This window comes from Peribacillus faecalis (genome assembly GCF_014712675.1).
Lineage (GTDB): Bacteria > Bacillota > Bacilli > Bacillales > DSM-1321 > Bacillus_AD > Bacillus_AD faecalis.
The window spans coordinates 1-57,671 of sequence record NZ_JACXSI010000003.1; the positions used below are offsets into that span (position 1 = coordinate 1).

53 protein-coding genes (1 of these 53 running past the window's edge) are annotated in these 57,671 nt (G+C 38.9%); 17 read left to right on the top strand and 36 right to left on the bottom strand.

The features are described from left to right. Positions 1-202 precede the first annotated feature (202 nt). Complete coding sequence (locus IEO70_RS01810; protein ID WP_190996653.1) at positions 203-1,210, top strand: IS1595 family transposase; 1,008 nt, start codon at positions 203-205, stop codon at positions 1,208-1,210. 50 nt (positions 1,211-1,260) lie between these two features. Here IEO70_RS01810 and IEO70_RS01815 read toward each other — a convergent pair whose 3' ends face one another. Next, entirely contained in the window at positions 1,261-1,512 is a 252-nt protein-coding gene (locus IEO70_RS01815) for a hypothetical protein (protein WP_190996654.1), read from the bottom strand. 269 nt (positions 1,513-1,781) lie between these two features. Continuing rightward, positions 1,782-1,982: a cold-shock protein gene (locus IEO70_RS01820; protein WP_049671990.1), complete on the bottom strand. Its 201-nt coding sequence runs from the start codon at positions 1,980-1,982 to the stop codon at positions 1,782-1,784. A 320-nt stretch (positions 1,983-2,302) separates the two neighbouring features. Between IEO70_RS01820 and IEO70_RS01825 the strand changes: the two genes are divergently transcribed. Then, complete coding sequence (locus IEO70_RS01825; RefSeq protein WP_190996655.1) at positions 2,303-3,139, top strand: protein-glutamine gamma-glutamyltransferase; 837 nt, start codon at positions 2,303-2,305, stop codon at positions 3,137-3,139. Between the two features lie 733 nt (positions 3,140-3,872). Here IEO70_RS01825 and IEO70_RS01830 read toward each other — a convergent pair. Continuing rightward, positions 3,873-4,073, bottom strand: coding sequence for a cold-shock protein (locus IEO70_RS01830; RefSeq protein ID WP_190996656.1), 201 nt, complete (start codon positions 4,071-4,073; stop codon positions 3,873-3,875). Positions 4,074-4,323: 250 nt separating this feature from the next. Next, positions 4,324-5,733, bottom strand: a complete 1,410-nt coding sequence (locus tag IEO70_RS01835) for a SpoVR family protein (RefSeq protein WP_190996657.1) — start codon at positions 5,731-5,733, stop codon at positions 4,324-4,326. 199 nt (positions 5,734-5,932) lie between these two features. Here IEO70_RS01835 and IEO70_RS01840 point away from each other — a divergent pair, with 199 nt between their 5' ends. The 3 genes from IEO70_RS01840 (at position 5,933) to rsgA (ending at position 7,973) form a co-directional block, all read left to right on the top strand. Then, positions 5,933-6,544, top strand: coding sequence for an ArsR/SmtB family transcription factor (locus IEO70_RS01840; RefSeq protein WP_190996658.1), 612 nt, complete (start codon positions 5,933-5,935; stop codon positions 6,542-6,544). Beyond that, complete coding sequence (locus tag IEO70_RS01845) at positions 6,534-6,680, top strand: YrzI family small protein (protein WP_190996659.1); 147 nt, start codon at positions 6,534-6,536, stop codon at positions 6,678-6,680. Before IEO70_RS01840 ends, IEO70_RS01845 begins: the two co-directional genes overlap by 11 nt. Positions 6,681-6,899: 219 nt before the next feature. Then, complete coding sequence (gene rsgA / locus IEO70_RS01850; RefSeq protein WP_190996660.1) at positions 6,900-7,973, top strand: ribosome small subunit-dependent GTPase A; 1,074 nt, start codon at positions 6,900-6,902, stop codon at positions 7,971-7,973. Between the two features lie 432 nt (positions 7,974-8,405). On the opposite strand, the gene IEO70_RS01855 is transcribed toward rsgA, so the two are convergent. Further along, positions 8,406-9,269 (bottom strand): NAD-dependent epimerase/dehydratase family protein, encoded by an 864-nt coding sequence (locus tag IEO70_RS01855; RefSeq protein ID WP_190996661.1) that lies wholly within the window; start codon positions 9,267-9,269, stop codon positions 8,406-8,408. A gap of 123 nt (positions 9,270-9,392) precedes the next feature. On the opposite strand from IEO70_RS01855, the gene IEO70_RS01860 reads away from it, so the two are divergent. Further along, a complete protein-coding gene (locus IEO70_RS01860; RefSeq protein WP_190996662.1) occupies positions 9,393-10,676 on the top strand; it encodes a glycoside hydrolase family 18 protein in 1,284 nt (427 codons plus the stop codon). Here IEO70_RS01860 and IEO70_RS01865 read toward each other — a convergent pair. After that, positions 10,657-11,637: a M14 family zinc carboxypeptidase gene (locus tag IEO70_RS01865; protein WP_190996663.1), complete on the bottom strand. Its 981-nt coding sequence runs from the start codon at positions 11,635-11,637 to the stop codon at positions 10,657-10,659. The genes IEO70_RS01860 and IEO70_RS01865 overlap by 20 nt on opposite strands. A 125-nt stretch (positions 11,638-11,762) precedes the next feature. On the opposite strand from IEO70_RS01865, the gene IEO70_RS01870 reads away from it, so the two are divergent. The 3 genes from IEO70_RS01870 to IEO70_RS01880 all read left to right on the top strand — a co-directional run bounded on the left by IEO70_RS01870 (position 11,763) and on the right by IEO70_RS01880 (position 13,126). Then, the gene (locus IEO70_RS01870; RefSeq protein ID WP_190996664.1) at positions 11,763-12,011 is read left to right on the top strand and encodes a YhdB family protein; all 249 of its coding nucleotides are present in this window, start codon (positions 11,763-11,765) and stop codon (positions 12,009-12,011) included. A 216-nt stretch (positions 12,012-12,227) separates the two neighbouring features. Beyond that, positions 12,228-12,653 (top strand): disulfide oxidoreductase, encoded by a 426-nt coding sequence (locus IEO70_RS01875; RefSeq protein WP_190996665.1) that lies wholly within the window; start codon positions 12,228-12,230, stop codon positions 12,651-12,653. A 2-nt stretch (positions 12,654-12,655) separates the two neighbouring features. Then, the gene (locus tag IEO70_RS01880) at positions 12,656-13,126 is read left to right on the top strand and encodes a thioredoxin family protein (protein WP_190996666.1); all 471 of its coding nucleotides are present in this window, start codon (positions 12,656-12,658) and stop codon (positions 13,124-13,126) included. A 1,205-nt stretch (positions 13,127-14,331) separates the two neighbouring features. Here the strand turns inward: IEO70_RS01880 and IEO70_RS01885 are convergent. Then, a complete protein-coding gene (locus IEO70_RS01885) occupies positions 14,332-14,742 on the bottom strand; it encodes a DUF5365 family protein (protein WP_190996667.1) in 411 nt (136 codons plus the stop codon). Between the two features lie 161 nt (positions 14,743-14,903). Between IEO70_RS01885 and IEO70_RS01890 the strand changes: the two genes are divergently transcribed. The 6 genes from IEO70_RS01890 (at position 14,904) to IEO70_RS01915 (ending at position 23,285) form a co-directional block, all read left to right on the top strand. Further along, entirely contained in the window at positions 14,904-15,803 is a 900-nt protein-coding gene (locus IEO70_RS01890) for an RluA family pseudouridine synthase (RefSeq protein ID WP_190996741.1), read from the top strand. A 777-nt stretch (positions 15,804-16,580) separates the two neighbouring features. After that, entirely contained in the window at positions 16,581-17,204 is a 624-nt protein-coding gene (locus tag IEO70_RS01895) for a DUF47 domain-containing protein (RefSeq protein ID WP_190996668.1), read from the top strand. Between the two features lie 13 nt (positions 17,205-17,217). Further along, positions 17,218-18,222: an inorganic phosphate transporter gene (locus IEO70_RS01900; RefSeq protein WP_190996669.1), complete on the top strand. Its 1,005-nt coding sequence runs from the start codon at positions 17,218-17,220 to the stop codon at positions 18,220-18,222. A 68-nt stretch (positions 18,223-18,290) separates the two neighbouring features. Further along, positions 18,291-19,526 carry a PucR family transcriptional regulator gene (locus IEO70_RS01905; RefSeq protein ID WP_190996670.1) on the top strand — a complete coding sequence of 412 codons (1,236 nt, stop codon included), beginning with the start codon at positions 18,291-18,293 and terminating at the stop codon, positions 19,524-19,526. Between the two features lie 136 nt (positions 19,527-19,662). After that, complete coding sequence (ald, locus tag IEO70_RS01910; RefSeq protein WP_190996671.1) at positions 19,663-20,808, top strand: alanine dehydrogenase; 1,146 nt, start codon at positions 19,663-19,665, stop codon at positions 20,806-20,808. Between the two features lie 1,109 nt (positions 20,809-21,917). After that, complete coding sequence (locus IEO70_RS01915; RefSeq protein WP_190996672.1) at positions 21,918-23,285, top strand: peptide MFS transporter; 1,368 nt, start codon at positions 21,918-21,920, stop codon at positions 23,283-23,285. A 187-nt stretch (positions 23,286-23,472) separates the two neighbouring features. Here IEO70_RS01915 and IEO70_RS01920 read toward each other — a convergent pair whose 3' ends face one another. Next, positions 23,473-23,769 (bottom strand): hypothetical protein, encoded by a 297-nt coding sequence (locus tag IEO70_RS01920; RefSeq protein ID WP_190996673.1) that lies wholly within the window; start codon positions 23,767-23,769, stop codon positions 23,473-23,475. Positions 23,770-24,090: 321 nt separating this feature from the next. Here IEO70_RS01920 and IEO70_RS01925 point away from each other — a divergent pair, with 321 nt between their 5' ends. Further along, positions 24,091-24,675, top strand: a complete 585-nt coding sequence (locus IEO70_RS01925) for a DNA-3-methyladenine glycosylase (protein WP_190996674.1) — start codon at positions 24,091-24,093, stop codon at positions 24,673-24,675. Positions 24,676-24,744: 69 nt separating this feature from the next. On the opposite strand, the gene IEO70_RS01930 is transcribed toward IEO70_RS01925, so the two are convergent. The 25 genes from IEO70_RS01930 to IEO70_RS02050 all read right to left on the bottom strand — a co-directional run bounded on the left by IEO70_RS01930 (position 24,745) and on the right by IEO70_RS02050 (position 51,915). Continuing rightward, complete coding sequence (locus tag IEO70_RS01930; protein WP_190996675.1) at positions 24,745-26,220, bottom strand: aldehyde dehydrogenase; 1,476 nt, start codon at positions 26,218-26,220, stop codon at positions 24,745-24,747. A gap of 13 nt (positions 26,221-26,233) precedes the next feature. Further along, a complete protein-coding gene (locus tag IEO70_RS01935; RefSeq protein WP_190996676.1) occupies positions 26,234-26,428 on the bottom strand; it encodes a 2-hydroxymuconate tautomerase family protein in 195 nt (64 codons plus the stop codon). A 26-nt stretch (positions 26,429-26,454) separates the two neighbouring features. Next, the gene (locus tag IEO70_RS01940) at positions 26,455-27,246 is read right to left on the bottom strand and encodes a 2-keto-4-pentenoate hydratase (protein ID WP_190996677.1); all 792 of its coding nucleotides are present in this window, start codon (positions 27,244-27,246) and stop codon (positions 26,455-26,457) included. 14 nt (positions 27,247-27,260) lie between these two features. Then, complete coding sequence (gene dmpG / locus IEO70_RS01945) at positions 27,261-28,277, bottom strand: 4-hydroxy-2-oxovalerate aldolase (RefSeq protein ID WP_190996678.1); 1,017 nt, start codon at positions 28,275-28,277, stop codon at positions 27,261-27,263. Then, on the bottom strand, positions 28,278-29,162 hold the full coding sequence (locus IEO70_RS01950; RefSeq protein WP_190996679.1) for an acetaldehyde dehydrogenase (acetylating): 885 nt from the start codon (positions 29,160-29,162) through the stop codon (positions 28,278-28,280). Next, positions 29,162-29,950 carry a 2-keto-4-pentenoate hydratase gene (locus tag IEO70_RS01955; protein ID WP_190996680.1) on the bottom strand — a complete coding sequence of 263 codons (789 nt, stop codon included), beginning with the start codon at positions 29,948-29,950 and terminating at the stop codon, positions 29,162-29,164. The genes IEO70_RS01950 and IEO70_RS01955 overlap by 1 nt, the downstream gene beginning before the upstream one ends. Before the next feature lie 26 nt (positions 29,951-29,976). Next, positions 29,977-30,468, bottom strand: a complete 492-nt coding sequence (locus IEO70_RS01960; protein WP_235973455.1) for an FAD synthetase family protein — start codon at positions 30,466-30,468, stop codon at positions 29,977-29,979. A 42-nt stretch (positions 30,469-30,510) separates the two neighbouring features. Then, positions 30,511-31,473, bottom strand: coding sequence for a catechol 2,3-dioxygenase (locus IEO70_RS01965; RefSeq protein WP_190996682.1), 963 nt, complete (start codon positions 31,471-31,473; stop codon positions 30,511-30,513). A 15-nt stretch (positions 31,474-31,488) separates the two neighbouring features. After that, complete coding sequence (locus tag IEO70_RS01970) at positions 31,489-33,027, bottom strand: 4-hydroxyphenylacetate 3-hydroxylase N-terminal domain-containing protein (protein ID WP_190996683.1); 1,539 nt, start codon at positions 33,025-33,027, stop codon at positions 31,489-31,491. Positions 33,028-33,184: 157 nt separating this feature from the next. Next, the gene (locus IEO70_RS01975) at positions 33,185-34,978 is read right to left on the bottom strand and encodes a XylR N-terminal domain-containing protein (RefSeq protein ID WP_328820848.1); all 1,794 of its coding nucleotides are present in this window, start codon (positions 34,976-34,978) and stop codon (positions 33,185-33,187) included. 164 nt (positions 34,979-35,142) lie between these two features. After that, positions 35,143-36,165 (bottom strand): PTS transporter subunit IIC, encoded by a 1,023-nt coding sequence (locus IEO70_RS01980; protein ID WP_190996685.1) that lies wholly within the window; start codon positions 36,163-36,165, stop codon positions 35,143-35,145. 344 nt (positions 36,166-36,509) lie between these two features. Continuing rightward, entirely contained in the window at positions 36,510-36,659 is a 150-nt protein-coding gene (locus tag IEO70_RS01985) for a hypothetical protein (RefSeq protein WP_190996686.1), read from the bottom strand. Positions 36,660-36,836: 177 nt separating this feature from the next. Then, positions 36,837-37,880, bottom strand: a complete 1,044-nt coding sequence (gene galE / locus IEO70_RS01990; protein WP_190996687.1) for a UDP-glucose 4-epimerase GalE — start codon at positions 37,878-37,880, stop codon at positions 36,837-36,839. A 100-nt stretch (positions 37,881-37,980) separates the two neighbouring features. Then, positions 37,981-38,379, bottom strand: a complete 399-nt coding sequence (gene tagD / locus IEO70_RS01995) for a glycerol-3-phosphate cytidylyltransferase (protein ID WP_190996688.1) — start codon at positions 38,377-38,379, stop codon at positions 37,981-37,983. Between the two features lie 93 nt (positions 38,380-38,472). Beyond that, a complete protein-coding gene (locus IEO70_RS02000; RefSeq protein ID WP_190996689.1) occupies positions 38,473-39,660 on the bottom strand; it encodes a CDP-glycerol glycerophosphotransferase family protein in 1,188 nt (395 codons plus the stop codon). Between the two features lie 53 nt (positions 39,661-39,713). Continuing rightward, entirely contained in the window at positions 39,714-40,955 is a 1,242-nt protein-coding gene (locus tag IEO70_RS02005) for an oligosaccharide flippase family protein (protein ID WP_190996690.1), read from the bottom strand. 112 nt (positions 40,956-41,067) lie between these two features. Next, positions 41,068-42,135 carry a glycosyltransferase family 2 protein gene (locus IEO70_RS02010; protein WP_190996691.1) on the bottom strand — a complete coding sequence of 356 codons (1,068 nt, stop codon included), beginning with the start codon at positions 42,133-42,135 and terminating at the stop codon, positions 41,068-41,070. Beyond that, complete coding sequence (locus IEO70_RS02015) at positions 42,101-43,462, bottom strand: hypothetical protein (protein WP_190996692.1); 1,362 nt, start codon at positions 43,460-43,462, stop codon at positions 42,101-42,103. Before IEO70_RS02015 ends, IEO70_RS02010 begins: the two co-directional genes overlap by 35 nt. Before the next feature lie 40 nt (positions 43,463-43,502). After that, a complete protein-coding gene (locus IEO70_RS02020) occupies positions 43,503-44,627 on the bottom strand; it encodes a glycosyltransferase family 4 protein (protein WP_190996693.1) in 1,125 nt (374 codons plus the stop codon). An 18-nt stretch (positions 44,628-44,645) separates the two neighbouring features. Beyond that, on the bottom strand, positions 44,646-45,764 hold the full coding sequence (locus IEO70_RS02025; RefSeq protein WP_190996694.1) for a glycosyltransferase family 4 protein: 1,119 nt from the start codon (positions 45,762-45,764) through the stop codon (positions 44,646-44,648). Positions 45,765-45,927: 163 nt separating this feature from the next. After that, positions 45,928-46,581 carry a sugar transferase gene (locus tag IEO70_RS02030; RefSeq protein WP_190996695.1) on the bottom strand — a complete coding sequence of 218 codons (654 nt, stop codon included), beginning with the start codon at positions 46,579-46,581 and terminating at the stop codon, positions 45,928-45,930. 60 nt (positions 46,582-46,641) lie between these two features. Then, positions 46,642-47,526: a UTP--glucose-1-phosphate uridylyltransferase GalU gene (galU, locus tag IEO70_RS02035; protein ID WP_190996696.1), complete on the bottom strand. Its 885-nt coding sequence runs from the start codon at positions 47,524-47,526 to the stop codon at positions 46,642-46,644. 621 nt (positions 47,527-48,147) lie between these two features. Next, positions 48,148-48,846, bottom strand: a complete 699-nt coding sequence (locus tag IEO70_RS02040; RefSeq protein ID WP_190996697.1) for a CpsD/CapB family tyrosine-protein kinase — start codon at positions 48,844-48,846, stop codon at positions 48,148-48,150. Next, entirely contained in the window at positions 48,839-49,579 is a 741-nt protein-coding gene (locus IEO70_RS02045) for a YveK family protein (protein WP_190996698.1), read from the bottom strand. Before IEO70_RS02045 ends, IEO70_RS02040 begins: the two co-directional genes overlap by 8 nt. 281 nt (positions 49,580-49,860) lie before the next feature. Further along, a complete protein-coding gene (locus tag IEO70_RS02050) occupies positions 49,861-51,915 on the bottom strand; it encodes a beta-propeller domain-containing protein (RefSeq protein ID WP_190996699.1) in 2,055 nt (684 codons plus the stop codon). A gap of 125 nt (positions 51,916-52,040) precedes the next feature. Here IEO70_RS02050 and IEO70_RS02055 point away from each other — a divergent pair, with 125 nt between their 5' ends. Beyond that, positions 52,041-52,658: an NAD(P)-dependent oxidoreductase gene (locus tag IEO70_RS02055; RefSeq protein ID WP_190996700.1), complete on the top strand. Its 618-nt coding sequence runs from the start codon at positions 52,041-52,043 to the stop codon at positions 52,656-52,658. A 353-nt stretch (positions 52,659-53,011) separates the two neighbouring features. On the opposite strand, the gene IEO70_RS02060 is transcribed toward IEO70_RS02055, so the two are convergent. The 3 genes from IEO70_RS02060 to IEO70_RS02070 form a co-directional block, all read right to left on the bottom strand. Continuing rightward, entirely contained in the window at positions 53,012-54,358 is a 1,347-nt protein-coding gene (locus tag IEO70_RS02060; RefSeq protein WP_190996701.1) for a TrkH family potassium uptake protein, read from the bottom strand. Positions 54,359-54,659: 301 nt separating this feature from the next. Beyond that, the gene (locus tag IEO70_RS02065; protein WP_190996702.1) at positions 54,660-55,226 is read right to left on the bottom strand and encodes a class D sortase; all 567 of its coding nucleotides are present in this window, start codon (positions 55,224-55,226) and stop codon (positions 54,660-54,662) included. Between the two features lie 10 nt (positions 55,227-55,236). Further along, on the bottom strand, positions 55,237-57,671 hold the 3' portion of the coding sequence (locus IEO70_RS02070) for a SpaA isopeptide-forming pilin-related protein (RefSeq protein ID WP_190996703.1). It continues 568 nt past the right edge of the window; the window shows 2,435 of its 3,003 coding nt (coding positions 569-3,003); its start codon lies beyond the right edge, outside the window; its stop codon occupies positions 55,237-55,239.

Sequence of the window (57,671 nt, forward strand, 5' to 3'; positions counted from 1 at the left end):
AGTCCTCCTTTGGTTATTTAAGGGTCCCGTGCACTGGACACCTCGTATCATACCAAGGAGGCTTTTTTTGTTCAAACTTCATTTTGCTTCAATACAGGAATGCTTTCTTATCTTTTCAGAAGGCTGTTTTCGTATTAATTGTGGCTTTCTTGACCAGACTATAAAAAGGTTGATATAATGCGGTTCAAGGAGGCGAACAAACGTGTGGGAAGATGTGTATGAAGGGTTCAGCGAATTAACCAAATCGGAGCAAATGGTATTATTTAATGCGATTAAACAAGATTTATTTCCAGAAGAACCAGATAAAATAACAGCGTTACTCAAAAGAATTCGTGAATCTCGATTCGCCTCTGGTTTGGGTTGTGTTCATTGTGGAAGTATGTCTATTAAACGTAATGGTAAGTACCGTTCAAGACAACGTTATTTATGCAAGGATTGTGGTAAGTCGTTCAACGATATGACTAATACACCATTCTCAGGCTCTCGCTATCCTGAAAAGTGGTTAAAATACATTGAATTAATGGTCGAGGGTTACACCTTACCAAAAATAGCTAAACGTCTTAATATTCATATCTCTACTGCTTTTTACTGGCGACATAAGATTTTATATGCATTAGGTAGTCTGGGTTTTAATCAATTACAAGGAATTGTGGAATCAGATGAAACTTTCTTTCGTGAATCACTTAAAGGACGTAAATTCACTCACCGAAAAGCAAAAAAACGAGGAGAAAAAGATAAAAAGCGAGGTATTTCAAATCTTAAAATTGCGGTGGTATTTGCTCAGGACCGTAACGGAAATTTGATTGCTCGTAAAGCAGGAACGGGACGGGTAAAAGCGGAGGAAATTGATGCTGTGATAGGGGAATATATCAATCTTTCAGCTTTATTGTGTACTGATACTGCTACCAATTACAAAAAGTTTGCTAAAAATAAGGGATTACAACACGAGACCATTAACGAGCGACAAAAGGAACGTGTAAAAAAGGGAATATTCCACATACAACACGTCAATAACGCCCACAACCGTTTTAAAAAGTGGTTAAGTCGTTTTCAAGGTGTTGCGACTCATTATTTTGATAATTACCTCTACTGGTTTCGATGGTTGGATTTAAGCAAAAATGTAGCATTTGAAAAACGTGTTGAGCAAATGCTTATTTCGGCTTGCCAAAAATCCAATCCTATGACGGTAGATGGGTTAAGAAGTGGATAAAAAACACCTCAAACGTAACTTTGAGATGTTTAAGTCCTTTAATGGAATACTTATTTGTCACTACTTCTTATTGGAGAATCGCCCTTTTCCCAAGTTGTAGGTCCTTCATCACTTGGTATGAATTTAGTCCAATATTCGCCTGATTGCTTGTCAAAAATAATGATATTATTTTCATTAGCAGGAACCAAGTCATACCTGTATTCACTGCTAACACCCACTTTATCTGTTACTTCTCTGGATATGACCATTAGAAAAAGACCTAAAATAGTGAAACCTATAATAATACCTAAACTATTTTTCATTTTAAACCTCCCATTTTCGGAATATATAATCATTATATAGTGTTTCTTCCAAATTAATCAAATTCATTCAAAAACAACAAAGTTTACGAAAACAGCCTTTCAGAAAAACCGTCACCGGTCCTTTTTCATTTTTGTTTTGCTAGCCGGCTCGTATAAAAAGGAGCATCAGCTAAAGGCGCCACGTCCGTATGTCTTCGCCGATGGACCTACATCCTGTAGGCAAAAAAAAATAGACCCTGCATAAGCAGGATCTATTTCATAGCTTCAAATTAAGCTTTTTGAACGTTAGTAGCTTGAGGACCGCGTTGTCCTTGTTCTACGTCAAAAGTTACACTTTGACCTTCGTCTAAAGATTTGAAACCTTCGCCTTGGATTGCTGAGAAATGTACGAATACGTCTTCTCCGCCTTCGCGCTCGATGAATCCAAAACCTTTTTCTGCGTTAAACCATTTTACTTTACCTTGTTCCATAATTGTTGCCTCCTAGTGCTATGCACATGTGTTACTATCCTTGCTCAAATACCTTAGACGAAAATCAAAATCGTTTCTGAAACCGAACAAAAATAATTCCTCTTAAGAGTAACAGAAAAATGAACAGATAGCAAATAATACGCAAGTCCGAATAATGATGTTTTTTAACCATCTCGTCATTAAAACTATCCTTTTCTAGGTATAAGTAAAAAAAGCGATTCCAACAGCTTTGGATTCCGCTCTTTTTTATCTTACATATACTTTTACTTTAAACTACATATACATCCATTAAGATACTAAAATAAGAGATGGGGAGTTATATGATTCAAATATCAAGTATGCCTTTCCAACAAAAAGACCCGGGATTTGCAGGAAGTATCGAAAACAGCATCATAAAAAGTATGCAAGCTTCTCCTTATTTGTATTTATACGAAACCGCTAATGAACTTCAATTTGAAATCGATTTACGAAAAAATATTATCAAGAGCGGACACGCAATGATCCAAAGCGAGGCTACCTTCGAAGAGTTTAAATACTCGACAGCTAACCCTCAATATTGGTATGTGACTAAACAAGGAGGATTTCAATTAAAGCCGACCGTTCAGCCAGCTGAAGCAATACGAGATATTTTTAAGAACAGTTATTTGTATGCGTTTGAATGTGCAACAGCCATCATTATCATTTATTATGACGCTGTTCTGAATTTGATTGGTGAGAGTTTGTTTAATCAATTTTTTCAAAACCTCTATTTATACAGTTGGCATGCCGATCCCGACCTCGGCATTCAAACCATTAAAACTGACTATTTTTTACCTGGCGATGTCGTCTATTTTAATAATCCGGACTTTGACCGCAAGTTACCTTGGTGGCGCGGTGAAAATGCGATTCTTTTAGAAAATGGTTCATTTTTAGGTCATGGAACCGGAATCAACACTGCTGAGCAAATGATTCAATTTCTTAATGAAGTGAGGAAACCGAATAGCAATCAATCCGCTTATTTAATGGGTATTGCCGTTAGACCTTCTTTTCAATATTTATCGCAATTGTCTATGCTACAACGCACCTATACATCATCTAAAATCCCATATGTTGTCATCCATCATAACAGAACCTCTATCTCCTACATGCATTATTTATCTTATTATTTTTCTATCTAAAGCTATTGGCAGTCTTTTGTTATTTATGATCACCTGCCGTTCAAGTATTTATTTAATCACAGTTTAATTAAAATAAAATAAACAAAAAGGAGGTTGTCCATTGAGCAATCTCCTTTTTTAATAACAGTACATGAGTTCATCAACAGTTATAGGCCATTTCAAATCTTTCTCCATTAGTCATATATGTACCTCCACCCTATTTAGAATATATGTTGCATTCTTACTCTATTGTAGAAAATTGCGCATATTCAGGCTATACCCTTAGATAAATCCATTTATGCGTTCTCTATTATATAAAGGCTCTGTTAAACGATATTGTTGATTTCCGCTGCGGTCGGACATTTTCCGCGGGGCATAGCGCCAAGCCTCCTCATCGCTTTGCTCTTGCGGTTTCTCGGCCTGCCTGCTTCATCCCGCAGGAGTCGCCGCCCTCCGCTCCAATCAACGTAATCTGTCAAAGTCAACATTGAACAATAACAGAGCCTATATAAAAAAAGAGATGAATATTGAGCAGTTCATCTCCTTTTTATTGATAATATTATGGCAAGTGTTTAATATTAGGGATTATACAAGCACTGTGCTATACTGAGTCTACCATTTGCATTACTTGTTTCTGATACGATTTGTTGCACAAGCCCTATTCATTTATTGAATAGGGCTTTTTGGATCGACTGATTAATTAAAAGAACATAAAAATAGCCCCTACAAATGTAGGGGCCATCATTAGCTTTTATTAAGCTTTGCGAACATTTGTAGCTTGTGGGCCACGTTGTCCTTGTTCTACGTCAAAAGTTACACTTTGACCTTCGTCTAAAGATTTGAAGCCTTCGCTTTGGATTGCTGAGAAATGTACGAATACGTCTTCTCCAGCTTCACGCTCGATGAATCCAAAACCTTTGTCTGCATTAAACCATTTCACTTTACCTTGTTCCATAATTGTTGCCTCCTAGTGTGGATTTCCACACAATGTGTTACTATCCTTGCTCAAATACCTTAGACGAAAATCAAAATCGCTTCTCAATCTGAAAACGAACAAAAATAATTCTTCTTAAGAATAACAGATAAATTTAAAAATAGCAAATAATACAACTATACTCCTAATGATAGGATGTAAGTCCATGTACATATAATGCTCCAAATTGTTCTAAAACATTGAAGTCAGTGGTCTCCCACTGACTCCATCCTCACAAATACTTCTTATAAATCCCCTTACTATCATACGTATACAAAATCGGCTTCTCCTCAATCTTCGTCTCCAAGTGAACACCTCTGCCCCAGAGCTGATAAATGTACGGCAGCACCTTCTCCAAATACTTCACATCAAGCTCGATTCCCTCGTACCAATGCTTCAAATACAGCTCACCGTTGCGCATATAATCACCTTCATTGACAGTGATATACGGGAATCCACCGTTGACGCGCATGCTGACAAGCTGATCGCGCACATGCTCCCAGTCTTTATCGATGATTTTATAATCCTTGCCCTGCTTTTGGAATAAATACATATCCTCACGCATGACGAGGTCCTTCGTCAAATAGTTGCGTAAGAAAGAGATATCCGATTCGATTTCACGTACTTCAAACATTTGCTGGCGGCCCGAACCAGGCTCGACACCGCGGTGCTTCATCTCTTCTGTCGGATTGTTAAAGCGTTCTTCAATATCCTCGAAAATTTTCAAACCTAAGTAATACGGATTGATGCTTGTGCGAGAAGGCTGCACGACACCAGCATTCAGTTTCGCAAATTCAATAGACTCGCCAGGCGTTAAATCCATTTCGCGCAAGATTCGTTGATGCCAGTAGGATGCCCAGCCTTCGTTCATGATTTTCGTCTCGAGCTGCGGCCAGAAATAAAGCATTTCCTCGCGCATCATCGTCAAAATATCGCGCTGCCAATCCTCTAGTTCCCGGCTATATTGCTCAATGAACAGCAACAGGTCCTTTTGAGGCTTTGCAGGAAATTTTTTATGCTTTTTAGCTCTCGTTTCCGATTTTTTTTCCTTCTTTTCCAAGTTCCATAAGTCATCATATGGAGAGGGAGCCGGTTTCACAATCTCTACTTCTTCCTCCTCCAAATCTAATGTTGAAATCGGACGATGAAGTGCAGGATCGATATGCTCTTCAATTGCCAGCACCGCATCCAAAAATTCCTCCACCTCTTTTTTTCCATGTTCAATTTCATATTGGCGAATGCGGTCGGCCGTTGCTGCCATACTTTCTACCATATCCCGCTTCGTATTTTGGAAACGAATATTATTTTTGAAAAAGTCGCAATGCGCCAAAACGTGCGCCACAATCAGTTTGTTTTGAATTAATGAATTAGAATCCAACAGAAATGCATAGCAAGGATTGGAGTTAATCACAAGCTCATAAATTTTGCTCAATCCGAAGTCGTAATGAAGCTTCATCTTATGAAATTGCTTCCCAAAGCTCCAGTGTGAAAACCGTGTCGGCATACCATATGCGCCGAATGTATAAATGATTTCGCTCGGGCAAATTTCATACCTCATCGGATAAAAGTCCAGCCCAAATCCTTTCGCAATCTCAGTAATCTCATCAATCGCCTTTTCCAGTTGCTGTTCTTCCAGCCTCATAATAACCCTCCCTTATTACACTCCTTAACTCATAGTATGAAAAGGACGCCAGAAAATGACGTATTTGCCGAGGACAAAATATATGCTTTTAAAACTAATAAAAAAATAATACGATAACCCATTTACAATTTTTGGTAATTGTTTTATTATCAGGTTAGTTAAAAAAATCACTCGTTTCAAAAAAGGAGCTCGTGTGAAAATGTTCGAACAAAAGAATATAAAAATCATTACTAACCACAATCAACTGAAAGTACTCGGCGATCCTTTTAAAAATCAAGTTTTGACTCTGTTATTAGAGCAAGCATACACAGGTCAACAGCTTGCCAAGATGCTGGAAGTTGCCCGCTCCAAAGTACATTATGCACTGACAGAATTGGAGAACAATGGATTAATTCATGTTGTGCAGAAGGAAGAGAAAAACGGGATTGTCCAAAAGTTTTACAGAGCCGTTGCCAGAAGCTTCATTCCCGATGAGCAGTTGCTTCCGCAAGCAAATGATTTCGAAGAATTTTATCGTAGTTTCTATTTGAATATATGGTCTCGTGCCAAAGTTCGAGCACTGACAGCGCCAGATGAAGCTTTTCAAAAAAATAAAGCGAAAATTGCCATGCAGTTCGAGGTTAAGATGGAAGAAGAAAAATTTAAAGCGTGGCTAGACAAATATAAAACACTGGTAAACGAACTATTCGAATCGGAGGAAGAAGATGAGGACGGCAATTACTATTACCTCTCCACAATTGGCTTTCAAATTGATGATCCGCTATTTGAAGATGACAAAACATTTAAAGGTTGTGAACAAAATGACAATTAATTTATTATTTTTTATCGTATCGATTAAAAAAATACCGAAAACGAAAGAAGCTGCTATTAATGAAGAACAGAACAGAAAGTTGTATGAAGCATATAAAGCGAAAGCATGTGAATATCGCAACCATCACCTTCTGTAATGCCTCTTTCCTATTACTTCGTTCAAATCCCGCAGCTTTCATGCCAAATTATCCCTAAAATAATGTATACTATACTTGTGCTACTGCAAAGAAACTTGAAAGGAGATGATGCATTATGATTTATACACTAATTAAAAGCAGAAGAATCGAATCTTTCGAGGAGGTATTTGCAGACTAATAGCCTCTGCCACTCCTCCTCATACTTAATTAGGAGGAAACATGAATAACTTAGAGAAAATCGGTTTTACAGAATCATTAAAACAAGAGGCTCTTCAATATGAGCATTTATTCGCCGCGAGAATTTCTTCGCAGCATAAAGATTTATATAAAGTGATAAGTGAACATGGGGAATTGCAGGCAAAGGTATCCGGTAAAATGAGCTTCCATACTCTTGATACTGCAGATTATCCGGCTGTCGGCGATTGGGTCATGATTGACCGCAACTCGGGTGAACATGGTACAGCCATCATTCATCATCTGCTGACACGCAAAAGCAAGTTCGAACGAAAAGCGGCCGGAACTGCAAACAACCGACAAATTGTCGCTGCTAATATAGATACCGTCTTTATATGCATGGCGTTGAATAACGATTTTAATTTGCGCCGTTTGGAGCGCTATCTTGCAATTGCTTGGGATAGTTCAGCAATACCTGTCGTTGTCCTGACTAAAGCTGATTTATGTGAAGATCTTGAAAGACGGCTAGCTGAGGTCTCGGCAGTTGCCTTCGGGGTCGATGTCATTCCTGTGTCTCTGCTCACCGATGAAGGTATAACGGAGATTAAATCCCTGATTGGAGAAGGAAAAACAGCGGCTTGCATCGGTTCATCCGGTGTAGGTAAATCCACACTCATCAACCGAATCATCAGTCAGGAGTTATTGCAAACAAGCGGCATTCGCTCGGATGGCAAAGGTCGGCACACTACTACTCATAGACAGTTGCTTGAAATACCTGAGGGCGGCGTCATAATCGACACTCCGGGCATGCGCGAGCTGCAAATCGAGAGTGCTGACTTATCGAGTTCTTTTACCGACATTGAAGAATACGCCGAGAACTGCCGCTTTAGCGACTGTAAACATGAAAGCGAACCCCGCTGTGCAGTAAAAGAAGCGATCGCCAATGGGCAACTGGCACCGGAACGACTGCAAAGCTACCGAAAATTGCAACGAGAACTAGCTTACCAGGATCTGAAAGCAGAGCAGCGCGAAAAAGAAAAAATCAATAATATGTTCGGAAGCATGAGTGCTTTGAAGCAAATCTCCAGAGAGAACAAGCGGAAGAACGTAAGGAGATAAATAATGAAGCTGTCGGCCAACCGGTTGACAGCTTTATTTTTTTAAACTGGCATTTCGTTCACCATAAGATACAAACATTGAAGAGAAACCAATAAATTTTACAAAAAGCCAGCCAATTTGAGAGATTAAGCAAAGAAGCAGCTCCATTATAGGCAATTCTAAGAAGTTTTATTAAAAAAATAGCTCCCTCGCAAGAAGAATAGCGCGCTGGGTCTAAGGATTGCGGCGTCACTAAGTAAGATCGCGCGGTGAGAGAATTTATTGCGTCGTCACGAGCAAAGATCGCGCGGTGAGAGAATTTATTGCGTCATCGCGAGCAAAGATCGCGCGGTGAGAAAATTATAGCGCCTTCGCGGCGGACATAGGGTGCTCGACCCTTGAATAGCGCGCTGGCAGAAAAAAGCTGCCGGCCAGAAAGCCGACAGCTCCCCGCTATTTCAATTCTTCAACATACCCATCCAGCAATTCATAAATATAGTCCTTTAAATTCTCAAACGTAAAGCCAAGCTCTGTCGCCTTATGATTGGATACAATATAATCTACAATCCAATTGTAAGGCGCTGCCTCCCCTAATTCACTCTCCATTACCTTTTTGCCGCTAATTTCTTCTATATAATGTATAATCTCGACCATTGAGATTGTACCATTGCTGCACGCATTAATTGGTCCGCTATATTCATTAAAGGAGCACCATTCCAAAAACCTCGCTGCTTCTAGATCCAAAACGAAGCAAAGCTCTCCATAAACCAAGTTGACCGGGTGCTGATTAACAATTCGCTCGCAATAAAAATGCAGGCGCTTCGTGTAATCATCTTTTCCGAGAACTACTGGGAAGCGAACAGCCACTACCGGAAAATCTGCCTTTTGAAAAAATACAGCCTCCGCCAATCGCTTTCCTTCTCCATAGGAAAAATCGTGGCGACTTCCTTCTCTCAGCGGATACTCATAAGGATTAAAGCCCGTTTCTTCCAGCTTTTCTGCCTGGTCATAAACAGCCATCGTCGACGTAAACACGTATTTTCCTACCTTGCCTGACAATACCTCAATTGCAATTTTGGCATCATCCGGACTGTAGCAAATATTATCAATAACAACATCAAATTCTTGGTCGCCAATCGCTTGTTGTAAACTCGCTTTATTTTCACGATCTACAATTATTCTTTTTACAGACGTACCATAATCATCTTTAGTTTGCCCACGTGTCGCAATCGTCACTTCATGTTCATTTTCCAACAAACGATGCACCAATGCTTTCCCGAAAAAACGTGTCCCGCCGAAAACTAAAATTTTCATCATTATTCTCCCCTTGAAAGAACTAAATATTCAATTAATTATACTCGTAAAAATGATTAGTACAACTCAAACTTTATGTACATGAAACATACAATAGGGAAGAAAATCAGCAATGGAGGAAAACAAATGCAAATTCATGTAGTAACACCGGGACAAAGTGTTTATGGCATTGCCCAAGCATACAATACATCGCCTGACCAAATTATATCCGCCAATGAATTAAGAGCACCAAATCAGCTAGTTGTAGGTCAGGCACTTGTTATCCCGATAACCGGAAGCTATTATTTTGTTCAACCCGGCGATACTTTAACAACAATAAGCCAAAAAGTCGGTATACCTGTCAGTGAGCTAGCGGGTATCAATAAAATCTCTGTTGATGCTCCGCTGAACGTCGGAACAAGATTGTACATTCCGCCTAGAACTAACACGGATGCAACATTTGTCGGTTATATAGTACCCAGAGGCAGCACTGTATCAACCTCTCTAGAAAACAGTGCCAGGCAGGCCGTTCCCTACTTATCTTATTTGGCTCCTTTCAGCTTTGAAATTCAACGGGACGGGGCACTAAAGGAACCACCGCTAGGGAATCTCCCGACAATTGGTTCACAGCAAAGTACCACTCCGATGATGGTCATAACCAATTTAGAAAACGATGCTTTCAGCACAGAACTCGCACAAATTGTACTCAATGATATGGGCGTTCAATCCACTTTGATTGATAACATTGTCGTCCTCGCCAGAAAGTATGGATTCACTAATGTTCATTTCGACATGGAGCGTTTGCGGCCTGAGGATAGTAATGCGTTTGTTAATTTCTTAAGTAGAGTGCATGATACGCTTGCGGGACAAGGAATTTCAACCTCTGTAGCATTGGCTCCAAAGACGAGCGAGCAACAAGTAACACCTTGGACTGCCGGGCATAACTATGAGGCGGTTGGAGCTGTTGTTGATTTTGTTGTCATTATGACGTATGAATGGGGCTACAGTGGCGGGCCAGCCCAAGCGGTATCGCCAATCGGACCTGTTCGCGACGTGCTGACTTATGCCACAAGTGTTATTCCGCCAAATAAAGTTATCATGGGTCAAAATTTATACGGCTACGATTGGACGCTGCCATTCCGTCCGGGTTCAATAGCTCGTGCCATCAGCCCTCAGCAAGCAATTGACATCGCGAGAGAAAATAATGCGGTCATTCAATATGATACAAGAGCTCAAGCACCGTTCTTCCGATATAGAGATGCTTCCGGTCGAGCTCATGAAGTTTGGTTCGAAGATGCCCGTTCCATTCAGGCGAAGTTCAATTTGTTAAAAGAACTGAACTTGCGGGGAATGGCTTTTTGGAAGCTCGGCATGTCTTTCCCGCAAGTTTGGCAGCTTATTCAGGAAAACTTTAATGTAAATAAGGTTTAGTTCGCACGAGTTGTTTAATCAACATGAGCGGAACTACTTTATTTCCATCCCAATCAGATTGCAGACATGACAGGGGCGGATTGGTTTCTTCGACGCTTTCGCACATTTCGATCGTAAATCCTGGTTTGTGATATGTCGAAATAAACCAGTCCGTGTATCCCCCGCCTACCGCTTCTTTTTCCGGAAAAGAGAGTGCATAGCCCGTTTTTTTGGCAATTTTGGCTGCAAGATCAAAATCTCTTTCCACTGTCTCTCGGCTGTTTTTATAATACCAATACACTTCTTGTCCTGATGTATGGTAGGCAATGGCTATTTCCGGTTTGATTTTCTCAGTAAATTCAATAAGCTGGCGCACTTCAATAGCTTCCGCCGGTTTTTGACCGCGGTATTGCTTAAAGGATGGCCAAGCCGGAATCTTCTTTAATTCTTCCCAGCCGACCGGATATTGACGGTTCAAATCAACTCCTAATCCATTTGCCTTCCATCGGCTGAAATCGCTGCGAAAACGGTTCATGCCCAACAGCTTCAATTTCTCATTGAGGTTATGTGCGGCTTGCAACCCATATTGCTGAATGACGACACCATCCGGATTCAGCATCGGAATGACGACAATCGATACTTCGTCAAGAAGGGAGGAAGGATAACGGCCAATCTGTATTTCTGATTCATATGCTTGTATATATTCATGAACAAGACGCATAAGGAATTGACTCGTGATCCATTCTCTTGCATGGTGAGTTCCGACAAGAAGCATCTGTTGTTTGCCTGTTCCAATTTGAATATACGGAATCGTTCTCCCTTGCTCACTCTTTCCAATTGAACCGACTTTCAAATGCACGTTTTCTTCAATTTCATTTACCTCTTTGAGCATCTGTTCATATGTATACGGTTTTTCTTTTATTATTTCCAGTTCAGCGCCCGTCATGAGCTGAAGCAGCAAAAAAGGTATAAGCATCTTCATAACAACACTCCAAACGCAGTGGTAATATATACTCGCCTAAAATCAAGCTTGTCCAAGTTTTGCAAGGTAAATGAATCAGCAAACCTGCACAAAATACAAGTAACTCCTAATCAAGGAGGCAAGAGATGAACAAAAATGATTATGATCGAGCGCTTTATTACTCGCATCGATCCGAGTGGGATAATTTATTGATTCTGATGGTGCGGACTGAAGATCAATTTTTATCCAAGAAAATAGAACATTTTTTACATGCTTATCACTTTGAACACGATTACACTGTCATCCAGCGCAATCTCTACACATTGCTTCGCTACATCGAGCATGCAACATCCATGATGGTTGAGCAAGACGTAGCTTGCGGAGTATACCATTAGTTTCACGTACCTTTTTAAAAATATACTTACTTTCTTTGGTGTCGTTCAAATTGTTGTCACTTTTGTTAAAAACTTGAAACAAGACGAATTTAACAGCAAACAGAGCTAAAATGGCTAGCTCTGTTTGCTGTTTACTTTTTAATGAAAAGTTTTTGCAATAGACAGTCTTTGTTTTCCTATACTATAATTTGGTTAGTATGAAAGCGGGGATTCATTATGAGAGAAAAAACAAAAGAAAACATCTTGTTTATCGCCTGGGCGACTTCAATTATCGCAACATTCGGAAGTTTGTACTTTTCAGAAATAAGGGAACTAATACCTTGTACCCTCTGCTGGTATCAACGTATCGTCATGTATCCTTTCACAATCATCTTAGGCATTGCCGTCGTGAAAAAAGACTTTCAAATCAGCTTATACTCAATGATTCTATCCGGCATCGGCATCTTGATTTCTGCTTATCATTACAGCCTACAAAAATTAACATTCCTGCAGGATTCAGCTCCAAGCTGCGGATCAGTCCCTTGCACCGGTGAATACATCAACTGGCTCGGCTTCATCACGATACCATTCCTGGCGCTTACTGCGTTTATCATCATTTTCATTTGCAGCTTAATCATATGGAAGAACACAAAGGGGAATTAATTATGAAAAAAATCGTGATATTTTTAGTCATAATTGCGGTACTTTTCGTTGGTATCGCGTATATGACAAGCATTCAAAACACAGAAAAAGCAGAGGATAATCCGTTCGGCAAAGATCGATTGCACGCAGAAACAATCGCGCAGCTCGATGATGAGAATTATCAAAACATCATTTTACCTAAGGAACTTGAAGAAACACTGGACAACGAAGAAGATGCAATTGTGTATTTTTACAGTCCGCTCTGCTCATACTGTAAGCAAGCGACACCACACTTAATGGAAGCATCAAAAAACTTGGACCTTTACGTCGGTCAATATAATTTGATTGAGTTTCCAGAAGGAACAAAAGAATTCGAAATTGAAAGCACACCTACTTTAATCGTCTTTGAAAACGGAAAAGAAAAAGAACGCTTAGTTGGTGCTGCCGATACAGCAACATACGAGAAGTTTTTTGAGACTACTGTAACTGAATAAACAAAAGCGCAGGGCGCCCTCTAAAAAGCACTGTATGAACTGAGGCTCTCAGGATGAGAGTCACAAAGACGAAGACATGCGGACGTGGCGGTTTTAGTCTTTGTTTCACCCTCCCGAAGTTAAAGGAAACACGAAGAACGACAGTGATTCGATGTTCCACATTTCAGCGTTGACTTAACGAAGGGAGGTTTCCAAAGGGCAATAGATGCTGGGCTCTGAAGCTGGACATCGATAAACTAATTTTAACTTATACACAATGTGAAACTTTATAATTTCATAAAGCATAATAGAGACAAGCGGTGTGGCGATGATTCGTGCACCGCTTTTGTTTTGCTAAGATAGCGGCACTATGCCCTATTTGCAGTCCTGCCCCGATAATGTCACTCTCTAATCGCGGTGCTGCCGCTCTATCAATAGCTCAGGAGCTCTATCATAACTAGCCCGCGCTCTATAATTTCGTTTCCCGCTCTATCTTTGCCGGCTCGCGCTCTATAATTTCATTTCGCGCTCTGTCTTCGCCATCTCGCGCTCTATAATTTCATTTCACGCTCTATCTTCGCCATCTCGCGCTCTATTCTGGCTTTAGACTCGCTGAAATTGAGAAAATCATATTGAATATGGATTAGCTCCCCTGCTTATGCCCTCAAATCGGCTGGCTTTTCGTTAAATTACTTTGCTCTTCTTCCAGATTTTCTTTCTTTTTGTTGAACAAAAGGCCACTTTTATACTCGCTAGCTATGGCAGGAAGTACTGATTTCCTCCAAAGAACAGCACACCTGCCGGCGACAGCGCTATTGTCCGGTCGACAGCGCTATTCCATGCTCGAAAGCCCTATCCCTCGTTGCGAAGACGCTATAATTTCTTTCACCGCGCTATCTTCCTCCACGACGACGCTATCCTTAGATTCAGGGCGCTATCCCCTCTGCGATGGCGCTATTTCTTCTTGAAGATGGCTTTTATCTCGTAGGATTAAGGCCACTTTCCTGAAAAAATCCCTCAAATCGGCTGGCTTTTCATTAAATTGCTTTGCTCTTCTTCCTGATTTGCTTACTTTTTGTTAACAAAAGGCCACCTTTGCTTGCTAGTCATGGCAAGAAGTACTATTTCCCGCCACAGAACAATACCCTGCCTGCGACAGCACTATCCTTCATTCCCTACCGAGCACACTTCAAAAAGAAAAACGCCGAAAAATCGGCGTTTTATTTTTACATATAGTATTGTGCGGATAGTTGAGTTTTGTCGTTATTTCGTTGTGGCTGTGATCCTGTATTTTTAAAATACTGAAAGTTAAATGGGAAAAACAAGCCAAAATAATTTAAAAGGTCGACATTAAAGTTGAATTTATCAATGTATTTTAAGTACTCTTCAGCATCAAATTTATCTTCATTCTCAATAATTAAAGTCACTGTTTGTAAAGCTGACATTACCTGAAATGCTTCTTTCAGCGTTCCATTGTACAGCTTTCTAGCACTGTCAAATTGCAGCAGCCCCATGCCGTCATACATCGCTAGCTCTTCTTCTGCTGCATATAGCGGCAGTATTGAATTTCGCAAATAGGATAGCAGTTGCTCAATTGTCTCATCTTGCTCTTTCGTAGAGCCATATACGATTTTCAATAATCCCCCCACCTTAACCGTCTTAATAAAAAATCTCCCTTACCCCACAATATCATAACACATTATTCGCACAATTCGATAAACAATCTTCTGTTACTTTCTCCCTTAATGAAAATATGGTACATTTAGCAATTAGATGGATATGCAGAGGAATGATAATGATGATAAAAACAAATCGAAAAGGCTCCTATCTGGAAATCGTTATTCCGGAAAAATGGGCAGGCCTTACAATAGAAGAGATACTGAAAAACATTTACAAAGCCCCGAAAAAACTTGTGCACGAGTGGCGTATGTCCAAGGACGTCTTATTGAACGGTACAGCAGCAAAATGGACAGAACCGCTTAAAAAAGGCTTCCAGCTTTATCTGCCTGTTTACAAGCATGAAGTACAATTGACGGAAGCAGCTTTCATTGAAATTGACGTTTTATATGAAGACGACGACTTGCTCGTTGTCAATAAACCTGCTGGGCTCGAGACACACCCTTCAGAGCCGGGACAAACACAATCCTTGCTAAATGCTGTCGCCTATCATTTACTGACAGAAGGTGAGAACTGCGAGCTTCGCCATATTCACCGTCTGGATCAAGACACGACCGGTGCAATTGTTTTTTCAAAAAATGCATTTACAGGTGCGATATTACAGCGCATGCTTGATGAGCGTCGCATTAAGCGCACCTACAAAGCGCTCGTTCACGGAAAACTTTCACAAAGAAAAGGAACGATTTCCGCAAATATCGGACGTGACCGCCACCATGCAACGAGACGACGCGTTTCGCCGACCGGTCAAAAAGCTATTACCCATTATGAAACATTGCACTATGATCGCAAGAACGATCTAACGCTTGTTCAATGCACACTGGACACGGGCCGCACGCATCAAATTCGCGTCCATTTAAGCCACATCGGTCACCCGCTAGCCGGCGATACACTTTATGGCGGCAAACCGATTTTCCCGCGCCAAGCGTTGCATGCCTATAAAATTCAATTTAAGCATCCTATAACAGAAGAAAACATAGAAATTGAAGCGCCATTTATCGACAATCCACCAATATTCCAATAGAAAAACTGTCAACAGTTCTGTTGGTAGAGCACATGCTCAAGAATTCGGAGCCAGCTACAGTAGGTTAGATTAGCTATCCCATTTCAAAAAATAAGAAATAACAAAGGACCTAATCCAAAAGATTGGGTCCTTTTTTGTCGTTTTGTAAGATAAGTATATATTTTCACACTTAGATGAATGTCTATCCTTATACCTGCCATGCTCGGAGGCCTACAGGATGTAGGTCCATCGGTGAAGACATGCGGACGTGGTGCTTTTAGCCGATGTTCCTTCTTAAACTTTGTCTAGCTGCAGCGACCAGCCAGTTTTCATCTTGGAGAATCTTCCTAGAGTATCTTGTCAACTTCATGACTGATAAGTGATGAAGTTGACAGCTCTATGGTCTAAGCCAAATCCCTCCAAAATTTTACATTTCCCTACGTGATTCGTCTTATGCAGGTCGGAGGCTCTCAGGACGAGAGTCACAGCGACGAAGATATGCGGACGTAGCGTCCTTAGTCGCTGTTCCTTACTTGCCGGCCGCTTCCACTTTTCGGTTCCCGCATATCTCCTTTTTCATTGAAGTGAACCTAAGTGGCATATTCATATGAAAAAGGACCGGTAACGGTTTTTCTTGTAAATTTTGTATTACAGAGTTAATTTCGCAAACCTCGAAATATTAAGTTTTTGTAAATTTAGATTGTTTTGCTTTATCTAACAGTAATTTAACAGTAAAATGATGAAGGTTGGTTTCAAAAATCGACAAAATTTTAGTTCTTGGGACATGGGGGAAAAATAATGGTTTTCAACGCAAAAAAGAAGGATAAGTTTTTTGTCCTTTTAAGTGACATCTCAATTAACCTTAAAGAGGGCGCTGATTATTTTGCAAACAGTAAAATAAACAATATTAGCGACCTTAAAGTCTATACAGAAAAAATGAAAGATTACGAACATAAAGCAGATTCATATGTTCACGAAGTAATTAAAGAACTAAACAAAGTTTTCATCACACCGATTGAGCGTGAAGATATTCTCCTGCTTGCTATGACAATGGATGACGTAATGGATGGCCTTGAGCATTGCGCTGCCCTTTTCGAAATGTATTCCATCGTTGAAACAGATGAGTATATCACGAAATTCGTAGAAAACATCCGTAACAGCACATATGAAATCGGCAAAGCAATAGAATTGCTTTCTAATAAGAAGTTATTGGAAATTCGACAACATGCTATTAAAATAAAAGATTATGAATCAATTTGTGACGGCATTCAGCGTCAAAGCATCAAAAACTTATTTGCGGTCGAAAAAGATCCGATCCGCATTATTCAATATAAAGAAATCTATGAGTCTCTTGAAGATGTGGCGGACAACTGCCAAACAGTTGCCAATACACTTGAAACAATCATTATGAAGAACGCTTAAGGAGACTGACTGAATGGATTCTTTATTACTCATTACCATATTGATTGTTGTAATGGCTTTAGCTTTTGACTTCATTAACGGCTTTCATGATACAGCCAACTCAATTGCTACATCTGTTTCAACAAAGGCTTTAAAACCTAGACATGCAATCATTTTGGCAGCAACCATGAACTTCGTTGGAGCCATGGCTTTCACAGGAGTTGCCAAAACGATTACAAAAGATATTGTCGATCCATTTACATTAGCGGACGGCAAAGGCTCGCTCGTTATTTTATCGGCATTGATTGCCGGTATTGCTTGGAACTTAATTACATGGTACTACGGTATTCCGAGTTCTTCATCGCATGCAATCATCGGAAGCATCGCCGGCGCGGCAATGGCAGCAGCTGGTTTTGCAGCTTTAAATGCAAGCGGTTTTGTAAAAATCATACAAGCATTAATCCTATCTCCAATTCTTGCATTTGGAGCAGGATTTCTTATATACAGCATTTTTAAAGTGGTCTTTAAAAATAACAACTTGCCAAAAACAAATAAACGTTTCCGTTACTTCCAAGTTGCGACTGCAGCACTACAATCATTTACACACGGAACTAACGATGCCCAAAAAGCGATGGGGATCATTACAATGGCGTTAATCGCCAACGGATTCCAAGAAACAACTGACATCGCCTTCTGGGTACAATTCTGTTGTGCTCTTGCTATGGGTCTTGGTACGTCTGTCGGAGGCTGGAAAATTATCAAAACGGTCGGAGGCAAAATCATGAAAATCCGTCCTGTAAACGGTGTAGCAGCTGACTTGACTGGCGCGAGCGTTATTTTCGGTGCGACTGCAATTGGTCTTCCGGTTAGTACAACACACGTGATATCATCTTCTATCCTTGGTGTCGGTGCTTCTCACCGCGTCAAAGGCGTTAAATGGGGTACAGCTCAGCGCATGTTGATTACTTGGGTAATCACATTGCCGATTTCAGCTTCACTAGCTGCAATCATCTATTACATTTTAGATTTATTTTTTTAAGATTAAGAGGACTTCTGTTTCGGAAGTCCTCTTTCTGTATTAAAATGGAAAGAAAAGGAGCTTTTCGTATGGAGAATATGCATCAGATTTTTGCAGGTTTGCATGGTGACTTAACGGAATTTGTCGACCGCATCAGCTCAGTGCTTGGTTGTCCGGTGACACTAGAAGATGCGCATCATCAGCTACTTGCATACAGCATTCACGATGATTTAAGCGATCCTGTGCGAATTTCTACTATTGTGACACGCAGAGTTCCTGAGAAAATCATCAACAGTCTTTGGAAGGAAGGTTTTATGCCCGCTCTTCTTCAAGGAAATGAACCCGTCATTGTTCCTTCCTTAAATGATGTAGAATTCGGCACAAGAGCTGCCGTCTCCATAAAAAAGAACGAAGAAGTACTCGGCTTTATTTGGGCACTGCAGACGCGGGATACATTCACAGAGGAGCATTTAGCTTTTTTAAAGCTCGCTGCCAGAGAGGGGAAAAACCAGCTGTTACAGGCCCATCTCAAGAAAAAACGCTATTTGGAAAACCATCAGGAGTTTCTGTGGCAACTGCTGACCGGGCACTTTCAATCAGAATCAAAAATTGCGCAATCCTGTCTGAACCTTTCGCTCGTGTTGCCTACACCGTACGCAGTCGTCGTCTTTCATTTTCCAGATGACATTACACAAGCAACAGAAAAATCAATTTCGTATATGCTGAGCACAACACAAAAAATTAAAGCTGCTCTCTATACACTTGACCGAAAGAGACTGATTATTCTAATAGGCGCTGCAGTTCCAGATAACTTTTCAAAAGCGCTGACCGAATTTATTCAAGCATTTATTTTACAAATGAAAACACGTTTCGAAATCGACAGCATCCAAGGGGCATGCGGCCATATTTACGAAACATACATAAAAGCACGCAGCAGCTATGACGAAGCACTGTATACCCTCTCGCTACAGCAGGCGTTTCCGGATAGCAAGCATCATCTCATTAATTATGGTACACTCGGACTTTATCAATATATGAAGACACTGTCCAACCATCCAATTAACAACTCTGCATGGCAATCACTGATCAATTATGATCAGAAAAACCAAACACAACTTGCCGCAACCTTGGAAGCTTACTTGAAGCATGACGGCAATTTATACGATGTTGCCGAGCATCTGCACGTTCATGTCAATACAATTCACTATCGAGTGAAACGCATTAGTGAAATTGCACAAGTTAATTTGAAAGATCCGCTTATAAAAACAGCACTTCTTCTCGAACTTCTAATTCAGCAATATAAAGCATTTTCTTCAGTAGATTAGTAAAGCTCCTATTAGCCATTTGTAGAAAAATACAAATGGCTATTTACTATTTTTAGAAAAGTCACAAACATTTCACATCCATTAAAACTTATACTTCTATTATAGAGACTAAATACTTTATGGAGGTTATGTAAACATGCGAATTGGAGTTCCTAAAGAAATTAAAAACAACGAAAATCGTGTAGCCCTCACTCCTGCTGGTGTAGTTGCTTTTAAAAATGCCGGACATGATGTATTGGTCGAAAAAGGTGCTGGAGAAGGAAGCGGTTTTACAAATGAAGCTTATTTAGCGGCCGGTGCTACGATAATAGAAGAAGCCTCTCTTGTTTGGGGGCAAGCGGATCTGATTATGAAGGTAAAAGAACCTTTAGCGAGCGAATATACTTATTTCCGACCTGGATTGATCTTATTCACTTACCTCCATCTGGCAGCCGAACCAGCACTGACAAAGGCTTTGAAAGATTCCGGTGTTCTGGCTATCGCCTATGAGACTGTTTCAGCTGGACGAACGCTTCCGTTATTGACACCGATGAGTGAAGTAGCCGGCAGGATGGCTGTCCAAATCGGTGCGCAATTCCTTGAGAAATCAGAAGGCGGCAAAGGTATACTGCTTGGCGGCGTTCCAGGTGTGAAACGCGGTAAAGTAACAATCATTGGTGCCGGTGTCGTTGGAACGAACGCTGCTAAAATTGCAATCGGTCTCGGAGCAGACGTCACAATCATCGACCTGAGCCCGGACCGTCTTCGCCAAATAGATGACATATTCGGATATTCAGTCACAACACTTATATCTAATCCTTATAATATCGCTAATGCTGTCGCGGAATCCGACTTGGTAATTGGAGCCGTGCTTATTCCTGGGGCAAAAGCGCCTAAACTTGTAACTGAGGATATGGTGCGCGCCATGTCACCAGGCTCTGTAATCGTCGATGTTGCCATTGACCAAGGCGGCATTTTTGAAACAGTTGACCATATTACGACACACGACAACCCAACCTATGTCAAACATGGCGTCGTTCACTATGCTGTCGCCAATATGCCGGGAGCGGTACCACAAACTTCGACCATCGCTCTTACAAATGTGACGGTGCCATACGCCCTGCAAATTGCCAATCTCGGAGCAATTCCAGCGATTCTGAGAAACCCTGATTTGGCTAATGGCGTTAATGTAGCATACGGACAAATCACTTTCGAAGCAGTTGCCAATGACCTTGGCTTTGATTACATGCCGCTTGAGGAAGTACTGCGTTTTAACGGAAATGCGCAACCTAGTTCAAATTAATATAAACTCAAGAGCACCGGTTTTAAGTTGGCCGGTGTTCTTTTATTTCTGAAGAAAATATAAAACTTAGACTTGAATAGCTGTCTAACCTTACACCTGCCATGCTCAGTCCTAAGCCATCCACTCTGTGAAACCAAAATCGGGTTTCACGGCGCGGCTGTCTTTGTCCTCCCGCATGGCTCCTTTTTCATTGAGGCAATTCTAAGTAGCTTATACTTAATGAAAAAGGACCGGTGACGGTTTTTCTCGTTGTCTAACCTTACACCTGCCATGCTCGGTCCTAAGCCATCCACTCTGTGAAACCAAAATCGGCTTTCACGAGTGGGGCTCTCACGATGAGAGTCACAGCGACGAAGATATGCGGACGTAGCGCTCTTAGTCGCTGTTCCTTTTCAGTCATTGTCTAGCTGCAGCGGCCAGCCCCTCGAGGTCATAAGCCAAATCACTTCAGAAATTTTACAATTTCCTACGTGATTCGACTTATGCAGGTCGGAGGCTCTCAGGACGAGAGTCACAGCGACGTTGCTACAGGACGTAGCGTCCTTAGTCGCTGTTCCTTACTTGCGGGCCGCTTCCGCATTTCGGTTCCCGCATGGCTCCTTTTTCATTGAGGCAATTCTAAGTAGCATATTCCTAATGAAAAAGGACCGGTGACGGTTTTTCTTTTTTCCACTCTAGAAAAACAATATTCCGCCTGAGGAGGAATAAACTTTATGGTAATAATTCATTTTTTTACCATAATATTATCTTTTTTTCATACTTAAATTTTCTGTTTCATTTACAATTAATCTCCTAAATATACCAATTTATCTGTTTTTATATCCGCTGACTTTTGTGAAGAAACTATGAAAATACCCTTTTCCATCAACCTTTTTGAATGAAAACATGAATAAACGGGAATTATTTTACTATGATATTTTTTCCTTTACAAAACGTTCGAATTGTGGAATTATTATATTTGCTGTCTTAAAAAACGTAATTGTCACAATATTCTATAGTATTTATATTCAATTGACCGAATATAAAAATTACCTTACAATTGGTTTCAGTTAGTTTTTATTTCAGTATAACTTTAACGCAGTAAAATATTCAGGAGGCAATATACTATCATGAGTGCAACTACAAATAGTAAAAAGCACCCACCAGGGCTGTATTTACTGTTCTTCACTGAAATGTGGGAACGCTTTAGCTACTACGGAATGAGAGGTATTCTTGTTCTTTATTTAACAAGTGAATTGATTAGCGGCGGACTTGGTATGAGCGCAACTGCTGCTATGAGCATATACGGATTTTATACAGGTGCCGTTTATATCACACCATTGATCGGCGGTTGGTTATCTGATATGTACATTGGAAAACGTCTGGCGATTACAATCGGTGGTATTTCAATGGCATTCGGTAACTTCTTCATTTTCTTACAACAAGAAAAATGGGCGTTATTCTTAGGTATGGCTCTATTAATCATCGGTAACGGTTTCTTCAAGCCAAACATTTCTTCACTAGTTGGGGATTTATATGATGAAAAAGATCCAAAACGTGACGCAGCGTTCACGATTTTCTACATGGGGATCAACATCGGTGCATTCTTTGCTCCATTAATTATCGCTTTAATCACTGATAAAATCATGGGCGGCATGACACCTGAAGGTATGGTTTACGGATACAAATGGGGCTTCCTTGCTTCATCAATCGGTATGATCATTGGACAAGTTCTATTTAATGCTTTAGGAAACAAATTCTTAGGCGACCTTGGTAAAAAACCAACTGGCCGCGCAGTAACTGAAAAAGGCGAAGCTGCCAACAGACCATTAACAAAAGTAGAAAAAGAACGTACAGCTGTAGTTCTAATTCTTGCATGTTTCGTTGTTTTCTTCTGGGCTGGTTTCGAACAAGCAGGAAGCTCTTTAACACTTTATACACGCGATTTCGTAGACCGCACAATCTTCGGCTTCGAAATTCCAACTGCTTGGTTCCAATCTGTTAACCCATTATTCATCGTCCTATTAGCACCAGTTGTTTCAGCACTTTGGGTGAAACTTGGACGCTCTAAACGCGGTGACTTAAGCTCACCAACAAAAATGGGTATCGGTATGATTTTACTTGGTTCAGGTTTCTTAATCTTGTTGATTGCGATTCTTCGCACTGGTAATGATGCAGATGCAGTCGTTAACAAAGCACACATCATTTTCATCGTACTAACGTACCTGTTCCACACACTTGGTGAACTATTCCTATCTCCGGTTGGTTTATCAACAGTAACACGTCTTGCTCCATTAAAACTGGCATCTCTATTAATGGGGGTTTGGTTAGCAAGCTCCGGTGTTGCCAACATCTTAGCAGGTCAATTAGCATCTGTTACTCAATCTTTAGGTTACTTCGAAGTATTCGCAGTAATCGGCGGTATGGCAATTGTTCTAGGTCTAACCCTGCTTGCATTCTCGAAAAAATTAACACGTATGATGCACTTGGAAGAATAGGGCATTTAAATGGGCACCCGACTTTGGTTGGGTGCTTTTTTGTTGGCATTGGCATGCCGCAACGCAAATTTAGTGCTCTGCTCTCGGGCTGTGTGATGAGCGATCTCAATTGTTGTCCTATACTCTCAAGCTTTCAGCGAGTATTCTCAACTTTAATCCTCCACTCTCAAGCACCCCGCTAGCGATCTCAAATTGGGATTGTCAACCTCAACTCTAGCTCTCCGCTCTTAGGTTTTCCGCGAACGATCTCAAATTTGCTGTGACCGCTCTCAAATCTTCCGCGACGACTCTTAAATTTGTCACGACCGCTCTCAAATCTTCCGTGACGACTCTCAAATTTGTCATGACCGCTCTCAAATCTTCCGCGACGACTCTCAAATTTGTCATGACCGCTCTCAAATCTTCCGCGACGACTCTTAAATTTGTCACGACCGCTCTCAAATCTTCCGCGACGACTCTCAAGTTGTAGCAGCCCCTTATCCATTCAGAATAAAACCTCGAATAATCAATACAAAATCCTATTTTCGAATGAAAGTAAAGACAAAATGTAGGGATTCGAGCTGGAACTAGGGATTTTTGTTGAACAAACGGCCGCTTTTGATGAGATTTTCGCTCTTGTAAGGGAATGAATGGGTTTGAGTAACCGACTTTTCGTTCTTCTCTATAAAAAATGAAAAACACAGCCGGAGTGCTAGATTATAATCATAATAACTCAATTAATTCAAAATGAAGCTTACATTGACCATTTTTGCATATGCTACCTTTATAATGTGTTTAAGCACGATATCAGGAAGGACTTGTTCAGATGACTCATTCTATACTACCGAAGGAATTTTATGAGGCGCCGACGCTTGAACTTGCACAAAATCTGCTTGGCTGTCTGCTTGTGAAGAAAAGCGAGGATGGTTTGACATCCGGTTACATTGTGGAAACTGAAGCTTACAAAGGACCGATTGACCGTGCCGCTCACAGCTTCAACTATCGCCGCACGAAGCGAACGGAAATTATGTTTCATTCACCTGGGCACATTTATACATATGTGATGCACACTCATTGTTTGGTGAACGTTGTATGCGAGGAAGTTGATCAGCCTGAAGCTGTGCTGATTCGTGCGCTTGAGCCTGTCGAAGGTATAGACTTGATGAAACAAAGACGAGGCACAGACGTAATCAAGAATTTGACGAACGGACCCGGTAAACTGACAAAAGCGCTGAATATCACCATGAAGGATTATGGTCACACCTTTTATGACTCTTCCCTTTATATTGCGGAAGGTTATAAGCCAGAACATATATCATCAGGACCGCGTATCGGCATTCAAAATTCTGGTGAGGCGGTGCATTATCCTTGGCGGTATTGGGTGACGGGGAATTCTTATGTATCAAGATAGAAAACCAGCTTGAAGGTGACCCTTAAGCTGGTTTCTTTCAATTATTATTTCGGATATCACTAGTGAGCCTCACTTCAATGCAATACAGATATTCTTTGCTTCAGTGAAAAATTCCAAACTATGGTGACCACCTTCTCTGCCGACACCGCTCTTTTTGAATCCTCCGAATGGTGCCCGCAAATCACGGACAAACCAGCAGTTAACCCAAATGGTGCCTGCTCGAACGTTGTGAGAAATACGATGGGCCCTTTGTAAATTTTCAGTCCAAACAACGCCATTCAACCCATAATCCGTATTATTGGCGATTTGCAGTGCCTCTTCTTCAGTATCAAATGGAATCAATGTAACGATTGGTCCGAAAATTTCTTCCTGACAAATGCGAGCTTTCGGATTTTCTTGAATATAAATAGTTGGTTCTAAATAAAAGCCTTCGTTTAAATATTCCGGTAATTTTGGACGCTTTCCGCCATAAACAAGCGTGGAGTTTTCCTCTTCGGCAATTTGCAAGTAACTTGTTACCTTTTGGTAATGCTCATTGCTGACAACAGGTCCCATGTTTGTTTTTACATCCTGCGGATCGCCAACCACTAACTCTGATGCCGCTTTTTTAAAGCGAGCTACAAATTCATCCATAATTGAACGCTGCACTAAAATGCGTGAGCCTGCCAAGCAAACTTGTCCCGAATTCATAAAGGCAGCTTGAATAGATACTGGTATCGCTTTATCCAGGTTGGCATCTTCAAACACAATATTGGCTGCTTTTCCACCTAACTCAAACGAGACTTTCTTTAATGTATCTGCTCCATTTTTCAGAATGGCTTTGCCTGTTGACGTTTCGCCTGTAAATGAGATCAGATCGACTTCTGGGTGAGTTGTCATATATTCTCCAGCAGATTGCGGGCCGAATCCGTGAATGATATTAACCACCCCGTCCGGAATCCCGGCTTCCTTCGCTATTTCTCCTAAAAGAGAAACAGTCAATGGCGTCATTTCAGCAGGTTTAATAACTGCCGTATTACCGGTTGCCAAACACGGACCAAGTTTCCAAGTCGTCAACATAAATGGTAAATTCCATGGTGTGATAAGAGAGGCTACACCTACTGGCTCATAGCGTGTATAATTCAAATATTCGTCATCCATCGGGTACACTTCCCCACCCTGCTTCTCCATAAAATCAGCGAAAAACTTTAAATTGTGAGCGGCCCTTGGAATTTCTTTTTCAATCGCGACATGATAAGGCTTACCGACATCCATTGCCTCTAATCTGGCTAACTCTTCTTTCCGCTCCAGAATGATTTCGGACATACGGCGAATTTTCGCACAACGCTCAGATACCGGCATTGTTCGCCATGGGCCTTCTTCAAATGCTTTACGAGCTGCTGTACAAGCTCGGTCTACATCATCAAAGTTTGCTTCATGAACAGTTGCGATTATTTCTTGCGTAGCCGGATTTTTCACTTCAAAGATGGATTGTGAAGATGATTCTACATATTCACCATTAATAAATAGTTTCACTTCTCTTACATTTGTTTGCACGCTATTCACTTTTATCCCACCTTTATTTATTATTGCGTTGATATATAGACTCTCCGGCAATCCCCCAATGGGTGCTCGGTATTTCGTTAATGCACACCCGAACGGTTTCAATAGAGGCATCTAGTACTTCGGAAACCGTATGACTCACTTCATAAATCAGTTTTTCTTTCTGTTCCGCTGTGCGACCCTCTATTATCGTGATATTTATAAATGGCATATCTAAAGCCCCTTTCGTATGTAACGCTATTTAACAAATGAAGCAGCAATTTGCTCCATTCCATCAAAACTGACCGAGAATGTATCGTCTTCCGATATTGTTGCTGCACCTGTTAATGCTCCGCTCAATACGAGTTCCCCTGCCTTAATGCTTTGCCCCCTAGCTAATAACTTATTAGCCATCCAAGCTATCGCTCGCGCCGGATGCCCCATCACAGATGCCGCAGCACTTGTCGCAATAATTTCCCCGTTTTTCTTAAACACACAGCCCATCAGACGTAAATCAACTTCTTCAACACTGTATTTCTTCTCACTCACAAAATAGCGTGATGACGAAGAATTATCGGCAATTACATCTGCCAAAGTGAATTGGAAGTTCTGATAGCGGCTATCGATAATCTCCATTGCCGGCGCTACATATGCTGTTGCTTCTAACACATCCGCTACTGTTACAACCGGACCTGCCAGATCCTTCTTAAAAACGAAGGCGATTTCCGGCTCTATTTTCGGATGGATAAGCGGTTTCAAAGAGATTGGCTCATCCAGAGGCAGTTTCATATTTTCTAACAGAACACCATATGACGGTTCATGTACACCCATCATTACCTGCTTCGCCCGACTTGTCAGCCCCAGTTTTCTACCGACAATCTTCGTCGCTTCTTCGGCACACTTTATATCAATCAATCGGTCTTGAATGTCATAAGCCACATCGATATTTAAATCTGGGTAGCGATCAACAAACTTCGTCACTTCATAAACTTCCTTTTCCGCCTTGAATAGTTCATACGCAATACTATCAATTGTATAAGTCTGCAGCATACTATTCCCCCAATTCATTTCGTAATTACATTTTTTGCTACCAGTTCTCTAGCCACCTCGTAAATCAAATCCTCTTGACCGCCGACAGCCTGCATCTTGCCTAATTGAAGTAAGATGTCTCGCTCATCCACGTTATAGCGCTTCGCTGCTTCTTGTGTAAATAATAGAAAACTAGAATAAACACCTGAATAGCCCATCATTAGACTTGATCCTGTAATTTCCTGAGGGCGCGGCATAAATTTAGCCACAACCTCATTGGCCACATCCATAATCGGAAATAATTTGATTCCCGATTCGTACCCCAGTCGTTCAAACACTGCCACCATTACTTCGGTTTGTGTATTTCCGCTTCCAGCCCCTAAACAGCGCAGGCTTCCATCTATATAAGTCGCTCCCGCTTCAACAGCAGCCATTGAATTTGCCATTGCTAATGATAAATTATTGTGAGCATGAAACCCGACTTCACAAGAAAGATTCTCTTTCAAGGCAGACACTTTCTCTTTCACTTCATGCGGCAGCAATGCGCCTGCAGAGTCTGTCACATAGACAATTTCCGCCCCGTAGCTCTCAAATAACTTTGCTTGCTGCACCAGCGTTGCAGTCGGAGCCATATGCGCCATCATTAGAAAGCCCACTGTTTTAAGACCAAGATTCCGCCCTAGATGAATATGCTGTTTGGCGACATCTGCTTCCGTCACATGCGTTGCCACGCGCACCATCTTCGCTCCGGCTCTCTTGGCATCCTCCATATCTTCCTTCAATCCAATCCCGGGCAAAATTAAGACTGAAATGTTCGCATTCTTGCATTCTTCGCTCGCCGCTTCAATCAGCTTCAGTTCATCTACCGTAGAAAAACCATATTGTAAAGAAGAACCTCCTAGCCCATCCCCGTGTGACACTTCAAAGTACTTTACACCAGCCTGCTCAAAGCCCCGCGCTACTTGACGAACTTGTTCTTCCGTAAAAGCATGGCGCATCGAATGGCTCCCATCACGTAATGTCACATCTAACAACGTTATCTCTTGCTTCATCTAATGTCGGGCCTCCTCTTTAATCAGCTGGCTTGCCATTTCATTGGCTACTTGAGCCGCAGCCGCAGTCATAATATCCAAATTACCGGAATAAGTCGGAAAGAAATCCCCCGCTCCCTCAACTTCCAAAAAGACAGAAATCTTTTTGCCGTCAAAAATAGGCTCCCCGCGCATTCGGTATCCAGGCACATATTGCTGTACCTTTGCCAACACATTTTTGATAGAAGCAATGACTTCCTGTTCCTTCCCTACTTCCTCCACCAAAACATGTACAGTATCACGCATTATAATCGGAGGATTGGCAGGATTTAAAATGATGATGGCTTTACCCTTTTTTGCACCGCCTATTTTTTCAATGGCACGAGACGTTGTACGAGTAAATTCATCAATATTCGCCCTTGTGCCCGGACCAGCACTTTTGCTAGCGACTGTCGCTACAATCTCAGCATACGCAACCGGAATCACAGCATTAATGGCATATACAATCGGAATCGTTGCTTGACCGCCGCAAGTCACCATATTCACATTTCTTTGATCAAGGTGTTCATTCAAATTAGCGGCTGGCACGACAAATGGTCCGATTGCAGCTGGGGTCAGATCGATTATTCTCTTCCCGAGTGCTAGGACTTGCTCGCTATGCTGCTGATGCGCATAAGCTGTTGTCGCATCAAAAGCAATATCGAACCACTCCGGTCGTTTTATCAATCCTTCAATACCAGTTTCAATCGTATGGTAACCCCTATTTTTTGCGCGCTTCAGTCCTTCTGAGTCCGGATCAACCCCCACCATCACGCTCATTTGCAGATGTTCAGATCGTTCAATTTTATACATCAAATCTGTTCCAATATTTCCGGAACCGATAATAGCCACTTTCAACTTCGACATCACTTTTCCTCCTTCCGTTGAAAAGACGCCGATACTGAACCGATATGTGCGAACTCCGCTGTAAACGTATCGCCGTGTTGAATCGGTACAGCAGCCGACAACGCACCGGATAAAACAATTTCCCCGGCATGCAATCCGATGCCATACTTGCCCAAGGCATTGGCCAACCAAGCAACAGCACGAATCGGATTGCCCATCACTGCTCCGCCAGCGGCACAATCCAGAAACTCTCCGTTTCGAGAAACAACCATCCCAATGTGTTCCAAATCAACAGCTTCAAGTTTTGTTGGCTTTCCGCCAATAATGGCCATAGCAGAGGAACCATTATCCGCGACTGTATCCTCGAAAGTAATTTTCCAATCAACGATTCGGCTGTCAATCACCTCGAGAGCTGGCACGATATAATCCGTCGCTTCAACGACATCCTCTTCGGTAATGGAAGTTCCTTTCAGATCACTTTTCAAAACAAAAGCAATTTCGAACTCCAGCTTAGGTTGTATAAGAGAATCCAGTGAAATCGTATCACCGTCAACTGCCATCATCGTATTCAGCAGATGCCCGTAATCCGGCTCATTCACTTGAAACATTTCCTGCATCACAGCACTAGTCAGTCCGATTTTTTTCCCGACAACAACAGCCCCCTCGTCTACTTTGCGACGAATTTGCTCTAATTGGATACTATAGGCATCATCAACTGTTATTTGATCGGTGGCTACAGAGATCGGTTCAATCGGTCTCTTGGTTTTTTCTGCTTCCAATAAATAATCCGCATATAATTGAATATTCATATTCAGCCCCTCCCCTGAATGCGACTCTATATTTCTGCACCATTCAATAATGTGTAGGCCTTCAGAAAATCTCCTTTAGACAATAGATCCCGGATGCGCGTCGACGAAATCACTTTCCCTTCCTTGCAACAAACCGATTGAACAATTTGCACTTTACAATGCGCACGCAAATCATCTAAACCGCCGCTTCTATTTTTCCCAAAACGAAAATCCGAACCGACGATTACTACCGAAGGATTCAATTCTTTTATTTCTTGAATAAAATCTATAACACTACTATTTAAATAATTCGCTGTAAAGGAAGCGACAATAAGATGTTCGACCCCTAAACGCCTGATTCTATCGGCTTTCTCTTCAATTGTTGTCAGTTGTCGAGCACTTTTGAAATAAACGCGAGGTGGAGGATCGAAGGTATACACCACGCTTGGCACTCCTTCGACCCGACTTCTTTCCACCATCTGACGTATAACCGATTGATGACCAAGATGGACACCGTCAAACGAACCAATGGATAACATACATTGCGACAACTTGAGGCTACCAGCTTGGGAAATGAGCATCTACTTAACCGTCACTTTAGAAATATCCGGCGTCCCGTATAAGAAATATTCACTCGGAAGTGGTGAACCATACCAGATAACAGCTTCCTGTAATTCATCTTCTCTCCATTGAATCGGTTTCCAATCTGGATCAAAAATTAAGTAGCCAGAGTCGCCGAATAGTTCCACACGATTGCCGCCCGGCTCAAATACGTACATGAAGTATGCTTGACTGACACCATGTTTACCTGGCCCAGCTTCAATTTTTACATTATTTTCAACAAATAAATCAGCTAAATCCATTAAATGCTGCGGATAACCATACCAAAAAGCAATATGGTGGAAACGACCTTTACCGCCGCTTTGGTCTGCCATTAAAGCCACTTCATGCACAAGCGGGCTTACGCTCATCCATGCCCCGATTTCTGAACCATCATTCAACACGATATGTTCACGCAGTTTAAACCCTAATTGTTCAGACATGAACTGCTTGTTTTTAGTCACATCACTGCACATTAAATTAACATGATCTAGTCGTCGTGCCGGAATACCTACATTCGGGCGTTTTTGAGGGCGACTCTTCAATAAAGTTTTCTGATCATCCGGCGCTTGATAATAATCGACTTCCCATAAAATCTCTTGATTGTGACCATCCGGAGTTTGGAATTGATACGCTTTTCCGTGTCCTAAGTCGCCGTCAATCCAGCCTTTGCCGTATCCACTCTTTTCAAGTGATTGCACACGTTGCTGAAGCGCTGTTTCCGAACTTGCTCGCCAAGCCGTATGCCCCATTCCAGCTTCCTTCGCTTCAGTAATTTTCAATGTATGATGGTAAAAGTCTTCATATGCCCGTAAATAAACGGACTGTCCTTCCCTAGCTGTCACTTGCAATCCCATTAACTCTGTGAAAAATTTGACTGACTCCTCCGGTTTTGGTGAATACAACTCAACATGCGCCAATTGCGCTACATCAAGATTACCCATTCTAATTCCCCCCTATTATTTAGTAAAATAATTGATATCATCCGGATTAATCCAAGTTGGATTTTTCCAGCCTTCAAGGTCATAGTCATTCATGCATTCTTCAGCAAAAGCCATGAATTCCTCTGCCTTACCTGAACCTTGCGCATCAAACAATGTTTGTATCCGAATATCTTCGTGGTTGCCTGCATAGTTTCTTTCATAAAGCTCGCTTCTGCCGCCAAATTCCGTTCCGATCGCATCCCACAGCAGCTTGATGACCTTGATTTTATCAACCGCTTCAATGCCGTTTGATCCGCGGTATAATTTATCAAGTGTCGGACGGAAATCTTCATTTAAGAAATCTCTTGCACTTGAAGGCTGCACAATTAGATTGCCCGCAACGATTTGTTGAATGATGCCTTTAATTTTCGGCCATCCTTCTTGCATGAATATCCGGTAAGCCAACCCGCCGTTCATATTCGGAATCACTGTCCCATTAGCGGACTTTTCAGGATTCAAGGCCATCGCATCACTTAACGACCAGAACATATGACGCCAAGCAATGATTTCCCCGACATTTGCCTGCACACCTCTAAAGACATCTGTCCCCGCTGTTTTAAGCGCTTTCATTAAGACGCCGATAATAAAATCCAATTTAACTGCCAATCTCGTAACGCCTTGGAACGTAAAACGATTGATGAAGCCACTTTTGACAAAGAAGGAAGTCGTTTTTTCCATATCTTCATAGATAAGTACGTTTTCCCAAGGGATTAATGTATTCTCAAACACAAGCACTGCATCATTTTCATCAAATCGGCTGCTTAACGGATAATCGAATGGACTTCCCATAACTGCCGATGTCATTTCATAAGAGGAACGGCTAATCAATTTCACGCCTGGGGCATCCATCGGCGCTATAAAGACAACTGCGAAATTCTTCTGTTTAATTGGCAAACCATATGTACCGACAAAGTTGTAATTGGTTAATGCAGAACCTGTCGCTACCATTTTTGAACCGCTTACAATTAAACCTTTATCTGTCTCTTTTTCAACACGCACAAAAACATCCGATACTTCGTGCACCTCTTTATGTCGATCGACTGGCGGATTGATAATAGCATGGTTGAAAAACCAATTCTTTTCTTGCGCTTCTTTATACCAAAACTTCGCGTTTTCTGTGAATGGAGCGTAAAAATCGGGGTTGCCTCCTAGTGTCGCTAAAAAGGAAGCTTTATAATCAGGTGTTCGGCCCATTTGTCCATATGTCAATCGTGTCCATTGGGCGATGGCATCTCTTGATTCAATTAAATCTTGGGCGCTTCGGGCTGCTTGGAAATATTTGTGCGTATAGCCACCGGAACCAGTATCTGTTTCTTTCGTCAACACATCTTTATACTTCGGATCATGCAAAGCATCATATAATCTGGCAATGGAACGTGCTGAATTTCGGAAAGCCGGATGACTCGTCACATCTTTCACTTTTTCTCCATGCAACCAAATTTCGCGTCCATCATTCAAACTTTCCAAGTACTCTTGGCCAGTTAACGGCTTTGATACTTTTTGTTTTACAGTCAACTTCGATCAGCCTCCTCTACAATAGATATTCTGTTTTCATGTTAATCATAGTAGATATGGCATTTTATTTTAATTACCAAAATGTATGGTGTTTTTCCGTTTTACTTTCAAAAATGAAAGTGCATCATCAGTCGGCAGCACAAAAAAAAACGGGTAGTCATTTCCCGTTTTTTTGGCTTGTTGAAAGCATTGCTAAATGAACTTGCATAGCCATTTGGCATTGAAACCTGCCGCTTCCCGTCCTTAAATCACTATCGAGTAATGATTCTATTTTTTCCAGCCGGTAGCGAAAACCCGGAATCGATAAATTTAATTCCTTTGCGGTACAATTTACATTTCCATTGTTTTCAAGATATGTTCGTAAAGTTTGGATCAGACTTGCCTCATTTTCCTCATCGTAGGTGACTAACTTGCCCAATATTTTTTGATAAAAGGCAATCAATGGTTTTGGCTCGGTGCTTCTCAAGACCAACATCACCGGATCCAACTGTTCATATGTTGTAAATTTGCTTTTTGTTGGGTAGGCGCAACGCAAGAAATCACAAATACGAAAAGCATCACAATAGCTTTCGCCGATTCCTTCAATAGATGTGGAAAGTCTGCCAGCTCCCATATAAACTTTCAGACCATTAAAGTGTTGTAAAATGAATGTTTCGATTTTCAACATATGTGTTTCCAGGCATGGCTGCTCTTCCATAATAATAACTACATAGCCCTTTTTTATAAAAATATCATGTGACTGAAAAGCTGTTTGCAGTAACAATTGAATAGTTTCTATTTGTTCTGGGGGACAGCAATGCAAGACAATGACACGATTACTTTTATTGACATCAATTTCAAAAATATGTTGCGCTTTACTTAAAAGAGCAGCTATATCCGCTCTCTCTTCCAGTAGCTCGTTAAAGAAGTCGATTTTCTTGCCCCATAAAGACTGCGCTATCGTCCTTTCTGTATGCATTTGAATGGAGAAAATAGAAAGTGAGCGTTCGATGACTTTTTCTTGTTCCATTGATAATGGTTCATCGCTAATCAGAATGAGCCTCCCTAACACTTTCTCCTTCGTTTTAATAGAGAACGAACGAATCCGCTCATCAAATTTCCTTTGCGACTGCTTACTCCAATGATGATAGAATGCTTCATCATCTTTGTTCACATAACATGCTTCGATAGATTTATAGACACCCCCTCTCTCAATGACTATGCTTTTTCCGACCATAGTCGTTAATGCATTCATTAAATGAAGAATATTCTTACCTTCCAGCAATAGATCCGTTAATTGCTGATTCACTTGTTCCGATTTATTCATGACCGTATTTAACATTTTGACTTCACTATAAATACGATCAAATTCACTTGTTAGCGATTCTTGTTTATAATAGCGAAGAATATCGTGATGCTTCGGTTCGCAATGCTCCACCGTTCTTGCAACAAAATAACAATAATCATCCTTCTTCCCGGCACAGCATTGTTCATAAATAACTACCTCTTTACCGAATGTCGCCGCTAAAAAACCTGTCGCATAACCGATTAGCATCCAGCATACGCCTTCATCACTATATCCGAAATGACGTATATGCTCCTGCGCTTCAAAAGAATGTCTCCAATAGCCTGTCATATATAGTTCATCTTCGTTGACTTCTAATATATCAGGTTCTACCGTAACCACGCCCTCTAACGTATGCATAGAGGTGCCCGCTAAAATCAGTTCCTTCTTGCTCGTCCACTCATACATTTTCACTAAAGATTCACCGTCATTATGACCGCTGACCCAACCGTATCTAAGCAGGAACCCTTTCGCCCTTTCCATATTTAAAGTTGTTACTAAATCACGCCTGAGAAATCCTAGTGCTTCTGCTGATATGAGCGCCATTCTTTTATCGTCAAACTTGATGGTACCTAAACGAGGATTAACATCTATCGAGTTTTCAAAAACAATTCGATTTGCTTTAATTGTTCATCATCCTCCATTCAATAGTAACCGCTTACATATACCGGTTGTATTTTATTACCAATTGCTATTATTCGCCATCACTAGATTTTTTCCTTTTAACTAATTGCAAGATTGTAAAAAAAAACAGCCTGAAGCCTCCGCTCCAAGCTGTTTTCCTTCTATTATTATTGTACTTTTAAATGAAGATCGCCGACTTGGACTTTGCCCATCATTTTTAACACGCGGTGTAAGCCAAGTGTAATGATAGCCGGAAGTACCATTCCGACTGCCACATAAATGAAGAATACGGAAAATCCTTGTGTTGTTGCGACACTGATTGGTGCAATCAATGAGCTTAGTCCCATGCCGCCAAGCTCGTATGGCACTTGGAAATCAAACATAATTGTTGCGATTGGTGCGCAGATCGCTGCTGCAACAAACGGAGGAATGATATATATCGGCTTTTTGATTAAGTTCGGAAATTGTACTTTCGGTGTTACGACAATTTGTGCTAAAATCCCTCCAAGGTCGTTATCCTTACGTGACATGACTGTGAATCCGACGAATTGTACTGTACAGCCGATTAAAGCCGCTGCGCTCGAAACCGGGTCAAGCTGCAATGCTATTGCTAGAGCCGCTGAAGATGCTGGCGTCATTAACAGTAAACTCCACACAAGCGCGATGACAATTGAACCAATCACAGGTGAACCTTGCACTGATGCTGTGATTTGTGCGCTTAACCATGTTAATAATGGTGTCGTCACAGCTGCTAATCCAACGCCTGATACGCCGCCAATTAAGACTGCCCCTAACGGAATTGCCATAATATCCAACTTCGTTTTACCAGTCAGCTTTATGCCGACATATGTAGCAATTAAACCGGCTAATACCGCTGAAATCGGTTGTCCCGTTACGATTGTAAAATAACCTTCTGCTGTTTTTTGAATCGCTGCGCCACCGACAGTACTCGATGCCATCGCACTGAAAATCACAAGTGAATTACCGCCAAGCTGATAAGCGATACCTGCCCCCAATGCCGGCGCTAGGAGCATTTTTGCTGCTCCTCCGATTGTCATAAACATCTCCCAGCCAAGATAACCACCAATGGATTCAAATAATAAACCAATCCCAAGAGTGACCAATACCGCATTCGCTATACCGGTAGATGCCTTATACATAAGTTCGATGAAATGTTCTTTTCTGCTCATACTTTCCCACTCCTATAATTAGTTTATTATTAAAATATTCTGAATAATTAGATTAAAAGAGAGATAATTTCGCCTTTCTCTATCTAATAGAAAAATAATATATCGATATATTATCATCAATTTTCTGAAAATGCAAAAATTTTGTCGAATAAAATAGATGTTTTATTTTTCTATCACAAACGCAGCGGTACCTTTATGGAAAGACACTTCCTTTTTCTTTTTGATTTTACAAACTGTTCACTGTATTATTGTTTTCGAAAATAGAAATGGACTTGAAATTAATGTAGTTGATATATTCGAGGAGATATTATTACAAAAAAGGAGGAATGAAGCTAGTATTAACTCTACTCCACTCCTCTTTTATTATGCTCAATTATGCTTTGCAATTGATTCTTTAATTCATTTACAAGTTCTTGCGTTGTGATGTTCTGTTCGTTGCCTTTGCTGTAGGCGTATTGTAAGATTTCTAAGAATTCCTGTTTTTTTAATTGCATATTTATCTTCCTTTCATAAAAATAACTAAATAAGCCCAATCGGTTCAGCATTGAACAGATTGGGCCAATTTTAAGTGTCCTTAATAAATGTACAAATTTAAAAAAGCCTATTCCAGTATACCTGTAATAGACGTGTTAGAGATGTATTTAATTATTATTTAATGGTTTTCCAGATAGTCACTTTGGAATAATAGCATTACCTGTATAAGTTAATTCTTCTTCCTTATCCTCTTGATAGTTCTTTTCAAATCTCCAAGCATCTCGACACATCGATACAAGATTACGTTTAGCCTTCCAGCCAAGTTCTCTTTCCGCTTTTGAAACATCAGCATAACAGGCTGCTATGTCTCCTGGTCTTCTATCTACAATTTCATATGAAATCTTTATATTGTTGGCTTCTTCAAAGGCATTTACCAATTCCAATACACTAGTGCCTTTTCCTGTACCTAAATTATAAATATGGACACCCTCAGTAAGATTATTTAATGCTGCCACATGCCCTTCTGCCAGATCCATAACATGAATATAGTCTCTAACACCTGTGCCATCAACAGTAGGATAATCATTTCCGAAAATTCTTAACTTATCAAGTTTACCATTTGCCACTTGAGTTATATATGGCATTAAATTATTCGGAATACCGTTAGGAGCCTCACCAATTAAGCCGCTTTTATGTGCCCCGACAGGGTTAAAGTATCGTAGAATTGATACTGAGAAATCCGGATTCGCTTTTGCGATATCTGTTAAGATTTTTTCACACATGGCTTTTGTTTCACCATATGGATTAGTTGTTGGTAGAAGATTCATTGTTTCTTTAAAAGGTACTTTATTTTCACCATAAACAGTAGCAGATGAACTGAATACAAATTTCTCCACACCGTGTTTAAGACAAGCTTTGGCAAGAACGATAGTGCTCATTAGATTGTTATAATAATATTCCTCAGGCATTTCAGAGGACTCCCCAACTGCTTTTAAACCAGCAAAATGAATAACCCCATCTACTTTATGATTAGCAAAAATTAGTTCAATAGCTTCGTAATTAGTAACGTCTACTTTGTAGAAACTTACTTCTTTTTCCGTAATTTGTTTTACCTTTTCTAAAGTTTCAACTTTACTATTTGATAGATTATCTGCAAGAATTACATTGTACCCGGCATCTAATAATTCAATACATGTATGAGAACCTATATAACCAGTACCACCAGAAACTAAAATGTTCATATGAATTTAATTCTCCTTATTATTCTGCTAGTATTATTTGTTAGTTTGATATTAAAATCCTACTAAGTAGTTTAAAGTTTACCTAGATTAATTAATCAACTTAAACTTTTAAATTGAAAGCTAACTCATTTTTAATCTTGGTTGTAGAAATTTCAGGTGTCCTGTTCAAATATAATACTTCACAATAGTCAGATAGATAATCGAATTTCCCTTCCCAATCGTCTCCCATCACAAACAAATCAACCTTGAACTCTTGTATATCACTAACCTTCTGATCCCAACTATTTTCTGGAATTACTAAATCTACATATCTAATAGATTCTATTAATTTCTTTCTTTCTTCATACGAAAAGTAACAAATTTTCCCTTTCTTTTCGTTAAATTCATTAGTAGAAATAGCAACTATTAAATAATCACCTTTTTCCTTAGCTCTTTTTAAAATATTTATATGCCCATAATGAAGTAAATCAAAAGTACCATAAGTAATTACCTTTTTCATTTCTAGTTCCTTTCCGTTACCTAATTGATAACACTGATTATGGTAAGCACATGATTTAAGATATCATTGTCAAAATATCAGTTTCCATATTTGTTATAACTCACCTTCAACCAATTTTTCGATGGCTCTAACAACTTTAATTGAAGCAGTTCCTTGTTCAAAAATATTTAATTTAACCAAGAAATTAGTTAAGTTACTTAAATATTTTTTCTCATCAAAGTTAACTATAGTGTTAAATAATTCGTTGTTTCCTTCTACCACTGGATATGGTAAAGAATGAATATCAAAATAAAAGTTTCTTTCTTCAATATAAGACTCAATATCTGGTGCAAATAAAAAAACTGGTTTTTTCGTGAATGAAAATTCAAACATCGTGCTTGAATAATCAGTAATTAGTATATTACTTGCCGCTAATAACTCATACATATCATCATAATTTGTTGCATTTATTATCTCTGATGTATACTTCATAAAATTATCTTTAGAAGAAATATTCGGATGAAGTCTAACTAATATCTTCCATTGTCCTCCAAACTTCTTTTTTAATACCTTAATAAGCTCTGCAAAGTCCATTTTATATAATTTTGTATCTGCATGATCTCTAAATGTTGGTGCATACATCAAGATATTTGTATCTTTATTTATATTAAAATGTCGTTTAACCTTTTCTACAACGCCATTATCTTTTTTCAGAAGAATATCACATCTCGGAGAACCACACTCTAAAATTTTACCATTATACCAAAAAGCCGAATTGTAAAGATTCGTACAAAAATTACTATTAGATATAAATAAATCTGCCATCTTTGAATCTTGTTTTGCACATTCAATGTAAGAACTAGGAAGTTGCTTTTCCGCATCTCTTTCAATTTTCTTTAACGCTATTCCTCCATGCCATGTTTGAATATAGAATTGCTGGTTTCTTTTAGGAGGGTAGTATGTCTTTCTACAGTTATCAATCCAAATTTTCGCAGTAGCTAATTCATATAACGCTTTAATTGATCTATGATTTATAACTCGTATTTGCGACGGGAAATTTGATGTTTCCATTATTTCCTTCCTTGTTAACCAAACAATATCAAAATTTTTACCTTGATTAATTATCTCTTCTATTAAGTACTTTCCATTGTCACCATAACCTTTTCCAGTATAGTTATATATAACTATTTTATTCTTCTGGATAGGAAATAACCAAAAAAAGTAGAAGAAATTCCCTTGTTTGAGACGACTCATAAATCTTATTATTTTGTGAGGTAACACTTTTTTTAATAAATCCCGCATTAATCCCATCCCCTGATTCTAAATAAACTTTTCTAAACAACTATGTCATCTAACTATAAAAGAAATCTTTTCTTTCGAATTAGTACTACTCTATAAATAAGTATTATTAACTCGGTTAATATTGTAAGATAACATATTGTAATAACACTAAAATTTTCTGTGAATAAAAGTACAGCCAAACCAATTATATGAAAAAGCGAACCAATTATAATTGATAAATTTGCATGTTTTGAAAGTCCCATTGGTGTTAAAACAGGAAATCCTAATATATATATAATTGGTGTCATAGCTACAATAGGAATAAGCATTCTTAGTATATTTCCCGCACTTCTAAAATCTTCACCTAATATAAAACCCATTAACTCTTCAGCGTATATCCCGACAATTAAACTTCCGATAATTACTGGTGGCATAATAATATATAGTATTTTTCTAACTAATCTAAAATCCCGATTTTTAACCATATATGGGTATAAACTATCAGCTATAGGCGAAAAACCACTTTTAGCAGTGATCACTAGTTTATCGGTAGCGTTATATAGTCCAACTATATTACTTCCAACTGGATATATTAGACCTAGAATAAATGTATTTGTCGAGGAATATACTGATGAAGCAATACGGGAGTAAAAAAAAGAGCTTGATCTTTTAAAAATTTTCCATATATATCTATGATCAATTTTAATGAATCTTATACCAATTTTTTTTATCGAATGTATATATATTGCTACTAACGCTACTAGATTCCCTAATGTTGTGAGTACTGGCACTAGATAGTACTGCTCTTTATCTTTTAAAAACAGAATCAATAAAAAAACAAAAGATGCTTGAATAAGCACCGTTCGAATTGTTATAGTTTTCATATTTTCTAAACCTCTATAAAGATAATCTGGGAAAAATGCACCGGATATTACAGAGAAAAATACTAGGTAATATAAAAGGCTATCCTCTTGAAATTTAGGAATGTTTTCAATTAGAAGAACTAATATAACAAATGAAAAGGTAGTTAATATGACCTTTATTATATTTACTGCAATTACTACTTTTGATAATTCCTCTATGTTATCACGTTTTCTTGAAACTTCTTCAGTTGCAGACAGTATAAATCCAAAGTCAATTAATACTCTAAAATAGGCCATAAAGGCTAAGGCAAATCCAAGCTTCCCATAAAATTCCGGTCCCAATATCCTTGTTTGGAAAGGAACTGAAATAAAAGCAAAAAAATAGGATGAAAAAACCAATATATACAGTAATATGGTATTTTTAAAAAGGTTTTTCTTTTTGTCTGCATACATAAAAAATAATCTCGCTTTCTTTTTGATACACTTGATTAAGAAAAGGGATTCAAATAATCGTTAGAATTAATAAAATCTCTTCATTTAGTTAAAAAGAATTTAACACTAATATCTAACTATTAATTCGTCCATTTCTCTTTTTTTCCATAATAAGACCCTTTAGCCAGAATATTACCGCTATTAAAAATATTTTTTTTGTCTTAACCATAACATTAAGTATAGAGAGGAATATACCTATTTCTTTTTTGTTGATTTTAACCATTTTTTTTGCGGAATTAATAGCTTCTAATCGATTATAAAAATCTCCACTAACCATATTATAGACTTTTAGAGTCTTATAAATTTCTCTTAAACTACGTGAATACTTAAATGATTCTGTTGCAATAACATTTATTGCTTCATATTGTATTAATGCTATTAAAATTTTATTATACTTGGGTAAGCATTTTATAATACTTGGTTCAATCCTTCTTAGTAATTCAGCATATCTTGTCTCTAATAGTGTTTTTTTAGTTTGTGTAATTGATCCTTCTCGAATTCGATAATTGTACAAGGTATTAGGTATTTCAACAATTTTATCAGCAGATAGTACTAAGCGACTATTAAACAATAAATCTTCTGCATATATCTCTCTATTTTTTTCGAATTTTAAAGAACTCTGCTGTAATAGACTTTTTCTATATAGTTTATTACAACAGATTATGCCATATTTATTTTCAATAAAAGTATTGAAGTAAAAGTTGATTAGAGCACTTTCATCATTAAGATTACTGCAACGGTATTCTGGAATTATCTGTGACATAACAATATTCCGTCTCTTTTGATAATATCCACACATGCAGATATCTGCATTGTATTTTTCTATTTCATAAAGCATATGTTCCAAAAATTCCTTTTCAACCCAGTCATCAGAGTCCACAAAAGAAATAAATTCCCCCTCCGCATGTAAAAGACCCGTGTTTCTTGCAGAACTAAGACCTTTATTCTCTTGATATACATATTTACAATTATTTTGTTTTTCTATGGTAGTAAGTATGATCTGTTCACTATCATCATTACTACCATCATTAACAATTATTATTTCATAATTTTTGTATGTTTGATTAAAAAGAGATTCTAAACACTCTTTTACTAACATCCCAGTATTATAGACCGGAACAATTACTGAAATCTTTGACATGAGAATCCCTCCTTTTTGACACAGTAGATTGTTGCATAGTACAAACAATTATAATCACTAATAAAAGAGGCAGGCCTTCATACATTAAAATGTCAAGACTCATCATACATAAGAATAGTATAATTATTGGCAAAAAACTCACTTTAGTAACATTAGTTCCTAACGATAATACAGCCATCCTTATTAAGGATATCATAAGGGGTATATAAATTAGCAGGATACCCATTATACCTAATTGATAAACAGCAGAAATAATAGTATTATGTGTTGATTTATCTTCATAATAAACTCTGTCATACATACCTATTCCAAAGAATAATACTTCTCCCTCACTAAATAAAAACTGTTGGTATTGACTTAATATACTTGATCTACCCGTAGTTATTGATTCGATATCCGTCGCTAAGCTCAATCTATATATAATCCCATCAAAATATCCCAATTTATATGAAGTGAAAATAAAAATACCAATTGTCAATAAATATTGAACAACTGTACTCAATTTATAATCTTTAATTTTTTTTAGAATAACAAACACAGATATTATTATTAATCCTAAAAAGAACATCTTTGAAACTGTAAAAAAAGTGAAGATTATTACTACTAAAGATGATAATATGATTGAAACCTTCCTAATTTTACTTGAATTCAAATTTTCTACCGAACTTACAACAAAGCATAGATAGATTAAAACAAGCATAGCTGTGAAGTTAGCATCATTTGATAAACCTCCATACCTTAATGCTGCTTCTGAATGTGCATATGTATCATTTGATAAATAGACATTCATAGAAGGGATATCTCGATAAAGTCTCTCAGCAATGAAAGCGGTAATAAGTCCCAGAGAAAACATATCTAAACATATATCTGCTTTATAATACTGTTTTAAATTAGGAAATAAAAGAACCATAAAAATAAGTGACAAGATATATGGTAGTACCCCATATTCCATTTCATTTTGATTTAATAGTCTAACACACAAAATATATATCACAAAAGTAATGATCATTATTAGTATTTTAATATTTATCTTTTTTATATCTTTTAATAAAACTAAAACAAAAATAAAAAACAATAAATGATACAATGTTGGTTGTGTACTATCGATTTTAAGAACTTGAATCCACGGTAAAGCACAGAAAAGAATTGCAAGTTTTTTATTATTCGGAAGAAAAAAAACACCTGTACACATAATACCCACACTAATAATCGTCAATAGTGAAACACCGATATAGTGTGAAAAAAATGTTAAAACAAGAGATGAAACACAAATCAGCCAAACAATCATTGTACTATTCGATACCTTTTTAGTTACATATAAACTCATTAATTAACTCATCCTCGGAATTATTTAACATAAATTACCCTCATATATTCCTATAAAAATCCAATAACCTTTTTTCCATAGCTCCCCAAGAAAAACTTTCCTTGTACATTCTTTTCATTTTCTCTGCTATAATTGGCCATTCATCTTTTCTATTAATTAATTTTAATAAAGATTTCTCTAAACTATCATAATTATATTCTGCTAATTCTCCAATAGATTCTTTCTCTACGATTTCACTCATACCTGTATTTCTTATCATTAATAGTGGTTTTCCTAACATTAAAGCTTCATAGAATTTATTCGGCGCTGCAAAAAAATGATTAGGGATTATCGGGTCATATATAGCCGTCATAATGTCGCAACTATCCTCTAATTCTAATGTTTTTTTATAAGATAACTTACCATAAAATATAATATTTGAATGTTTTTTAGATAATTCATTAAAATACCCCTCATACTCTCCAAACCCACCAATATGAAGTTCATAATTAGAATTGTTTATTACGATATCAGCAATTTCTTTTATAAATCTTCCGTTTCCTAATATCCCTACATAAGCTATCTTTATTCTAGCCCCTTCAATTTTTTGGCTTTTTATATTCATCTTTAAGTTGGCTGGTGTATTGTGAATTATAGCTAGTCTTTTGGGATTTGTCCCAATAATTTGTTTTTTTCGTTTTTCAGAACATATAATAACTCCGTCTGCAGAATTTATAATCTTTTGATCTTTCTTTTCAATATAACTCTTTAAATACTTAGGTACATTAAAAGCATCAACATAATAATCAAAGATATCGTATATAAATTTTTTCTTTAATAGCTTTGCAACCCTAAAAGAAGTATAAGCAGTATCGAAATCACAAGCATGAATAATATCGTATTTTGTTTTATTTTTACAGAGCCATAAAAATAGCTTTGCTTGAAAAATAGCTAGAGGACGGAGGTTATTCTTCACACCTCCACCATAGGAAGATAAAATACCAAATCTGTTAATCTTAACTTTACCAGCCTCTAAATTAATATAAGATTCTTTTAGACTATAATTACCATTTCTATCCCATGCTACAATTTCAACATTATATCCTGCTTTTATTAAAGTATTGACTTCTTTTTCTACTCTTGAATCAGGGTCAACTGGATTAGAACGTATAAATATTATTCTCATTTACAAATTCTCCGTTCTTTATTTAAAGGGACTGATATGATATATCTTTTTCATTTGATTTAAAATAATTTGCTTATCATATTTTTTAGCTTCTTCAACATTGTAGTTACCCATATTTCTTCTTAATGTGGCGTCATCAGTTAATTTAATGATACTAGTCTGAAAACCATCTACATTATCTGATTCAACCAGATAACCGCCTCTATCTTGTTTAATCAAGTCTATATTACCTCTAATATTTGAGCAAATTACTGGTAATCCCGCAGCCATGGCTTCCATCAAAGCAACTGGAAGTCCCTCTTGTAGAGAAGGAAATATAAAAATATCCGATGCAGAACAAATATCAGGGATGTCTTTTCTAAAGCCCAAAAATTTAACATTAACATTTAATGATAGAGCTAAATCCTTTAGGTACATATCTAATCCACCTTGACCACAAATAATATATGTGATTTTCTTATCATTAATTTTTGATAGAGCCCTTATGATGACTTCGTGATTCTTGCGTTTACTTAGTTCACCAATTGATAAAAGGACTAAATCTTCTGAAGAAATACCAAGTTCTTCTCTTTTATTATTTTTATCAATTGATGTATTATATTTATTCAAATCTATCCCAACACCAGGTAAATACTGTTTATCTGGTGTTTTAAAATTCTGTACACGTTTATAATCTTCCATATTAATAGTGATAATAGTATCCGTGTATTTCGCTAAAAACTTTTCAACCGGAAAATACATTAACCAATTTATTATTGGTGCACCTCGATAGAAATGAAAGCCATGTGCTGTATATATTACCCTAGTACCCTTTTTTCTATTTTTAATAGCTGATAGTCTTGCTAAAACACCTCCCATAGGTGTATGACAATGTATAATATCATAATCCTCTTCTTCAATGATTTGGCTTAATTTTTTATAAACTAACAAGTTTTTATAATTAAAAGGGGATCTTTCAAATGGGAGATCAAAATATTTATCACAAAAGGGAATATGACATTCTTCTCTTTCATCAAAGTCATTCCTAGCACAAACATGCGTTTCATAACCATTTTGTTTCAATAATTTAAGATAAGGCAAATGGAAAACGTTAATGTGAGTTTTCACTACTGTAGCAACAAATAAAACTTTTTTCATCTATATTTCTCCGATTTTGTTTTTATTTTTTAGTTGAGGGTGAATTATCGATAAATTCTTTTTTATTCCTTATGACCTGGATTATTCTTCTATTCATATCGGATATGAGTATTTCTGTTAAAAATGGTACACAATAACTCAGTTTTAATTTTATAAAATTTTCTTACCGAGCACCTTTTCCAGTCAATACAATCCAAATAGTTTTACTGATAATTAACAAATCCATCTTTAAAGATTGTTTCTGTATGTATTCTAAATCAAGCATTAGTTTTTCTTTTGGAGAAATATCATAACCTCCATTAACTTGTGCCCATCCAGTAACACCAGGCAAAACAGACAACCTTTCAACAAAACCTGGAATCTCTTTTTCGAATAGAGCAGTAAACTCTGGTCTTTCTGGACGTGGACCTATTAATGTCATATCCCCTTTAAGAACGTTAAATAATTGTGGTAACTCATCAATTCTTGTCTTACGAATAAAGTATCCAACCTTAGTCACGCGAGGATCATTCTTTTGAGCCCACTGCATTCCATGCTTTTCCGCATCAACCATCATTGAGCGTAATTTAATCAATTTAAATACTCTTCCACCTAATCCCAAGCGTTCCTGCACATAAAAAATTGGACCTTTTGTTTCTAATTTAATTATAAGTGCTGTTATTAAAATTATCGGAACTACTATAAAAAGCCCCATACAACATAGCACTATATCCATCAACCTTTTTACATAGTAATTTTCCAATTGTGTATTTATATTAATATTATGGCCATCTATATTATTTTCTTTTACAATTCTTAATCCTGAACTTGAATTCATTTCCCCACCCCATTCTATTTTGTCTTCTTATGCAAAATATCTCTATACACAAAATCTAAATCAACTATCTTTTACTATTTCAAACTGGACAGTTTTTTTCATGAATTCTAGTAATTCCATGCGTAATTCAGATTGTTTCAGAGCTATTTCAATCGTAGTTTGAATAAAACCAAGCTTTTCACCAACATCAAAGCGCTGCCCTTCAAAGTCATAAGCAAATACTCGTTGTATCTCATTCAGCTGCTGAATTGCATCCGTCAACTGAATTTCTCCGCCGGCACCTTTTTGCTGTTTATCTAAAAACATAAAAATTTCAGGAGTTAAAATGTAACGACCCATGATTGCCAAATTTGAAGGTGCAGTACCTTGCTTCGGCTTTTCTACAAAATTCTTTACCTGATACCTTCTGTCTAGTTGCTCACTCGGATCAATGATGCCATAACGGTGCGTTTCTAAATCTGGAACGGTTTGTACACCAATAACAGATGATAGCGTTCTGTCATATTCATTGATTAGCTGTTTTAAGCAAGGCGTTTCGGCTTGCACAATATCATCGCCTAGCAATACTGCAAACGGTTCATTACCAATGAATTTTCGTGCACACCATACGGCATGTCCCAAACCTTTAGGTTCCTTTTGACGGATATAATGAATGTCTACTTTCGATGGTGCTTGTACCTTTTCAAGCAGTTCGTATTTTTCTTTTTCCATTAAATTCGCTTCCAGCTCAAAAGCAATATCAAAATGGTCTTCAATTGATCGCTTTCCCTTTCCAGTAACAATAATAATGTCTTCAATTCCGGATTCGATCGCTTCTTCTACTATGTATTGAATGGTCGGTTTATCTACTATCGGCAGCATTTCCTTTGGCATTGCTTTCGTTGCCGGCAAAAACCTTGTCCCCAATCCCGCGGCCGGTATAATTGCTTTTCTTACAGTTTTCATCCCACATTTCCCCCTTGCTTACTTCTATAAATAGATAGTGAATAATAAAGAACTTCTTTCCTAATCATTCACTATCCATCTATTAACATTGATGATTAAAAAACTAACTATAACGTTATAGTTTTAATATCAAATTCAGCTCTTTTTCATTTTATAAAAAAATATGGGCATCTAACCCACCCTCACACCATACTCCTGACAACAAACGTGTCTAAGGTAATGCGTCTCATTACCCACAGCATAGCCGAGTGCCTCCATCGATAACGGATAGGAAGCCTTACCGGTTAAGTTTCACTTAACATTTTATATCCCTAGTGTTTTCATCTCTTTAAATGAGGTACATTAAAATGATGAAGTTCAATCAACAAGTGGTTCAAATCATTCACTGTTATTATTCGCTAATTATTCAATTACTCAATTAAACATTTGTGAACATTTAGTTCTTAACCTAAATAACTTTCAGATTTGCCGTTTTATTTCCCTTTTTAAAAACCTGTATTATTATTCCGTCTTTTGGATTACATAATGATTTTAAATTATTATAATTCCGCAACTTATATACTAGTATTTCTCAGAAAAATAAGCTGAATCCATTTTCCAACAGAACTCAGCCAATAACATTTAATTTCCGTAGTAATAATAGTAACTGCTGTCACCTGTTACCTTCTTATTATTAATGACTGCACCAAGCAACGTACTGCTCGTTGCCTGCAGCATATCTTTTGCTTTCTTCGCATTTTCAATCTCGGCTTTACCGCTTGATATGACAAGTACTGTACCATCACAAATGTTGGCCACTATTTGCGCATCGGTAACTGCTAATAACGGAGGCGTATCGATAATTACTGTATCGAACTCCATCCTAATTTGATTGAGTAGATCCTTCATCATCTTTGATCCTAAAAGTTCAGCCGGATTTGGTGGTACGGGGCCGCTTGTCAGCACATATAAGTTGTCAACATCTGTTGTTTTTACCGCATCAGCTAACTCAATCTTTTTCATAAGAACATTTGTTAAACCAAATGTATTAGTTTGATTGAATGTATAATGAACGGTAGGTTTCCTTAAATCCGCATCGATAAATAGTACCTTTTTGGCTTGCTGTGCCATTACGACAGCAAGATTGGCAGCTGTTGTCGATTTCCCTTCGCCCGGAACAGACGAAGTAACCATAATAATCTGCATTTCCTTGTCGACTGCTGCAAATTGAATATTTGTACGAATAGTTCTGTATTGTTCAGAGATTGGCGACTTAGAATTCGTATATGCGATTAATTTCCTTTTGTTATTCTGTAACAAATTGCTTTTCTTTTTAAACATGGCGCACCTCACGTTTTCCAATTCGGCTGCTATTTGAATTCACATGAACTTCATCTTTTTCGGTAATCATCGGAATAACGCCAAGCACTGGAATGTTTAAATACTTTTCAACATCCTGTTCCGTTTTAATTGTATTGTCCAAATACTCAAGCAAGAAGGCTAGACCGATTGATAGCATTAAACCGATAACAAGCCCGATTGCAATATTTAATAACGGCTGGGGCTTAATTGGCGACATATTTTCATCAATCTCCGCTTTTGCAAGGATCTTCACATTATCAACGTTCATAATGTTAGCCACTTCTCTTTGAAAGACATCTGCTACTTTGTTAGCTATTGCTAACGCATTTTTCGGATCTTCATCTTGCACATTAATGTTCACAACTTGCGAATTTTGTTCACTGGAAACTGTTATCTTCTCATTCAAAACATTCGTAGACATATCCAGTTTGAGTTCTTCTTTCACAATATCAAGAATTGCCGGACTTTTTATAATGACGTTATATGTATTAATCAACTGTAAATTTGTCTGTACTTCATTGTAGTTATATGCTGATTCTTCATTTTTCGCCTGATTGACTAACAATTGTGTTGATACTTGATAAATCGGTGTTAAGAAAAAGTAGCTGACGATTCCGCTGATCATCACTGCTAATATCGTAACGACAATGATTAAATTCACTCTTTTTCTCAACGTTGCAAACAACTCTTTTAAGCTAATCGTTTCTTCCATTTTCCCTCCACACTTCCAAAATCAAAATATTCAATTGCTAATTTTGAAAGTTTTTGTCGTAATTTATTTAATTTTCTCACTTGTACTATGATATAACATTTCTAGAAAAATTCAATTAAATCCTAATGTTTTCTCGAAGTTTTTTTAAAATTACTAATTTATCAATACATTTTATTACGGTTTTGTAAACCACTATTATATAAATGAACAAAAAGTAAATATCTCTGTCTCTTATGTGAATATTTCTTGAACGTCAAAAAAGCGGACATGTCGTCCACTTTTTACCGTTTCTTCAATTCTATCTCATTTCCCTTAGAATAATCCTCCAAACGATAAGACTTAATTGTCTTATTAGAAATCGTATAAATCTCATCATCAATATAAATCATTCGGCGGATACTATTCTCCCAATCGATTTCCTCTTCTTTGTCGCCGTCGTTTTTGATGGTCGCCTTCAGCTTAATTCCGTTCTCTGGCGTGATTTCGTAAATGAGCGCGCCATTCATGATAAATTTGTGATGAAACGGTTCAGAGGATTCATAAACAGAAATCGGAAATCCGTACAGATGCTTGTCCTTTTGCTGAAAAAGCGCCTTATGATCATGAATAAGATCCGAACTTGTTCCAGCTCCTCCGATTATGACTGAGTCTTTTTCCTTCGGATGATGAAAATCACTAATATCAAACAAGGAAATCTTCATTCCTTTATTTTCGACAAAGGATTCTCCATTCCCCCGATCAATTAGCTTCGTATCAAAGCCGAAGCCGATTAAATGATTTTCATCATGAAAGTGAAGGTAGTTACTGTAGCCCGGTACTTTCAGCTCGCCGAGTACAGCCGGTTTGGCAGGGTCGCTCGTATCTATCACAAATAGCGGGTCAACCTCTTTAAAGGTGACAATATACGCCTTGTCTCCCATATAGCGCACGGAATAAATACGCTCATCTTTAGCCAATCCGTTCAACTCGCCGATTATCTGCATATTTTCGTCCAGAACGGATAAAGAATTCGTTAATTGTTTTTCCTGAATTGTGGTTGCAATTCGGAAGTTACCCTCATGCTCATCCATCGCAAACTGATTGATGATACTCCCTTTCACCTCTCCCAAACTATGATATGTCATGTTCAAGCCGTCGATTGCATATTTGTAAACTTGCGTGGACGCTCTTTCATTTTCAAGATCATAATAATTGGCTGCTAAGTATAGGTTTTCATAGGACATATAAACATTTTCTCCGCTGCCTAAAATTGTTTCTATATTATATTCAATTTGTTCTGTGCCTAAATCAATTGCCAGCAAGTGCATATAATTTCTATCTTTCGATTTCGGCACGTATTGAATTTTGTCCAGTTTCTGCTTGTGAGTACCGCTTTCGCTATCAAAGTAGCGCGGAACAAACGCTGCGTCGTCTTTTGCTTCTCTTAAAATCCATACATCAGGATATTGGCTGGCAATAACATACATATGCGAATTGTAAAGTCTTGACGTGCGATAGTCTCCTTCAACGCCAATCTCCTTTAGCTGTACCGGCTCTTCTTTATTCGTTACATCAAAAATTTTGATTGTCATGTAGCTGTTTGGCATGACACTTTTATCCTCAGAAAAAATCGAGTGCGCATATTTTTGCGAGATTACGGTGAGCCTATCATCTTGCAGGAATATCGCCTGAGGATTGTCTTCCTCATCAAACGGTATGGTTGCTGCATGCTCCATACTTTTTGCATCTGTTATAAAAACATTCTCATGATTACTGGAATAAATATATTGTCCATCTGTCTTCACAATATCTCCCTCATCAATACCTTCTACCTGTACATTTGTTTCAGAATAATCATTGCTGGTGTCTGAAGATTCCATCTTGGCATCTTCTTTCATCATGACATATTTTTCTTCCTCTAGATCCGCTAGCAAAATCGCACGAAGCTCTTCCTCTGACTCAATAACAGGTAATGCCGTATATACTCTGAAGGAAAATAGTTTTTCTCCTGAAAGAGGCAAACCAAAGCGTGACATAATACGATTAGACAATTCCAATACATACTTCCCTTCCTGCAAATAATAATTTTCTTTTGGTTTAATGACCAGTGTTCTAGCATCGTCGTTGATTGAATAGGTGACAGGAATTACATTGCCCGCTTGATCTTTCACTGAAATATGTTTCTCACTAATGGATGACTTGTAGATTGGATTTGAAAAAGAAACGGTAATCGCTTGATTCGCCATCATTTTTGAAAAAGCCGACACATTATTAACGGAAGTTGTACCATACGAATAAATTAACACGCCGATTACTGCTAATGCCCCTATTCCAGCAACTGCCCACCATTTTTTCATAACACACTCCTCCAACCATATTTAACCATTAGACGTTGAAACCGTTCGAAAAGTTGCAGATTCTTCGAAGTTAGGTAAGTGCGTATGCTACAATGAGGGAAACAAAGCGAAAGTAGGGGAACTGCGTGAAAATCATCGTCTTTGGCGCAAACGGAAAAACAGGGAGAATTGTCATCGAGAAAGCATTGCAAGCAGGTCATGAAGTATCAGCATTTGTGAGGGATCAATCGAAGCTGCAAATTGAGCAGCCCGGCTTAACAATCATTGAAGGTCAAGCTACTGTACTTGCCGATGTTGAACAAGCTGTTGCCGGTCATGAACTTGTCATTTCATGTTTAGGATCTGATAAAGGAATGGGCAAATCCACAATCTTGCACGAAATGACAAAAAACATCGTAGCTGCTATGAAGAAGCAAGATGTTAACCGTATCATTTATATGGCATCAGCAGGTGTTGACAAGGAAATCCCAGGCCTGACTGGTAAAATGGTTATGAAGATGCTAGCCAATCCACTGGCAGACCACCGTAATGCAATCGCAGAAATTAAAGCAGGTGGACTGACATACACAATCGCCCGTCCAATGGGTCTGACTGACAAACCGGAAACGGGTCAATACCGCGAAGCTATGACTGGTATTCCAGACAAAGGCCGCAGCATTTCTAGAGCGGATGTTGCTGATTTTATTGTTAAAACGATTGGGAATTCGCAGTATGAGAATAAATCTGTGGCTTTGAGTGATTAAGAGAGGGGATTCCTCTCTTTTTTTATGAGCTGAGAATGCTGTTTAAGGCGGTCAGCATACTCGAGGAAAATTTAAGAGCGGTGGCGAATAATTTGAGAGTCGTCGTCCGACATTTGAGAGCGGTGACGCGTTATTTGAGAGCCGTCATTCGACATTTGAGAGCGGTGGAGCATTATTTGAGAGCCGTCGTGCGACATGTAAGAGCGGTGATCAAATGCACATCATAGGCGGTAAAATTTCCGAAGTGAAGTCCTGCTAATAAAAAGTTAATTTTTCGAGTTCACATTAGAGCTTTGAATAGGCGCCCCTACGTTCAATAAATAGATAAGTCGGCACCATCACTAGCACCGACCTCACCCAATAATAACCCGCTCCTTCGGATAACGATAATGTTCCTTCTCCTTCTCTCCGCCAAGAAAGATGAACGACAAAATACCGACCCGACCGATAAACATTAAAACAATCACCGTTATTTTGCCAAACATAGACAAGCTGGCTGTAATTCCGAGTGATAATCCCGTTGTTCCGAACGCTGAACATACTTCAAAGACAATTTCCATAATCGAAAATGGCTCGGTAATGCTGAGTGAAAAAATCCCCAATCCGCAAACAATCGTCGCAATCATCGTCACTACGACCGACTTCTTCACGTCATCTTCATGAATCTCACGGTTGAACACTTTAATCGTCTGGCTACCTCGTGCGTAGTTATATAGAAATAACAAGTTAATCGCAAAGGTCGTTGTCCGTATGCCGCCTCCGACCGAGCTGGGCGAAGCGCCGATAAACATGAGCAAGCCTATGAAAAGTAATGTCGGATTCGTAAATTGGCTGACATCCATCGTAGCAAGACCGGCGTTTCTCGTCGTCACCGATTGAAACAGAGCGTAGAAGAAACTGTCTGTCCAGCTTTTACCGTTAAAAAAATGATTAAACTCAAGCAATAAAATCAGCAGTGTCCCAATCACAACTAAAGCAAAGAACGTAGCAGTCGTCAGCTTTGTATACAGCGAAAAATGAAAAACAGGATCTGATGGCTTTTGTGTTAAAAATGCCTTTACTTCAATCAATACCGCATATCCGATTGATCCGAAAATAATTAATAGTATGTTGATAAATTGAATGAAATAATCCCCGGCAAATGGAATCAATGAATTGCCGACAATATCGAACCCGGCATTCGTCGTTGCACTTACCGACATATAAAGAGCCTGTATGAATGCCTCCGAAACAGACGGATAATAGTGAAATAAGTACAACCATAGTACGAGTGCACCAATCCCTTCAACAATGAGGAATAAAATCAAAATCTCTCTAATCATTTTCACCAAACCGGAGAAAAATAGCTGGTTTTGATCTGCCATAATCAGTTTGCGTTCTTTAAAGCCGATTCTCTTTCGGAAAATCAACCAAATAAAAGTGCTCAGCGTCATTACACCAATTCCGCCGAACTGCATAACAAACAGCATAATGAAATAACCGGTCGTACTGAATGTTTCCGTAATATTCACGACTGAAAGCCCCGTTACACTAACAGCGCTGACCGCCAAAAACAAAGCATCAATGAACGGCAAATGCACCCCATCCTGCAAAGCAATCGGCAAACTGAAAAGGAGGGTTGCAATCATTACCGCCAGAAAATAGTAGGCCACAATTATTTGCGCCGGTGTCATTTGATCAATTATGCGTCTAATTTTCATGATGTAATCCTTTAATATGTATTTTCCAAAAAAATCCTTGCTATTTGTTAAAACAAACTGCTATATATTGCCTTAGTGTTGCTGAAATAGTATCAATTCATTCATATTACCTGCTTAATCTTGGCCCATTGCTAATCATATTAATGTATGGCATTACATTGCAGACTACATTATATTGTTAAAGAACTTGAGAGAGACTAAAAAATGACACCCGCTAAATCAGCGAGTGCCATTTTAATAAGCATGTTATATTAATATGTAATTTCCTTTACAAAAGGACGTGTGCGGTTGCTAATTATTTTTAATCAGCGCTCAAAAGGCCTTTTACAGCAATGCGCTTCTTTCCATCTTCTGTGCATGTTATTAAAGTAATTTCAATTTGATCAGAATCCGCCAAGACATCCACATCAGTTTTTTCAATCGTTTTTTTACTGGCAACTGTATACTCGAAAATTTCTTCGGAAGTCTTCAAATAGATGACGTCTCCTATTTTGATTTCCGGTAAACGATTAAAATGCCTGCCCTTAACTATACTGCGATGTCCGGCAACCGTATAGTTCCCTTGCCCCGGCTCCTGATTATCTTTAATTTGCGCTAGCGCCACACTTAAATTTTCTTTCGTAGCTTTTGATAAAACTAGTTCTTCAAGCTGTATAGCCGGAATAGAAAGTATAATCCCTTTAGCGAGCTCTTCAGCATCAATTGATAAATGCTCTTCATCAATTGCATCCCATTCCCCTTTATCCACTAGTTGCAACGCTTCTTCTATATATCGAATATCTGCAGCTTGTTTCTGGAGATAAAACAACGGAAAACAAATGAATAATGCTCCTAAAAACAACAACACCCTTCCAACTGTACTTCTCATACTAGCCCTTTTAGTTCATTCTTTTTGATTTCGTGCTGAAAATAACAGCAGATGCCAATAAGAAAAATATTCCCGCAGCCATCATAAAGCGAAGCCATTCTTCACCTGTTTGCGGTAACATAGCAGAATCAATATCAGAGCTATTTAATTGATTATCGTTAGGCGGCACTGGGCCTTCTCCTTCTGTTTCATCATCTGCCGGCGGCACTGGTTCCTCTCCACCTGTTTCATCATCTGCCGGTGGGACTGGGCCCTCTCCTTCTGTTTCATCATCTGCCGGCGGCACTGGACCCTCTCCTTCTGTTTCATCATCTGCCGGTGGGATTGGTACCTCTCCGTCTGTTTCATCATCTGCCGGCGGCACTGATCCTTCTCCTTCCGTCTCATCATCTGCCGGTGGGATTGGTACATCTCCGTCTGTTTCATCATCTGCCGGCGGCACTGATCCTTCTCCTTCTGTCTCATCATCTGCCGGTGGCACTGGGCCCTCTCCTTCTGTTTCATCATCTGCCGGCGGCACTGATCCTTCTCCTTCTGTTTCATCATCTGCCGGCGGCACTGGACCTTCTCCTTCTGTTTCATCATCTGCCGGCGGGATTGGTCCCTCTCCTTCTGTTTCACCATCTGCCGGCGGCACTGATCCTTCTCCTTCTGTTTCATCATCTGCCGGCGGCACTGATCCTTCTCCTTCTGTTTCATCATCTGCCGGTGGCACTGGGCCCTCCATTAATTTATTCACGAACGTGAAACTGTACTCGCTTCGATCTTCGCCAATTGTAACCTTGGTCACTTCTTCAGACAGCACATAACCTTCCGGTGCTTTCGTTTCCTGCAGCTCATATGTGCCGTGAGGCAAGTCTTCGAAACTAGCTTTCCCTTCTTGATCGGTCGTGGCCTTTTCTATCACTTCGCCATCTTGCGTTAGTGTGAATTCCGCTCCTGACAACGGACTTTGGTCAGCTTCGTCCACTTTTAAAATCGAGATGCTTCCTTTTTTGATTTTTTCATTCGTGAAGGTAAAACTGTACTCACTCTTCTCTTCGCCAATCGTTACCTCTGTCGCCTCTTCTGACAGCACATAACCTTCCGGCGCTTTCGTTTCCTGCAGTTCATATGTACCGTATGGCAAGTCTGCGAAACTAGCTTTTCCTTCTTGATCGGTCGTGGCCTTTTCTATCACTTCGCTATCTTGCGTCAGTGTGAATTCCGCTCCCGACAACGGACTTTGGTCGGCTTCATCCACTTTTAAAATTGAGATGCTTCCTTTTTTGATTTTTTCGTTCATGAAGGTGAAGCTGTACTCGCTCTTCTCTTCGCCAATCGTTACCTCTGTCACCTCTTCTGACAGAATATAACCTTCTGGTGCTTTCGTTTCCTGAAGCTCATATGTGCCGTACGCCAAGTCTGTAAAACTCGCTTTTCCTTCTCGATCGGTCGTAGCCTTTCCTATCACTTCACCATTTTGGCTAAGCGTGAATTCTGCTCCTGACAACGGACTTTGGTCGGCTTCATCCACTTTTAAAATTGAGATGCTTCCTTTTTTGATTTTTTCGTTCATGAAGGTGAAGCTGTACTCGCTCTTCTCTTCGCCAATCGTTACCTCTGTCACCTCTTCTGACAGCACATAACCTTCTGGTGCTTTCGTTTCCTGAAGCTCATATGTGCCGTACGCCAAGTCTGTAAAACTCGCTTTTCCTTCTCGATCGGTCGTGGCCTTTTCTATCACTTCGCTATCTTGCATCAGTGTGAATTCCGCTCCTGACAACGGACTTTGGTCGGCTTCATCCACTTTTAAAATCGAGATGCTTCCTTTTTTCTCTGCGATCTTTTCGTTCGTGAAAGTGAATCTGTACTCGCGCTCCTCTTTGTCAATTGTTACCTCTAACACTTCTTCAGATAGTATATAACCTTCTGGCGCTTTCGTTTCCTGCAGCTCATATGTGCCGTGGGGCAACTCTGTGAAACGCGCTTTTCCTTCTTGATCTGTCGTAGCCTTTCCTACCACTTCACCATTTTGGCTGAGCGTGAATTCCGCTCCTGACAATAGACTTTGGTCCTTCGCATCTATTTTAGTTAAAACAATTCTACCTAAATCAGAATTATTGAGTTCTGTTGGAATAATGTAGCCTTTAAATGGATAGTGATGTGATTCATATCCTCCAGCTGTTTCATTATAAAAGTTTTGAAAAACAACCGTCCCGTTGAAATTACCTGAACCACTTGGAGTGAATGTGCAATCTGGTGCCAACACTGAACCATAAATAGCCATGCCACTCAAATCCAAAGTTTCTAATTCGGGAAAATTCCACATCCATTTTTCTGCATTACTACCAGTCGCTGCAGAATCCTTATAGAAAATTTGTAAATTCCCCATAGACAATGACGTACCAAATACATTTACTAGTACAGTTGCTGATTCAGGGACATTAAATTTTATACCATGAA

Excerpts from the sequence above, each read along its gene's own strand:
- IEO70_RS01915 (WP_190996672.1), top strand. The coding sequence starts at position 21,918 with ATGAGTGCAACTACAAATAGTAAAAAGCACCCACCAGGGCTGTATTTA.
- IEO70_RS01890 (WP_190996741.1), top strand. The coding sequence starts at position 14,904 with ATGATAAAAACAAATCGAAAAGGCTCCTATCTGGAAATCGTTATTCCG.
- IEO70_RS02005 (WP_190996690.1), bottom strand. The coding sequence starts at position 40,955 with ATGTATGCAGACAAAAAGAAAAACCTTTTTAAAAATACCATATTACTG.
- rsgA (WP_190996660.1), top strand. The coding sequence starts at position 6,900 with ATGAATAACTTAGAGAAAATCGGTTTTACAGAATCATTAAAACAAGAG.
- IEO70_RS01980 (WP_190996685.1), bottom strand. The coding sequence starts at position 36,165 with ATGAGCAGAAAAGAACATTTCATCGAACTTATGTATAAGGCATCTACC.
- IEO70_RS02015 (WP_190996692.1), bottom strand. The coding sequence starts at position 43,462 with ATGAGTTTATATGTAACTAAAAAGGTATCGAATAGTACAATGATTGTT.
- IEO70_RS01900 (WP_190996669.1), top strand. The coding sequence starts at position 17,218 with ATGGATTCTTTATTACTCATTACCATATTGATTGTTGTAATGGCTTTA.
- IEO70_RS02025 (WP_190996694.1), bottom strand. The coding sequence starts at position 45,764 with ATGAAAAAAGTTTTATTTGTTGCTACAGTAGTGAAAACTCACATTAAC.
- IEO70_RS02050 (WP_190996699.1), bottom strand. The coding sequence starts at position 51,915 with ATGAAAAAATGGTGGGCAGTTGCTGGAATAGGGGCATTAGCAGTAATC.
- IEO70_RS01960 (WP_235973455.1), bottom strand. The coding sequence starts at position 30,468 with ATGTTATCCATTGGTTCGTTTGACGGTGTCCATCTTGGTCATCAATCG.
- IEO70_RS01870 (WP_190996664.1), top strand. The coding sequence starts at position 11,763 with ATGAACAAAAATGATTATGATCGAGCGCTTTATTACTCGCATCGATCC.
- IEO70_RS01835 (WP_190996657.1), bottom strand. The coding sequence starts at position 5,733 with ATGAGGCTGGAAGAACAGCAACTGGAAAAGGCGATTGATGAGATTACT.
- IEO70_RS01845 (WP_190996659.1), top strand. The coding sequence starts at position 6,534 with ATGACAATTAATTTATTATTTTTTATCGTATCGATTAAAAAAATACCG.
- IEO70_RS02040 (WP_190996697.1), bottom strand. The coding sequence starts at position 48,846 with ATGTTTAAAAAGAAAAGCAATTTGTTACAGAATAACAAAAGGAAATTA.
- IEO70_RS01820 (WP_049671990.1), bottom strand. The coding sequence starts at position 1,982 with ATGGAACAAGGTAAAGTAAAATGGTTTAACGCAGAAAAAGGTTTTGGA.
- IEO70_RS01830 (WP_190996656.1), bottom strand. The coding sequence starts at position 4,073 with ATGGAACAAGGTAAAGTGAAATGGTTTAATGCAGACAAAGGTTTTGGA.
- IEO70_RS02045 (WP_190996698.1), bottom strand. The coding sequence starts at position 49,579 with ATGGAAGAAACGATTAGCTTAAAAGAGTTGTTTGCAACGTTGAGAAAA.
- IEO70_RS01940 (WP_190996677.1), bottom strand. The coding sequence starts at position 27,246 with ATGCTGCAGACTTATACAATTGATAGTATTGCGTATGAACTATTCAAG.
- IEO70_RS01955 (WP_190996680.1), bottom strand. The coding sequence starts at position 29,950 with ATGAATATTCAATTATATGCGGATTATTTATTGGAAGCAGAAAAAACC.
- IEO70_RS01950 (WP_190996679.1), bottom strand. The coding sequence starts at position 29,162 with ATGTCGAAGTTGAAAGTGGCTATTATCGGTTCCGGAAATATTGGAACA.
- IEO70_RS01895 (WP_190996668.1), top strand. The coding sequence starts at position 16,581 with ATGGTTTTCAACGCAAAAAAGAAGGATAAGTTTTTTGTCCTTTTAAGT.
- IEO70_RS01855 (WP_190996661.1), bottom strand. The coding sequence starts at position 9,269 with ATGATGAAAATTTTAGTTTTCGGCGGGACACGTTTTTTCGGGAAAGCA.
- galU (WP_190996696.1), bottom strand. The coding sequence starts at position 47,526 with ATGAAAACTGTAAGAAAAGCAATTATACCGGCCGCGGGATTGGGGACA.
- IEO70_RS02010 (WP_190996691.1), bottom strand. The coding sequence starts at position 42,135 with ATGTCAAAGATTTCAGTAATTGTTCCGGTCTATAATACTGGGATGTTA.
- IEO70_RS01840 (WP_190996658.1), top strand. The coding sequence starts at position 5,933 with ATGTTCGAACAAAAGAATATAAAAATCATTACTAACCACAATCAACTG.
- IEO70_RS01815 (WP_190996654.1), bottom strand. The coding sequence starts at position 1,512 with ATGAAAAATAGTTTAGGTATTATTATAGGTTTCACTATTTTAGGTCTT.
- IEO70_RS02060 (WP_190996701.1), bottom strand. The coding sequence starts at position 54,358 with ATGAAAATTAGACGCATAATTGATCAAATGACACCGGCGCAAATAATT.
- IEO70_RS02030 (WP_190996695.1), bottom strand. The coding sequence starts at position 46,581 with ATGAATTCAAGTTCAGGATTAAGAATTGTAAAAGAAAATAATATAGAT.
- IEO70_RS01905 (WP_190996670.1), top strand. The coding sequence starts at position 18,291 with ATGGAGAATATGCATCAGATTTTTGCAGGTTTGCATGGTGACTTAACG.
- ald (WP_190996671.1), top strand. The coding sequence starts at position 19,663 with ATGCGAATTGGAGTTCCTAAAGAAATTAAAAACAACGAAAATCGTGTA.
- galE (WP_190996687.1), bottom strand. The coding sequence starts at position 37,880 with ATGAACATTTTAGTTTCTGGTGGTACTGGTTATATAGGTTCTCATACA.
- IEO70_RS01935 (WP_190996676.1), bottom strand. The coding sequence starts at position 26,428 with ATGCCATTTATAAATATCACGATAATAGAGGGTCGCACAGCGGAACAG.
- IEO70_RS01965 (WP_190996682.1), bottom strand. The coding sequence starts at position 31,473 with ATGGGTAATCTTGATGTAGCGCAATTGGCGCATGTTGAGTTGTATTCA.
- tagD (WP_190996688.1), bottom strand. The coding sequence starts at position 38,379 with ATGAAAAAGGTAATTACTTATGGTACTTTTGATTTACTTCATTATGGG.
- IEO70_RS01860 (WP_190996662.1), top strand. The coding sequence starts at position 9,393 with ATGCAAATTCATGTAGTAACACCGGGACAAAGTGTTTATGGCATTGCC.
- IEO70_RS01825 (WP_190996655.1), top strand. The coding sequence starts at position 2,303 with ATGATTCAAATATCAAGTATGCCTTTCCAACAAAAAGACCCGGGATTT.
- IEO70_RS02065 (WP_190996702.1), bottom strand. The coding sequence starts at position 55,226 with ATGAGAAGTACAGTTGGAAGGGTGTTGTTGTTTTTAGGAGCATTATTC.
- IEO70_RS01865 (WP_190996663.1), bottom strand. The coding sequence starts at position 11,637 with ATGAAGATGCTTATACCTTTTTTGCTGCTTCAGCTCATGACGGGCGCT.
- IEO70_RS01985 (WP_190996686.1), bottom strand. The coding sequence starts at position 36,659 with ATGCAATTAAAAAAACAGGAATTCTTAGAAATCTTACAATACGCCTAC.
- IEO70_RS01920 (WP_190996673.1), bottom strand. The coding sequence starts at position 23,769 with ATGGATAAGGGGCTGCTACAACTTGAGAGTCGTCGCGGAAGATTTGAG.
- IEO70_RS01875 (WP_190996665.1), top strand. The coding sequence starts at position 12,228 with ATGAGAGAAAAAACAAAAGAAAACATCTTGTTTATCGCCTGGGCGACT.
- IEO70_RS01925 (WP_190996674.1), top strand. The coding sequence starts at position 24,091 with ATGACTCATTCTATACTACCGAAGGAATTTTATGAGGCGCCGACGCTT.
- dmpG (WP_190996678.1), bottom strand. The coding sequence starts at position 28,277 with ATGAAGCAAGAGATAACGTTGTTAGATGTGACATTACGTGATGGGAGC.
- IEO70_RS01880 (WP_190996666.1), top strand. The coding sequence starts at position 12,656 with ATGAAAAAAATCGTGATATTTTTAGTCATAATTGCGGTACTTTTCGTT.
- IEO70_RS02020 (WP_190996693.1), bottom strand. The coding sequence starts at position 44,627 with ATGAGAATAATATTTATACGTTCTAATCCAGTTGACCCTGATTCAAGA.
- IEO70_RS02000 (WP_190996689.1), bottom strand. The coding sequence starts at position 39,660 with ATGCGGGATTTATTAAAAAAAGTGTTACCTCACAAAATAATAAGATTT.